The 55,771-nt window shown below is 67.1% G+C and carries 57 protein-coding genes (1 of these 57 cut by a window edge); 27 read left to right on the top strand and 30 right to left on the bottom strand.

The window, feature by feature from the left end:
* Positions 1–51, bottom strand: partial view of a hypothetical protein gene (locus AB4089_RS09990; protein ID WP_441409134.1) — the start only. The gene continues 285 nt to the left of window position 1, outside the view; the window shows 51 of its 336 coding nt (coding positions 1–51); the start codon lies at positions 49–51; its stop codon lies off the left edge, out of view.
* 97 nt (positions 52–148) lie between these two features.
* Here AB4089_RS09990 and AB4089_RS09985 point away from each other — a divergent pair, with 97 nt between their 5' ends.
* The 10 genes from AB4089_RS09985 (at position 149) to AB4089_RS09940 (ending at position 8,075) form a co-directional block, all read left to right on the top strand.
* The gene (locus tag AB4089_RS09985) at positions 149–469 is read left to right on the top strand and encodes a DUF6221 family protein (protein ID WP_441409133.1); all 321 of its coding nucleotides are present in this window, start codon (positions 149–151) and stop codon (positions 467–469) included.
* Positions 470–818: 349 nt separating this feature from the next.
* Positions 819–1,385, top strand: a complete 567-nt coding sequence (locus tag AB4089_RS09980; protein WP_441409132.1) for a DUF805 domain-containing protein — start codon at positions 819–821, stop codon at positions 1,383–1,385.
* Between the two features lie 204 nt (positions 1,386–1,589).
* Positions 1,590–1,892, top strand: coding sequence for an urease subunit gamma (locus AB4089_RS09975; protein ID WP_441409131.1), 303 nt, complete (start codon positions 1,590–1,592; stop codon positions 1,890–1,892).
* 9 nt (positions 1,893–1,901) lie between these two features.
* Positions 1,902–2,297: an urease subunit beta gene (locus tag AB4089_RS09970; protein ID WP_441409130.1), complete on the top strand. Its 396-nt coding sequence runs from the start codon at positions 1,902–1,904 to the stop codon at positions 2,295–2,297.
* Positions 2,294–4,063, top strand: coding sequence for an urease subunit alpha (gene ureC / locus AB4089_RS09965; protein WP_441409129.1), 1,770 nt, complete (start codon positions 2,294–2,296; stop codon positions 4,061–4,063). Before AB4089_RS09970 ends, ureC begins: the two co-directional genes overlap by 4 nt.
* A 19-nt stretch (positions 4,064–4,082) precedes the next feature.
* Entirely contained in the window at positions 4,083–4,565 is a 483-nt protein-coding gene (gene ureE / locus AB4089_RS09960; protein ID WP_441409128.1) for an urease accessory protein UreE, read from the top strand.
* Positions 4,566–4,733: 168 nt separating this feature from the next.
* Positions 4,734–5,399: an urease accessory protein UreF gene (locus AB4089_RS09955; RefSeq protein WP_441409127.1), complete on the top strand. Its 666-nt coding sequence runs from the start codon at positions 4,734–4,736 to the stop codon at positions 5,397–5,399.
* Positions 5,400–5,446: 47 nt separating this feature from the next.
* A complete protein-coding gene (gene ureG / locus AB4089_RS09950; RefSeq protein WP_441409126.1) occupies positions 5,447–6,064 on the top strand; it encodes an urease accessory protein UreG in 618 nt (205 codons plus the stop codon).
* A gap of 134 nt (positions 6,065–6,198) precedes the next feature.
* Positions 6,199–7,029: an urease accessory protein UreD gene (locus AB4089_RS09945; RefSeq protein WP_441409237.1), complete on the top strand. Its 831-nt coding sequence runs from the start codon at positions 6,199–6,201 to the stop codon at positions 7,027–7,029.
* Positions 7,029–8,075 carry a HoxN/HupN/NixA family nickel/cobalt transporter gene (locus AB4089_RS09940; protein ID WP_441409125.1) on the top strand — a complete coding sequence of 349 codons (1,047 nt, stop codon included), beginning with the start codon at positions 7,029–7,031 and terminating at the stop codon, positions 8,073–8,075. The genes AB4089_RS09945 and AB4089_RS09940 overlap by 1 nt, the downstream gene beginning before the upstream one ends.
* 8 nt (positions 8,076–8,083) lie before the next feature.
* Here the strand turns inward: AB4089_RS09940 and galK are convergent, their stop codons facing one another.
* The 6 genes from galK to AB4089_RS09910 all read right to left on the bottom strand — a co-directional run bounded on the left by galK (position 8,084) and on the right by AB4089_RS09910 (position 16,033).
* The gene (gene galK / locus AB4089_RS09935; protein WP_441409124.1) at positions 8,084–9,256 is read right to left on the bottom strand and encodes a galactokinase; all 1,173 of its coding nucleotides are present in this window, start codon (positions 9,254–9,256) and stop codon (positions 8,084–8,086) included.
* Positions 9,253–10,392, bottom strand: a complete 1,140-nt coding sequence (galT, locus tag AB4089_RS09930; protein ID WP_441409123.1) for a galactose-1-phosphate uridylyltransferase — start codon at positions 10,390–10,392, stop codon at positions 9,253–9,255. The genes galK and galT overlap by 4 nt, the downstream gene beginning before the upstream one ends.
* 30 nt (positions 10,393–10,422) lie before the next feature.
* Positions 10,423–12,588 (bottom strand): alpha-galactosidase, encoded by a 2,166-nt coding sequence (locus tag AB4089_RS09925; protein WP_441409122.1) that lies wholly within the window; start codon positions 12,586–12,588, stop codon positions 10,423–10,425.
* 124 nt (positions 12,589–12,712) lie between these two features.
* Positions 12,713–14,086, bottom strand: a complete 1,374-nt coding sequence (locus AB4089_RS09920) for an ABC transporter substrate-binding protein (protein WP_441409121.1) — start codon at positions 14,084–14,086, stop codon at positions 12,713–12,715.
* A gap of 52 nt (positions 14,087–14,138) precedes the next feature.
* Positions 14,139–15,065: a carbohydrate ABC transporter permease gene (locus AB4089_RS09915; protein ID WP_441409120.1), complete on the bottom strand. Its 927-nt coding sequence runs from the start codon at positions 15,063–15,065 to the stop codon at positions 14,139–14,141.
* Between the two features lie 11 nt (positions 15,066–15,076).
* Positions 15,077–16,033, bottom strand: a complete 957-nt coding sequence (locus tag AB4089_RS09910) for a carbohydrate ABC transporter permease (protein WP_441409119.1) — start codon at positions 16,031–16,033, stop codon at positions 15,077–15,079.
* A 171-nt stretch (positions 16,034–16,204) separates the two neighbouring features.
* Here AB4089_RS09910 and AB4089_RS09905 point away from each other — a divergent pair, with 171 nt between their 5' ends.
* Together AB4089_RS09905 and AB4089_RS09900 are read left to right on the top strand one after the other, a co-directional pair.
* Complete coding sequence (locus tag AB4089_RS09905; RefSeq protein ID WP_441409118.1) at positions 16,205–17,470, top strand: Gfo/Idh/MocA family protein; 1,266 nt, start codon at positions 16,205–16,207, stop codon at positions 17,468–17,470.
* Between the two features lies 1 nt (position 17,471).
* A complete protein-coding gene (locus AB4089_RS09900) occupies positions 17,472–18,521 on the top strand; it encodes a LacI family DNA-binding transcriptional regulator (protein WP_441409117.1) in 1,050 nt (349 codons plus the stop codon).
* Positions 18,522–18,557: 36 nt separating this feature from the next.
* Here AB4089_RS09900 and AB4089_RS09895 read toward each other — a convergent pair whose 3' ends face one another.
* Positions 18,558–19,250 (bottom strand): GntR family transcriptional regulator, encoded by a 693-nt coding sequence (locus AB4089_RS09895; RefSeq protein WP_441409116.1) that lies wholly within the window; start codon positions 19,248–19,250, stop codon positions 18,558–18,560.
* Positions 19,251–19,357: 107 nt separating this feature from the next.
* On the opposite strand from AB4089_RS09895, the gene AB4089_RS09890 reads away from it, so the two are divergent.
* The 5 genes from AB4089_RS09890 (at position 19,358) to AB4089_RS09870 (ending at position 26,997) form a co-directional block, all read left to right on the top strand.
* The gene (locus AB4089_RS09890; RefSeq protein ID WP_441409115.1) at positions 19,358–20,116 is read left to right on the top strand and encodes a LamB/YcsF family protein; all 759 of its coding nucleotides are present in this window, start codon (positions 19,358–19,360) and stop codon (positions 20,114–20,116) included.
* A 108-nt stretch (positions 20,117–20,224) separates the two neighbouring features.
* On the top strand, positions 20,225–21,565 hold the full coding sequence (locus tag AB4089_RS09885) for an MFS transporter (RefSeq protein WP_441409114.1): 1,341 nt from the start codon (positions 20,225–20,227) through the stop codon (positions 21,563–21,565).
* 203 nt (positions 21,566–21,768) lie between these two features.
* Positions 21,769–23,451 (top strand): 5-oxoprolinase/urea amidolyase family protein, encoded by a 1,683-nt coding sequence (locus tag AB4089_RS09880; RefSeq protein WP_441409236.1) that lies wholly within the window; start codon positions 21,769–21,771, stop codon positions 23,449–23,451.
* Positions 23,451–25,220: an ATP-binding protein gene (locus AB4089_RS09875; RefSeq protein ID WP_441409113.1), complete on the top strand. Its 1,770-nt coding sequence runs from the start codon at positions 23,451–23,453 to the stop codon at positions 25,218–25,220. Before AB4089_RS09880 ends, AB4089_RS09875 begins: the two co-directional genes overlap by 1 nt.
* A gap of 247 nt (positions 25,221–25,467) precedes the next feature.
* On the top strand, positions 25,468–26,997 hold the full coding sequence (locus tag AB4089_RS09870) for a CYTH and CHAD domain-containing protein (protein ID WP_441409112.1): 1,530 nt from the start codon (positions 25,468–25,470) through the stop codon (positions 26,995–26,997).
* Between the two features lie 33 nt (positions 26,998–27,030).
* Here AB4089_RS09870 and AB4089_RS09865 read toward each other — a convergent pair whose 3' ends face one another.
* Positions 27,031–28,593 carry a CehA/McbA family metallohydrolase gene (locus AB4089_RS09865; protein ID WP_441409111.1) on the bottom strand — a complete coding sequence of 521 codons (1,563 nt, stop codon included), beginning with the start codon at positions 28,591–28,593 and terminating at the stop codon, positions 27,031–27,033.
* Positions 28,594–28,779: 186 nt separating this feature from the next.
* On the opposite strand from AB4089_RS09865, the gene AB4089_RS09860 reads away from it, so the two are divergent.
* Positions 28,780–28,902 (top strand): hypothetical protein, encoded by a 123-nt coding sequence (locus tag AB4089_RS09860; protein ID WP_441409110.1) that lies wholly within the window; start codon positions 28,780–28,782, stop codon positions 28,900–28,902.
* A gap of 48 nt (positions 28,903–28,950) precedes the next feature.
* On the opposite strand, the gene AB4089_RS09855 is transcribed toward AB4089_RS09860, so the two are convergent.
* Entirely contained in the window at positions 28,951–29,544 is a 594-nt protein-coding gene (locus tag AB4089_RS09855) for a histidine phosphatase family protein (protein WP_441409109.1), read from the bottom strand.
* 296 nt (positions 29,545–29,840) lie between these two features.
* Between AB4089_RS09855 and AB4089_RS09850 the strand changes: the two genes are divergently transcribed.
* The gene (locus tag AB4089_RS09850; RefSeq protein ID WP_441409108.1) at positions 29,841–30,926 is read left to right on the top strand and encodes a metallophosphoesterase; all 1,086 of its coding nucleotides are present in this window, start codon (positions 29,841–29,843) and stop codon (positions 30,924–30,926) included.
* Positions 30,927–31,005: 79 nt separating this feature from the next.
* Entirely contained in the window at positions 31,006–31,716 is a 711-nt protein-coding gene (locus AB4089_RS09845) for a response regulator transcription factor (protein WP_441409107.1), read from the top strand.
* A gap of 37 nt (positions 31,717–31,753) precedes the next feature.
* On the opposite strand, the gene AB4089_RS09840 is transcribed toward AB4089_RS09845, so the two are convergent.
* From AB4089_RS09840 to AB4089_RS09810, 7 genes are all read right to left on the bottom strand, one after another.
* Entirely contained in the window at positions 31,754–33,109 is a 1,356-nt protein-coding gene (locus tag AB4089_RS09840) for a sensor histidine kinase (protein WP_441409106.1), read from the bottom strand.
* Positions 33,110–33,257: 148 nt separating this feature from the next.
* Positions 33,258–34,427, bottom strand: a complete 1,170-nt coding sequence (locus tag AB4089_RS09835; RefSeq protein WP_441409105.1) for a glycoside hydrolase family 53 protein — start codon at positions 34,425–34,427, stop codon at positions 33,258–33,260.
* A 154-nt stretch (positions 34,428–34,581) separates the two neighbouring features.
* Positions 34,582–36,432 (bottom strand): glycosyltransferase family 2 protein, encoded by a 1,851-nt coding sequence (locus tag AB4089_RS09830; protein ID WP_441409104.1) that lies wholly within the window; start codon positions 36,430–36,432, stop codon positions 34,582–34,584.
* The gene (galE, locus tag AB4089_RS09825) at positions 36,429–37,475 is read right to left on the bottom strand and encodes a UDP-glucose 4-epimerase GalE (protein WP_441409103.1); all 1,047 of its coding nucleotides are present in this window, start codon (positions 37,473–37,475) and stop codon (positions 36,429–36,431) included. The genes AB4089_RS09830 and galE overlap by 4 nt, the downstream gene beginning before the upstream one ends.
* Before the next feature lie 25 nt (positions 37,476–37,500).
* Positions 37,501–38,820, bottom strand: coding sequence for a UDP-glucose dehydrogenase family protein (locus AB4089_RS09820; RefSeq protein ID WP_441409102.1), 1,320 nt, complete (start codon positions 38,818–38,820; stop codon positions 37,501–37,503).
* 62 nt (positions 38,821–38,882) lie between these two features.
* The gene (locus AB4089_RS09815) at positions 38,883–39,914 is read right to left on the bottom strand and encodes a UDP-glucuronic acid decarboxylase family protein (protein WP_441409101.1); all 1,032 of its coding nucleotides are present in this window, start codon (positions 39,912–39,914) and stop codon (positions 38,883–38,885) included.
* A gap of 491 nt (positions 39,915–40,405) precedes the next feature.
* Positions 40,406–40,624: a helix-turn-helix domain-containing protein gene (locus AB4089_RS09810; protein ID WP_441409100.1), complete on the bottom strand. Its 219-nt coding sequence runs from the start codon at positions 40,622–40,624 to the stop codon at positions 40,406–40,408.
* Between the two features lie 230 nt (positions 40,625–40,854).
* Between AB4089_RS09810 and AB4089_RS09805 the strand changes: the two genes are divergently transcribed.
* A complete protein-coding gene (locus tag AB4089_RS09805; RefSeq protein ID WP_441409099.1) occupies positions 40,855–41,793 on the top strand; it encodes a 5'-3' exonuclease in 939 nt (312 codons plus the stop codon).
* Positions 41,794–41,879: 86 nt separating this feature from the next.
* Here the strand turns inward: AB4089_RS09805 and AB4089_RS09800 are convergent, their stop codons facing one another.
* The 3 genes from AB4089_RS09800 to AB4089_RS09790 all read right to left on the bottom strand — a co-directional run bounded on the left by AB4089_RS09800 (position 41,880) and on the right by AB4089_RS09790 (position 43,415).
* Positions 41,880–42,056: a CsbD family protein gene (locus AB4089_RS09800; RefSeq protein WP_441409098.1), complete on the bottom strand. Its 177-nt coding sequence runs from the start codon at positions 42,054–42,056 to the stop codon at positions 41,880–41,882.
* Between the two features lie 134 nt (positions 42,057–42,190).
* Complete coding sequence (locus AB4089_RS09795; protein WP_441409097.1) at positions 42,191–42,613, bottom strand: arsenate-mycothiol transferase ArsC; 423 nt, start codon at positions 42,611–42,613, stop codon at positions 42,191–42,193.
* A gap of 88 nt (positions 42,614–42,701) precedes the next feature.
* Positions 42,702–43,415: an ANTAR domain-containing protein gene (locus AB4089_RS09790; protein ID WP_441409096.1), complete on the bottom strand. Its 714-nt coding sequence runs from the start codon at positions 43,413–43,415 to the stop codon at positions 42,702–42,704.
* Between the two features lie 317 nt (positions 43,416–43,732).
* On the opposite strand from AB4089_RS09790, the gene AB4089_RS09785 reads away from it, so the two are divergent.
* Positions 43,733–44,125 carry a hypothetical protein gene (locus AB4089_RS09785; RefSeq protein ID WP_441409095.1) on the top strand — a complete coding sequence of 131 codons (393 nt, stop codon included), beginning with the start codon at positions 43,733–43,735 and terminating at the stop codon, positions 44,123–44,125.
* 67 nt (positions 44,126–44,192) lie between these two features.
* Here the strand turns inward: AB4089_RS09785 and AB4089_RS09780 are convergent, their stop codons facing one another.
* Both AB4089_RS09780 and AB4089_RS09775 read right to left on the bottom strand, forming a co-directional pair.
* A complete protein-coding gene (locus AB4089_RS09780) occupies positions 44,193–44,822 on the bottom strand; it encodes a PadR family transcriptional regulator (RefSeq protein ID WP_441409094.1) in 630 nt (209 codons plus the stop codon).
* Between the two features lie 151 nt (positions 44,823–44,973).
* Positions 44,974–45,888 (bottom strand): alpha/beta fold hydrolase, encoded by a 915-nt coding sequence (locus tag AB4089_RS09775; protein ID WP_441409093.1) that lies wholly within the window; start codon positions 45,886–45,888, stop codon positions 44,974–44,976.
* A 177-nt stretch (positions 45,889–46,065) separates the two neighbouring features.
* Here AB4089_RS09775 and AB4089_RS09770 point away from each other — a divergent pair, with 177 nt between their 5' ends.
* Together AB4089_RS09770 and AB4089_RS09765 are read left to right on the top strand one after the other, a co-directional pair.
* Positions 46,066–46,608, top strand: a complete 543-nt coding sequence (locus AB4089_RS09770) for a Chromate resistance protein ChrB (RefSeq protein ID WP_441409092.1) — start codon at positions 46,066–46,068, stop codon at positions 46,606–46,608.
* Complete coding sequence (locus AB4089_RS09765; RefSeq protein WP_441409091.1) at positions 46,605–47,798, top strand: MFS transporter; 1,194 nt, start codon at positions 46,605–46,607, stop codon at positions 47,796–47,798. Before AB4089_RS09770 ends, AB4089_RS09765 begins: the two co-directional genes overlap by 4 nt.
* A gap of 41 nt (positions 47,799–47,839) precedes the next feature.
* On the opposite strand, the gene AB4089_RS09760 is transcribed toward AB4089_RS09765, so the two are convergent.
* From AB4089_RS09760 to AB4089_RS09750, 3 genes are all read right to left on the bottom strand, one after another.
* On the bottom strand, positions 47,840–48,979 hold the full coding sequence (locus AB4089_RS09760; protein WP_441409090.1) for a cation diffusion facilitator family transporter: 1,140 nt from the start codon (positions 48,977–48,979) through the stop codon (positions 47,840–47,842).
* Positions 48,976–49,353, bottom strand: a complete 378-nt coding sequence (locus tag AB4089_RS09755; RefSeq protein WP_441409089.1) for an ArsR/SmtB family transcription factor — start codon at positions 49,351–49,353, stop codon at positions 48,976–48,978. Before AB4089_RS09755 ends, AB4089_RS09760 begins: the two co-directional genes overlap by 4 nt.
* 81 nt (positions 49,354–49,434) lie before the next feature.
* Positions 49,435–49,935 (bottom strand): MarR family winged helix-turn-helix transcriptional regulator, encoded by a 501-nt coding sequence (locus AB4089_RS09750; RefSeq protein ID WP_441409088.1) that lies wholly within the window; start codon positions 49,933–49,935, stop codon positions 49,435–49,437.
* A 156-nt stretch (positions 49,936–50,091) separates the two neighbouring features.
* Here AB4089_RS09750 and AB4089_RS09745 point away from each other — a divergent pair, with 156 nt between their 5' ends.
* Positions 50,092–50,739, top strand: coding sequence for a hypothetical protein (locus AB4089_RS09745; protein ID WP_441409087.1), 648 nt, complete (start codon positions 50,092–50,094; stop codon positions 50,737–50,739).
* 58 nt (positions 50,740–50,797) lie between these two features.
* On the opposite strand, the gene AB4089_RS09740 is transcribed toward AB4089_RS09745, so the two are convergent.
* Positions 50,798–50,971: a hypothetical protein gene (locus AB4089_RS09740; RefSeq protein WP_441409086.1), complete on the bottom strand. Its 174-nt coding sequence runs from the start codon at positions 50,969–50,971 to the stop codon at positions 50,798–50,800.
* A gap of 144 nt (positions 50,972–51,115) precedes the next feature.
* Complete coding sequence (locus AB4089_RS09735; protein WP_441409085.1) at positions 51,116–51,595, bottom strand: hypothetical protein; 480 nt, start codon at positions 51,593–51,595, stop codon at positions 51,116–51,118.
* A 236-nt stretch (positions 51,596–51,831) separates the two neighbouring features.
* Here AB4089_RS09735 and AB4089_RS09730 point away from each other — a divergent pair, with 236 nt between their 5' ends.
* Positions 51,832–53,037 carry a S1C family serine protease gene (locus AB4089_RS09730; RefSeq protein WP_441409084.1) on the top strand — a complete coding sequence of 402 codons (1,206 nt, stop codon included), beginning with the start codon at positions 51,832–51,834 and terminating at the stop codon, positions 53,035–53,037.
* Positions 53,038–53,042: 5 nt separating this feature from the next.
* Here AB4089_RS09730 and AB4089_RS09725 read toward each other — a convergent pair whose 3' ends face one another.
* On the bottom strand, positions 53,043–53,681 hold the full coding sequence (locus tag AB4089_RS09725; protein WP_441409083.1) for a MerR family transcriptional regulator: 639 nt from the start codon (positions 53,679–53,681) through the stop codon (positions 53,043–53,045).
* 71 nt (positions 53,682–53,752) lie between these two features.
* On the opposite strand from AB4089_RS09725, the gene AB4089_RS09720 reads away from it, so the two are divergent.
* Positions 53,753–54,229 carry a DUF4188 domain-containing protein gene (locus AB4089_RS09720; protein ID WP_441409082.1) on the top strand — a complete coding sequence of 159 codons (477 nt, stop codon included), beginning with the start codon at positions 53,753–53,755 and terminating at the stop codon, positions 54,227–54,229.
* Between the two features lie 36 nt (positions 54,230–54,265).
* Here AB4089_RS09720 and AB4089_RS09715 read toward each other — a convergent pair whose 3' ends face one another.
* Entirely contained in the window at positions 54,266–55,141 is an 876-nt protein-coding gene (locus AB4089_RS09715; RefSeq protein ID WP_441409081.1) for a PhzF family phenazine biosynthesis protein, read from the bottom strand.
* A gap of 74 nt (positions 55,142–55,215) precedes the next feature.
* A partial coding sequence (locus AB4089_RS09710; protein ID WP_441409080.1) for an ABC transporter permease occupies positions 55,216–55,771 on the bottom strand: 556 nt, incomplete at its 5' end.

Genomic DNA, 55,771 nt, shown 5'->3' with positions numbered 1-55,771 from the left:
CAGGGCGATCAACGCGGTGGCAGCGGCAAGAGTGGCGAGACGTCGTTTCATTCATCCACCCTAACAAGCACGGTTGGTGCCGGGATCCCGGAAAGAGGGGAAACCCTAGGCATAGCCGTGTGAGCACAGGCGCGCATAGGCTCGGTTCGTGGACATCGTCGAGTTCTTGACCGCACGCATTAAAGAAGACGAAGCTGCCGCACTGAAACTGCTCGGCGACCCCACGCTTGCCGTCTCCGGTGAGTGGTATGAACGCCGCCTGCTCCGCGAGTGTGAGGCCAAGCGCCAGCTCATCGGCATCATCGAATCCGCCCGCCAGTCCGTGCTGGCAGCCCTGGTCAGCCAGGAGCCCGCCGACGCCGGCTGGGTGCCGGACGTCATTGACTGGACCACGCAGTCCCTGCACACCCTGGCCCTGCCGTACGCGGACCACCCCGAATTCCAGTCCCGGTGGCGGATCACGGGATAGCGGTCTTCGGCTTTCTTCCACTCGAAGCAGACCCGGCTGCAACCTGGCCGCCTATTTTCCTGCCCTGACCTGCGAAAACAATCCTTCCTCACCCCTGCCGCAGGCGACGTATCGCCGCTACCATGGCACCCGGGGCCTCCTGTGGTGCCCCGGAAAATGGGGGAAACCATCGCACAAAACCGCTTTCTGGCAGGTCAAGCGCGCCCAGGCCTGCCCCGGCACCGCAGAGTCAGGAAAGCAGCAGTAGAGACCCGCAGTGCAGTCGAGACCCGCAGTTCAGTAACGACCCGTAGTTCATCGATCCAGCCGCAACCGACGCCGCTATAGCCGTCCATTGAAAGAGAGCGACATGTCAGATCCGCATAAGTTCCCGCAGGACACCGGCCGGCAGCAGTGGCCGAGCGAGCAGCCCCGGCAGAACCCGGGGTGGGCGTCCAACCCGTACGGCGCGCCGGCGTACCTGGGCGCGGTGTCCGGGCCGGTGCCGCTCTGGGCACCCCTCTATGGCGCCTCCCTGCCGGAGGCCGTGTCCAGGTTCTTCAAGAAATACGCAACGTTCTCAGGCCGGGCGAGCCGGAGCGAATACTGGTGGTGGACGCTCGTGTCCGCGCTGGCGGGCATCGTCATGAACATCGTGATGGCCGTAGCCGGCTCGGCCGGCGCGAAGCTGGGACCCAACGGCACCACCGTCCCGGGTCCCGGGTATTGGGTCGTTCTCATCCTGTACATCGTCCTGACCCTGGCCATCTTCGTCCCGTCCCTGGCGTTGTGCGTCCGGCGCCTCCACGACACGAACATGAGCGGCTGGATGTACCTCCTGATCCTGATCCCGCTCGTCGGCCCTATCCTGCTCGTCATCTTCATGGCGACGGGTTCCAAGCCGGAAGGTCAGCGGTTCGACCAACCGACCTGGTAGGCGCGCAGGTCAACGGGCCACCGGGGCGGTACGCTCCGGTGGCCCTTCTGCGTCCTGATGCCGGCGGCTCAGTTGAGCGCCACCAGCCACGAGAAGCCGACAAATGTGACGCCGGAAACCTGCAGGAAATCTCCGCGGCCTACGCTGGTCACACCGCGGCATCTGCGGTCCGCCCGCCGGTGCGGTTCTTGAAGGGATTCCGTCATGCACCTCTTGCCCCGCGAGCAGGAAAAGCTCATGATCGTGGTCGCGGCGGACCTCGCCCGCCGTCGCCAGGCCCGCGGCCTGGAGCTGAACTTCCCCGAGGCCGTCGCCGTCATCAGCTACGAACTGATCGAGGGCGCCCGGGATGGCCGGACCGTGGCGGACCTCATGAGCTACGGAACCACCCTCCTTGGCCGCGACGACGTCATGGAGGGCGTGCCGGAAATGATCCACGACGTCCAGGTCGAGGCCACCTTCCCGGACGGCACCAAGCTCGTTACCGTCCACGACCCCATCCGCTAGGGAGCTTCGATGATTCCGGGAGAATACGTCCTCAGCGCCACTCCGCTGCTGATCAACGCCGGGCGTGAGGCAGTGGAGGTCGCCGTGACCAACACGGGTGACCGCCCAGTCCAGGTTGGCTCGCACTATCACTTCGCCGAGGCGAACCCGGCACTGCACTTTGACCGGCAGACCGCCTATGGCCGACGCCTGGACATCCCGGCCGGCACGGCCGCACGGTTCGAACCGGGGGACAGCAGGACCGTCCGGCTGATAGAACTCGCGGGCAGCCGGGAAGTGTACGGGCTCAGCAACGCCGTCAACGGACCACTCCACGAGACCGGACTCCGCGAGACCGGACGCCGTGTTTCCGACCTACACGTTTCCGACCCCCGTGTTTCCGAAGGGAAAGGTGACGCGCAGTGAGTTTCGAGCTATCCCGCAGACAATACGCAGACCTCTACGGGCCGACGACGGGCGACGCCATCCGCCTGGCCGACACCGATCTGTTCCTCGAGATCGAGAAGGACCTCACCGTCTACGGCGAGGAAGTGGTGTTCGGCGGCGGCAAAGTGATCCGCGACGGCATGGGCCAGAACGGCCAGCTGACCCGGGACGGGAACGGCAGTACTGGTTCCGGCGGCGGAGTTCCGGACACCGTGATCACCAACGTCGTCGTCCTTGACTACACCGGCATCTACAAGGCCGACGTCGCGCTCCGGGACGGCCACATCTTCCGGATCGGCAAGGCCGGCAACCCGCAGATCACCGACGGCGTGGACATCGTGATCGGCGCGAGCACCGAAATCATTGCCGGTGAGCGGAAAATCCTGACGGCCGGCGGGGTGGACTCCCACATCCACTTCATCTCGCCGGACCAGGTCACCGCCGCCCTGTGCAGCGGCGTGACCACCATGGTGGGCGGCGGCACCGGCCCCGCCGAAGGCACCAAGGCCACCACCGTTACCCCCGGCAAATGGCACATCCAGCGGATGCTGCAGGCCGCCGAAGGACTCCCTATTAACATCGGCCTTTTTGGCAAGGGCCATGCCTCCGCCGTCGAACCGCTCGCCGAACAGATCCGCGCCGGCGCGATCGGACTGAAAGTCCACGAAGACTGGGGATCCACCGCGTCCTCGATCGACACCTCCCTGAAGGTCGCGGACGAATACGACGTCCAGGTGGCCATCCACACCGACACCCTGAACGAGTGCGGCTTCGTGGAGGACACCATCCGCGCGATCGACGGCCGCGTGATCCACACCTTCCACACCGAGGGCGCCGGCGGAGGGCACGCGCCGGACATCATCAAGATCGCCGGGCTGCCCAACGTCCTGCCGGCGTCCACCAACCCCACGCTGCCGTACACGCGCAACACGATCGAAGAGCACCTGGACATGCTCATGGTCTGCCACCACCTGAACCCGGACATCCCGGAGGACGTGGCGTTCGCCGACTCCCGGATCCGCGCCGAGACCATCGCGGCCGAGGACGTCCTCCAGGACCTTGGCATCTTCGCGATCACGTCCTCGGACTCCCAGGCCATGGGCCGCGTGGGCGAAGTGATCATCCGCACCTGGCAGGTGGCGGACAAAATGAAGAAACAGCGCGGTGTGCTCAAAGACCCCGACCGGGGCGTGCACGGCGCCGCTGCCGGGCAGGGGGCGGAGAGCGATAACTTCCGGCTCAAGCGGTACGTGGCGAAATACACCATCAACCCGGCCATCGCGCAGGGCATGGCGGACTCGATCGGCTCGGTGGAGGTCGGAAAGTTCGCCGACCTGGTGCTCTGGGACCCGGCGTTCTTCGGGGTGAAGCCTGAGCTGGTGCTCAAGGGCGGCCAGATTGCCTACGCCCTCATGGGCGACGCCAACGCCTCCATTCCCACACCCCAGCCGCGCACCATGCGGCCGATGTTCGCTGCCTACGGCAAGGCCCTGCAGCAGTCCTCCATCACCTTCCTCTCCCAGGCCGCCATCGACGCCGGGGTCCCGGACGAGCTCGGCCTGGAAAAGGTGATCCGGCCGGTGTCCGGCATCCGAAACCTCACGAAGGCGGACCTCAAATACAACGGCGCCACCCCGGACATTGAGGTGGACCCGGAAACGTATCAGGTGAGCGTCGACGGCGAGGACGTCACATGCGAACCGTCGGACGTGCTGCCCATGGCCCAGCGCTATTTCCTTTTCTAGGGATCCAGAGGAGACGAACATGATCATCGAAAAGGTCCTCGGCAACACGCACGACCTTCCGCCCGGGCCGGACCCGTATGCCGGGCTCCACCGGGAAAAGGTGGTGCTGCCCAGCGCCCAGCTGGTCAAGCGCATCCAGCGCGTCACCACCGACCACGGCAAAGAGCTGGGCATCAGGCTCCCCTCCGCTGCTTCAGACCTGCGCGACGGCGACATCCTGCACGTGGCCGGGAGCAACATGATCGTGATCTCCGTGCTGCCCACCGACGTCCTGGTGATCGCCCCGCGCTCCATCCACGAGATGGGAGTGGTGGCGCACAGCCTGGGCAACCGGCATTTGCAGGCCCAGTTCTTCGACGCCGCTTCGGAGTACGGGGCCGAGGTGATGGTGTGCCAGTACGACCACACCGTGGAGGACTATCTCAAACACGTCGGAGCGCCCTACGACCGCCAGGAGCGCGTGATGCCCGTCCCCTTCCGCCATGCTGAACATAGCCACTAGCTCCGCTGCCGCCGCGCTGGGCGCTCCGCTGGGAAGGGGGCTGTGCCCGTCCCCAGCCGCTCCCAACTCTCGCAAGCTCGGGTCGGGGCCCTCGCGGCAGTGGGCCCACCGCGGTGCCCACCACACCGCAGCCCCCTTCCCAGCTTCGCGCTTTTGGGGGAGGCGATCATGACTTATCAGTTGGCGTTGCAGCAGCTCACCGATTCTGCGCTTCCTACCGGGGCTTTTGCTCACTCGCTTGGGTTTGAGACTTATGTGGAGCGGGGGCTGGTGCGGGATGAGGCGAGCTTTGGGGTTTGGTTGGCGGCGTTCATTTCGCAGCAACTGACTTACTCGGACGCCCTGGCCATCCGGTTTCTCTATGAGGGCGCTGCTGTTGCTGAGCTGGATGAGTTGTTGAGCGCTCAGTTGCTGCCCCGGCAAGTGCGCGAGGCGAGTATCAAGATGGGCGGACGGCTGCTGGAGATCGGGTCCGAGATCTTCCCGTCCCCGGCATTGGCCGAATACAGGGAGCTGGTGGCTTCCGGCCGGGCTGCCGGGCACCAGCCGCTGGCGTTCGCCGTGATCGCCCGTTCCCTGGATGCGCCGCTCCCCGAGGCCCTGGTTGCCTACTTGTTCGCGACGGTCACGTCCCTGACGCAGAACGCGGTCCGGGCCATTCCGCTGGGACAGAACGCCGGCCAGCGGCTCCTGCGGAAGGCGGCCGACGGCGTCGCTGCCGCCGCCGAGCGGGTCGGCCACCTCACGCCCGACGACTTTGGGGCCGTCAGCCCCGGACTCGAAATTTCGCAGATGCGGCACGAACGCCAGCGCGCCCGCATGTTCATGAGCTAGCAGAACTTTAGAAGAAATGCTGACGAGAAATATGTCTGGAGAAGAATATGTCTGAGCCCATCATCATCGGCATCGGCGGCCCGGTGGGTGCCGGCAAAACCCAGCTCGTGGAGCGCCTCACCCGCCACATGAGCCGTGCCATCTCCATGGCGGCCATCACCAACGACATCTACACGATCGAGGACGCCAATATCCTCGCCGCCAACGGGATCCTGCCGCTGGACCGGATCATCGGCGTCGAAACCGGCGGCTGCCCACACACGGCCATCCGCGAGGACACCTCCATGAACACGGCGGCCATCGAGGAGCTGAAGAAGCGGCACCCGGACCTGCAGGTGATCTTTGTCGAATCCGGCGGCGACAACCTCTCCGCGACGTTCAGTCCCGAGCTGGTGGACTTCTCCATCTACATCATCGACGTGGCCCAGGGGGAGAAAATCCCGCGCAAGGCCGGCCAGGGCATGATCAAGTCCGATCTCTTCATCATCAACAAGACCGACCTGGCGCCCCACGTCGGCGCGGACCTCTCCGTCATGGAACGGGACTCCCGCGAATTCAGGGGCGAGAAGCCGTTCTGCTTCACGAACCTCAAGACCGACGAAGGCCTGGAACGCGTCATCGAATGGGTGCGGCGCGAAGTCCTGATGCTCGACCTGGCGTCATGAGCACGACGGCGGCCATTCAGTCCCAGGCGGCTGTCTCACCTGGGCCGGCGCCCGCGGGTGAAGGGGGCCGTGCCCGCTCCGCGGTGCCCGCCACGCCGCGGCCCCCTTCACCCGCGTCCGCTGATCGGCCCGTGATGGGTCACCTTGAGCTTTTGGTCGCCGATCGGGCAGGACGTTCGGTGGCCACGCAACAGTACCATCGCGGGGCTTTAAGGATTTTGCGGCCGCATTACCTGGATGAGTCCGGGCAGGTTTGTTATGTGCTGGTGAACCCGGGCGGGGCCTATTTGGGGGCCGACCTCTTCGTGATTGATGTGGAGGTGGCGGACGGGGCGGGGCTGCTGCTCGCTACGCAGTCGGCCACCAAGATCTACCGGACCCCGGGATCCTTTGCCGAGCAGCGGATGCGGCTGCGGCTGGGGGAGGGGGCGCGTTTGGAGCTCGCCCCGGACCAGCTGATCGCCTACCGGGAGGCCAGCTACCGGCAGAATACCCACGTGACGGTGCGGCCGTCGTCGAGCCTGATCATGGCCGAGATTGTGACGCCCGGGTGGTCGCCGGACGGGGCCTCGTTCCGCTACGAGGAGCTGCGGCTGCGGACCGAGATCCGGGTCGAATCCGGGGAAGCGGCCGGGCTGCTGGTCCTGGACAACGTGCTCCTCCGCCCTTCCCTGGCCGATGTCACCGGCATGGCGTTCATGGAGGGATACAGCCATCTGGGGTCACTGATTGTCGTGGACCCGCGGGTGGACCAGGAACTTGCCGATGAACTGCACGGGATCACGGCCGGTTACGGTGCCCATACCGGCATTTCGCTCACCGCCAGCATGCTGGGAACGGCCGGGCTGGTGATGAGGTCGCTCTCGAACAGCACGGAAGAACTGAGGCGGGTTGCGGGAGCAGCCACCACCTTGCTGCGGAAGCGCTGGTACGGCCAGGAGCAGCTGGATTTGAGGAAATACTGATGGCCACGATCGGGCAGATGGCGGCCGTGTACCGCCGGCGGGCGCACCTGCCGCTGCGGACGCGGCTCCTGGTGACCTTCGGTGCGGTGGCTGCGCTGCATGCTGCCGCCGTCGTGCTCCTCGGCTCCACTGCGGCCGGCGGCGGACAGCCGCTGGGGGTCGGGCTGGTGCTGACGGCATACCTGGCCGGAGTGAAGCACAGCTACGACTGGGACCACCTCGCCGCGATCGACAACTCCACCCGGAAGTTCGCGGCCGAGCTCCGCGATCCGGTCAGCGTGGGCTTCGCGTTCAGCCTTGGCCACAGCTCCGTGGTGGTTCTCGCCGGGGTGCTCGTGGTGGCGGGGGCCTCGCTGGTGGGCAGCTTCATGGAGGAGGGGACTGCCGGAAACCTGCTGCTGCGGATCATCGGCAGCGGCGTGTCGGGGCTGTTCCTGCTGGCCATGGGCGCTTTCAACGGTTCGGCGTTCCTCCGGACGCTGAAGATTTACCGCAGTGCACGCGATGGTGCCTCGATCACCGACGAGGATCTGGCCGCGAGGGGCCTGGTGGCCCGGCTGCTCGCGCGTCCGCTGGCCCGGGTCCGGCATCCGCGGAACATCTTCGTGATCGGATTCCTCTTCGGACTGGGCTTCGACACCGCCACCACGATCGGGCTGTTGGTCATGGCGACGGCGGCATCACTGGCCGGCGTCTCACCGCTTGCCCTGATGGCGCTTCCGCTGGCGTTCACCGCCGCCATGACGCTGTGCGACACCGTCAACGGCGTGGCCATGATGCGGATGTACCGCTCTGCCCTGACGGATCCGCGGCGCAAACTCGGCTTCAATGCCGCCATCACGGGCATTTCTGCCGTGTCCGCCCTCTTCATTGCGGTCCTCACCCTGGGCGGGGCCCTGCATGAGGTGTTCGGCCTCGGAGACCCCCTGACCAGTTGGTTCGGGTCCGTGGACCTGGGCGACGCCGGCCTGCTGCTGGTGGCGCTGCTGATGTCCGCCTGGGCCGCCGCCGCGTTGCACGGACGGACATCCGCGCGTGCCCGCTAGGGCGCTGATTACAGCCGCCTCGCCCCCTCTGCCGGAAGGACGGCGAACACGTCCGGAGTCAGCAGCCCGCGGGCGATGAAGCCGGCAAGAACCGCGGACCTGGCCCGATCGGCGTCGTCCACGGGAACCAGGGCGATGGCCGAGCCGCCGAATCCGCCACCTGTCATCCGTGCACCGATCGCGCCGTTGGCGCGGGCGGCCTCAACGGCCAGGTTCAATTCGGGGCAGGAGATCTCGAAGTCGTCCCGCATGGAGCGGTGGCTGGCGTCCAGCAGTTCCCCGATGGCCAGCGGCCCGCGGGTCCCGAGCAGTTCCGCGGTCCGGGCGACCCGTTCGTTCTCGGTAACGATGTGCCGGACCCGGCGGAAGGTCACGTCGTCGAGGATGCGCTCAGCCCTGGGCAGGTGTTGGGCGCCGAGATCCCGAAGGGCGCCCACTCCCATTTCCCGCGCACCCCGGACGCACGAGGCCCGGCGCTCGGCATACCCGCCGCTGGCATGGGCGTGCGAAACCTTGGTGTCAATGACCAGGCAGAGAAGCCCGGCCTCCGCCAGGCCAAGCGGCACAGCGCGGGAGCTGAGGTCCCGGCAGTCCAGGTAGACGGCGCAATCCCTGGTGCCGAGCATCGAGGCCGACTGGTCCATGATGCCCGTGGGCGCACCGACCACATTGTTTTCGGCACGCCGGCCGATGTCCGCCAATTCGGGGCGGCCCAGGCCTGCCCCGGTGAGATCTGACAGGGCCAGGGCCACGGCGCACTCCAGGGCGGCGGAGGAGGACAGCCCGGCCCCGACCGGCACATCGGAGGACACGAACAGGTCAAAGCCAGGGACCGTGGTGCCGGCGCGTTCCAGTTCCCAGGCCACCCCGGCCGGATAGGCGGACCAGCCCGCGGCCTGGTCCGGGCTTAACGTGTCGAGATCGAATTCGACCGGTTCGGCGCCCGGGAACGCGGAGGCCAGCCGCACGGTGCGGTCCGGCCGGGCTGCCAGGGCCACGGTGGTGCTGCGGTCGATGGCGAACGGCAGGACGAGGCCCTCGTTGTAGTCGGTGTGCTCGCCGATCAGGTTGACCCGCCCCGGCGCCTGCCACACGCCGTCGGGGCGGCGGCCGAAATGCCTGGCGAAGGCTCCGGTCAGCGCCTCCGCCGGTGCCGTCCGTGTGCTGTTGGTGGTGGTCATGCCGTTCCTGTCCTGGCGTCCCGGAGCCGTGCGGCGACTTCTTCGGGCGTGGTGTCGTTGATGAAGGCGCCCATGGCGGCCTCGGAGCCGGCCAGGAACTTGAGTTTGTTGGCGGCCCGCCGGGGCGAGGTGAGCTGCAGGTGCAGGTAGCCGGACCGGCGCAGGACCGGGTCAACGGGGGCCTGGTGCCAGGCGCTGATGTACGGCGTCGGGCTGCCGTAGAGCGCGTCAAAGCGGCCCAGGAGGTCCGGATACAGGACGGCAAGCTCGTCACGCTCGGCGCCGGTCAGCGCCGCCAGGTCCGGAACCTGGCGGTGCGGAACCACGTGGATTTCCAACGGCCAGCGGGCCGCGAACGGGACATACGCGCTAAAGAATTCGCCCTCCACCACCATCCGGGCGCCGTCGGCGCGTTCGCCCGCCAAGATGGTCCCGGTCAGGGTGGCCGTGCCGCCCGCCGCCTCGTGGAACCGCCCGGCGGCCGAGGCCATCACCGCGGCCCGGGGGGTGACATAGGGGTAGGCGTAAATCTGGCCGTGCGGGTGGTGCAGTGTCACGCCGATGTCCTGGCCGCGGTTCTCGAAGCAGAACACCTGCGCCACGCCCGGCAGCGCACTGAGCGCCTCGGTCCGGTGCGCCCAGGCGTCGATCACGGTGCGCACGCGCCGGCTGCTGAGCGCGGCGAACGTTCCGGTGTGCTCGGGCGTGAACGCCACGACTTCGCACCGGCCGCCGGCGATTCCGCGGGTTCCCCAGCCCGGCGCTGCCGGGGCAGCGGCGAATTCCGGGCCGAGCGAGGGGAAGCGGTTTTCAAACACGGCGACGTCGTAATCCGCCGCCGGGATCTCCGAGGGACGCGCCTCGGTGCTCGGGCACAGCGGGCACTCGTCCGCCGGCGGCAGGTGGGTCCGGTGTTGTCGGTGGGCGGCGACCGCCACCCAGTCCCCGGTCAGCGCGTCGTACCGGATTTCCCCGGCGGGTCCGCGTTCGGGGAGTTCGCGGCGGTCCTTGGACGGGCGCCGCCGGGGACGGTCGGTGTCGTCGAAATACAAGAGTTCGCGCCCGTCGGCGAGCCGCGTACTGGTGACCGCGGACACCGACGCCGGGGCGTCGCTGCGGCTGATGATGCTGGTCATGGGGTTCCTTCAGGGGGTGGAGCCGGGCGGTCAGAGGGCCTGGACGTGCAGGAGCAGGGCATGCTCCGGGTTCAGGACCGGCAGGGGCAGGCCGACGTGCTGGAGGAAGGCGCCGGTGGCAACGGCCCCGTCTTCCAGCCAGGCCGGCGGCTGGATCTGGGTGAAGGTGTGCGCGTAGTCGCCGTCGAGGGGCGTGGGCAGTTCGGCCCGGACGCGGTAGCTCCGCTTCGGGTCAAGGCCCGGCAGCGAGGCCAGTCCGGGGACCTCAGTCGGGGAGGACGCCAGGGACACGGCAGCGAACAGGGCCTCGCCGGCGTCGTGGGCGACCACGCCGTGGACACTCAAGGTGGGCTCCGCGGTATCCGCGTTTACCCGCTTGCCCGAGTGGATCAGGGCGCGGTGGCGCTTGTACAGCGCAATCACGCGGCGCAGCGTGGCCCGCTCCTCGTCCGTGGCCGCGCGGATGTCCCACTCCATGCCGAAGTGTCCGAAGAGTGCGGTGATGGCGCGGAAGGAGATGTCGTGGGTGCGTGCCGTGGTGTGCGAGGTGGTCGGTCCGATATGCGCCCCGACGAGTTCCGGCGGGAGGATGGCCTGGGTCCAGCGCTGGATGGTCTGGCGTTCCAGGGCGTCGTTGCAGTCCGAGGCCCACACACGGTCGGTGCGTTGCAGGATGCCGAGGTCCACGCGTGCCCCGCCCGAGGAGCAGCTTTCGATCTCCACGTCCGGGTGTGCTGTCTTGAGCGCGTCGAAGAGCCGGTAGGCCGCGAGCGTCTGCTCGTGGACGGACGGGCTGCCGCCGCGGCCGTGCTCGGTGAGGTCGCGGTTCTGGTCCCATTTGAGGTAGGCGATGTTGTTTTCGCGCAGCAGGGCGTCGAGGCGGCCGTAGATGTACTGCCAGGCCTCCGGGTTGGCGAGGTCCAGGACGTGCTGGTTGCGCCAGGTGTGCGGGAGCCGGCCGCCGTCCTTGTAGGAAAGCGCCGACGGGCCCACGATCCACTCCGGGTTCTCGCGGGCGACGTCGGAGTCCAGGTTGACCATCTCCGGCTCCACCCACAGGCCAAACTCCATGCCGTGCCCGGTGACGGCGTCGATCAGCGGCGTGAGGCCTCCGGGCCACAGACCCTCGTCGACGAACCAGTCGCCCAGGCCGGCGTGGTCGTCGCGGCGGCCGCGGAACCAGCCGTCGTCGAGGACGAAGCGTTCGACGCCGAGCCCGGCGGCCGATTCGGCGAGTTCCAGCAGGGGTTCGAGGCGGTGGTCAAAGTAGACCGCTTCCCAGGTGTTGAGCACCAYGGGGCGCAGCCGCCCGGAGGTGGTGTCCACGTGCTGCGGGCGGGCGCGGAACCAGTCGTAGAAGGCCTCGGTGATGCCGTCCAGTCCCTGGCCGGAGTAGGCGGCAAAGAGCGACGGCGTGCGGTAGCTGCCGCCGGGGTGGAGCACCACTTCGCCGGAGCCGAGCAGCTCCGTGGCGCCGAGCATCCGCCGGCCGTCGGTGAGGCTGTCGAGGTACTGTTCGTGGTTGCCGCTCCAGCCTAAATGCGTGGCCCACACCTGTCCCCGGCGGTTGGAGAAGCCGGCGGTCCCGGCTGCCACCAGCAGCGAGGAATCGTGGCCGGTCCGGCCGTGCCGGCCGGTGCGGACCCAGGTTCCCTGCTGGACGGCGTGCCGCTGCGGGTGGTTTTCGCGGCACCAGCGTCCGGTGAGGTCGAGCAGTTCCGTGGCGTCCCGCGGCACCGGCAGCACCGTGGCCAGTTCCTCGAGCTGGTATTCGGCCGTGCCGCTGTTGGTCAGCGTGTGGGCCAGTTCCAGGAGGCCGCCGGGGTGGAGGGTGAGCTCGGAGCTGACGTCCAGTCCGGCCTCGGAATCCCGGTGGATGATCAGTACCCCGCGGCCGCCGTCCTGCACCTGGGCGGAAACCACCCGCAGGGCCGGCGAGAAGTCCTGGCCGGGGCCGCCGTCGGTGGTCCGGTGCCCGCGGAGGCCCGGGCGTCCGGCCCAGCCGGAGGAGGCCTGCGGAAGCAGCCCGGCGGTGACGGGGATGTCGAGGGCGGAGTGGGGGACGGGCCCCCGGAGGATCGCCAGATCGGGGAGGTGTTCGCCGAGGTCGGCGCCCCAGTGGACGATCTCGGCCTCGCCGGAGTCGAAGGCCAGCAGGAGGCTGGTGCCGGCAGAACGCAGGTGCACGGGGTGCATGGGATTCACTTTCAGTAGTGCGGAAGTCAGGTGCTGGTGCGCGGGATCCCGGCTGGGAACCCCGCGCACCGGGCGCCGCGGTTGCCGGCGGCTGTGGCTTCAGAGGCGTACTCGTTGAACAGGCTTACTTGTTGAAAAGTGAGTTGACCTGGTCGTTGGCCTGCGAGAGGGAGCTGGCCGGCTGCTTGCCGGAGACCACGGCGTCCATGGCCGGCTTCATGATGCCGTCCACCTTGGCCGCCTTGTCGGCGATCGGGAACAGGAACGTGGTGTCTTCCTTGACCTGCTGGGTGAAGGGGGTCACGTCCACGCCCTTGGCCTTGAAGGCGGCTTCGGCCTTGTCCGAGGAGGTTGTGATCGCGGGGAAGACCACGGCCTTGGAAGCCACGACATCCTGGCACGCGGCGGAGCCCAGGTACTCGGCGAACTTCACGGCAGCAACGGGCTTCTTCGTCCCGGACCACACGGAGTCGGCCAGGCCATTGAACATGGAGGACCGCTTGCCGTCGGGGCCGGTGGGGGTCGGCGCGATTCCGACGTCGACTCCCTTGTAGCCGGTGTACTGGCCGATCATCCACGAGCCGTGGGCGTTGATGACAGACTTGCCGGCGGCGAAGGTGTCCGCCATGCTCGCACCGACGGTGGTTTCGAGCTTGGGCATGTAACCCTTCTCCGCCATGCTGGCGAACCAGGCGATGGAATCCTGGAACTTGGGGTCATCGTAGTTGAAGTGGGTGCCCCAGGGATTCTTGTCCGTGTGGGTCCATCCGGTGGTGCCGGTCAGGTAGCTCCACTCGGTTTGGCCCTGGCCGGAGCCGGAGCTGTTCAGGCCGAGACCGTAGACGGCGACCTTGGTCTTGTCGAAGCCGGCCTCGTCGCCGCGCTTGCCGTTCTTGTCCACGGTCAGGTGCGCGATCGCCTTTTCATAAGTGCCGCCGTCCTGCGCGTTCCAGCTCAGGCCCTTCATCTGTTCATCGGTGACTCCGGCGTCGGCGGTGAGCTTCTTGTTGTAGAAGAGGGAGATCGTGTCCCAGTCCTTGGGCAGGCCGTAGCGCTTGCCGTCCTCGCCCACCCAGAGATCGGCGAGGCCCTTGTTGTACTGGGTGAGGTTGACGTGATCGTTCGCGACGGCGTCGTCCAGGGCCAGGAGCTGTCCGGTCTTGGCGAATTCGGGGTACTTGGCCAGGTGGTCGGTGAAGACGTCCGGGGCGGTGCCTGCGACGAAGCCGTTGGTCAGGGTGCTCCAGTAGTCGTCCCAGCCGCGCTGGGTGATCTTGACGGTGATGTCCGGGTTGGCCGTGTGGAAGTCATCGGCGCACTGCTGGTACGCCGGGAGCTGGTTGGCGTCCCAGAGCCAGTAGCTGATCTCGCCCTTGGCTTCCTCGCCGGAGGCGGCCGAGGCGCCTCCGCCGCTTCCGCAGGCGGAGAGGGCGAGGACAGCGGCGGCCGCGGCGGCGAGGGCGCCGACTGCCTTCTTGCCGGATGCTTTCTTGTTCATGCTGGGGGTCCTTTCGGGACGGTGTATCTGGGGTGGGCTTTTGGGTGGGGGATTATTTGATGCCGGAGAAGCCGATGGAGTTGACGATCTTCTTGCCGAAGGCGATGAAGAGCAGCAGGACCGGCACGGCCGAGATGAGCGTGGCGGCCATGAGGCCGGACCAGTCGGGGGCACCCTGGGGTGACTGGGACTTGAAGACGCCCAGGCCGACGGTCAGCACTCGGACGTTTTCCTGGTTGCCGACCAGCAGCGGCCAGAAGTATTCGTTCCACTGCCCAATGAAGGTCAGCAGCGCCAGGGTGGCGAGCGGAGCCGCGGCGTTTGGCAGCACAATCTGGAAGAAGATGCGCACGTGCTTGGCGCCGTCGAGCATGGCAGCCTCTTCCACTTCCCGGGACATGTTCAGGAAGAACTGCCGCAGGAAGAAGATCGCGAACGGGGTCATGAAGAGGTAGGGCAGCACCATCCCGAGCATCGTGTTCAGGAGGCCAAGGTTCTTGATCAGCAGGAAGTTGGGCAGCGCGGTGAAGATCGGCGGCACCATCATGGTGGCCAGGAACAGGCTGAACACGGCGTTGCGGCCGCGCCAGCGCAGGCGGGAGAAGGCGTAGGCGGCCATGGCGCTGAAGAAGACGGCGCCGGCGGTGGTGATGCCGGCGAAGATCACGGTGTTGCGCAGGTAGATCCAGAAGTCGATCTTGGCGCCGGAGCCTCCCTCCGCCATGGCCTCCTGGGCGCTCTGGAGGCCGAAGACCCGCTTGTACGCACCAAGGTTGAAGTCGGCCGGCAGCAGGTTCGAGGCGTTGGAAGCCAGGGCGCTGTTGGTGGACAGCGAGGTGCGCAGCACCCAGTAGAAGGGCAGTACCGAGACGGCGACGGCGAGGACCACGAGGGCCCAGGCTCCGGCGCGCCGCCAGTTGAAGCGGCGGCCGGTGATTCGGCGGGACTTGGCGGGAATGGCTGAAGTGGCAGTAGTCATGCTGGGACTCCTTAGTCCAGGTCCGACTCGTTGCCCTTGAGGAACTTCATCTGGATGAAGGCCACCAGGGCGAGGATGACGAAGAGGATGACAGCGAGGGCCGAACCGTAACCGAAGTCAGACTCCGTGAAGGCCCGCTGATAGATGTAGTACTGCAGGACGCGGCTGGCGTTGATGGGGCCGCCCTGCGTGGTGACGGCGACGGTGTCGAAGACCTGGAACGAGCCGATGACGGTGACGATCAGGACGAGTACGACGACGGGCCGGAGCAGCGGCATGGTGATCTTCCAGAAAGTCTGGAGGGGTGAGGCGCCGTCCAGGTTGGCGACCTCATACAAGCCCTGGGGGATGGCCTGGAGGCCGGCGAAGATCAGCAGGGCCGTGTAGCCCATGTGGCGCCACGTATTGATCAGGGCCTGGGTGGGGATGGCCCATTCCTCGCTGCCGAAGAAGGCGACGCGGGGCAGGCCGACGGCGTCGATGAGGTTGTTCACGATGCCGATCTGGTAGTCCAGCAGCCAGAACCACAGGAGCGCGGCGATGACGTTTGCCATCAGGTAGGGCAGCAGCAGGCTGCCGCGGATAAAGGTCGATTTGGCGACCCGGTGCATCAGGAGGGCCAGGCCCAGGGCCAGGACCGTCTGCAGCACGATGTTGATCAGGACGTACTGGGTGGTGACGCCCAGCGCGTTCCAGAACAGGGGGTCCTTGGCGATGGCCGCATAGTTGGCGCCGCCGATCCACTTTGGCGTGCCGAGGATGTTGTATTCGGTGAAGCTCAGGTAGAGGCCCCGGATGCTCGGCACAAGGTAGAACACCACGAAGCCGAGCATCGCCGGGGCGATGAAGAGCAGGGCAACCTTCAGGTCGGTCCGGGGGCGGCGACGGCGGCGGGGGGCAGCATTGCCCGTTCCCGTACCGGTCGCCTTGCGGGCCGGGGCGGCTCCGCGGGCAGTTGTGGTGGTCATTTGTGGTTCCTCCGCAGTTACGTGGATGCTGTGACGTGGATTACAACTGAGGCATGAATCTACACGAGTAACTTTCCAATGCGCAACCGTTTCCTTAATGTTTCCGGGCGAAAAACATTCCCCCACCACCAGCTATTGACTCGAGTAGAAACTGGTGTGAAACTTGCGTGCATGACGTTCTCACTAGGCATTGTTGGCGCCGGCCAGTTCGCAGGCGCATTCGCCAAACTCTTCGACGCCCACCCCGCAATTTCAGAAGTCCACGTCACCGACGTCCTGCCGGAACGGGCCGATGCCCTCCGGGAGCGGCTGGGCCTGGCCGGGACCTATCCCAGCTTCGAGGCCATGCTCGACGGCGGCGTGGACGCCGTGGCGATCTTCACCCAGCGCTGGACGCACGGGCCGCTGGTGCTGCAGGCGCTCCGCGCCGGCAAGCATGTCTACTCGGCGGTGCCGATGGCCATCAGCGAGGACGAGATCGCCCGGATCATCGACGCCGTCCGCGAGACGGGGCTGACCTACATGATGGGCGAGACGAGCTACTACAACCCCGCCACGGTGTACGCCCGCAAACGCAGGGCCGAAGGCGCGTTCGGCCGCATTTTCTACGCCGAGGGCGACTATGTGCACGACATGGACCTGGGCTTCTACGAGGCCTACCAGTACAGCGGCGGGGAGGACTGGAAGCGCACCGCCAGCTACCCGCCCATGCTGTACCCGACCCATTCCACCGGCGGCGTGCTGGGCGCAATCGGCGGCCACGCCGTCAGCGTCAGCTGCATCGGCGTCCCCGACGAGCGCGGCGACGGCGTGTTCGACAAGGACGTCAGCATGTTCGGCAACGACTTCTCCAACGCCACCGCGCTGTTCGAACTCTCAACCGGCGGGTCCATGCGCATCAACGAGATGCGCCGCGTCGGCTACCCCTCCCACCTGCGCGAAAGCCGCTTCCGGTACTTCGGCACCGAAGCCAGCTTCGAGCAGCTGGCCACGGTCAGTGTCTGGCAGGACAGGGAGTCCGTGACCGATGTCAGCGCCGAACTGGCCACCGGGGCCACGCTTGCTGCTGACGATCCGGCGCTGGCCGACGTCGCACCGGCCCTGCGGGACGCCTTCAGCTCCGGCCTGGCGCCCGTGCACGACTCCGGCCGGCTTCCCGCCGAGTTCCGCGGACTTCACAACGGGCACGAAGGCAGCCACCACTTCCTGGTGGACGATTTCGCCACTGCCGTCGACACGGGAACGCTGCCGCCGGTGAACGCCTGGGAAGCCGCCCGCTACACCCTCCCGGGAATCGTGGCGCACGAGTCCGCCCTCCGCGGCGGGGAGCGGTTGCCCGTGCCGGACCACGGCGACGCCCCGGAGCGGCTGCCCGCGCCGGGATCCGGCCGCGAAGCGTCAGACGGGGAAGGCTTGGCCCGGGAAGTCCGGCGGTAGCATGGTCACTGTGCCACACTCGCCAGCCGCCAACAGGCCCACGATCACGCGCAAAGACGTGGCCAGGCTGGCGGGCGTCAGCACCGCCGTGGTCAGTTATGTGGTGAACGATGGCCCCAAGCGGGTCTCCCCGGGGACGGCCGCCAAAGTGCGCGAGGCCATCACTGCACTCGGGTACCGGCCCAACGCCGCGGCGAGGGCGCTGAAGCTGGGCTCCAGCGAAATGCTCGGCATGGTGGTTCCGGACACCACCAACCCCTTCTTCGCCACCCTGGCCCGCGCCGTGGAGGAAGCCGCAGCGGCGCGCGGCTATGCGCTGCTGCTGGCCAACTCGGGCGGCTCGGCGGCCAGCGAACGCCGCCAGGTCAAGAACCTCGCGAGCCGCCGCGTGGACGGCGTCTTCCTCTCCAGCGTGCTGTTCGAACCCGACCTGACCGAGCTTGAGCATTCGGAGATCCCTGCCGTGCTGCTGAACCACAGCAGCGAGGTGCCGGGCTTTAACTCGGTAGGCGTGGAGCTGCAAGAAGGCTCCCGGCGCGCCGTCGAGCATCTGGTGGGCCATGGCCACCGCAAGATCGCGCTGGTCATGGGCATGAATGTCGGCAATGACCTCGACGGGCGCGAGATCGGGTGGCAGCAGGGGCTCACGGAGGCCGGGCTCCCGGAAGGGCCGATTGTGCGTTGCGACTTCGACCGCCAGGGCGGCTACCGCGCCGGGCAGCGGCTGCTCGCGGCCGCGGAGCGGCCCACCGCGGTGTTTGTCAGTTCCGATCTGCAGGCCGTCGGCCTGCTGCGCGCAGTGCAGGAGGCCGGGCTGCGGATTCCCGAGGACCTGGCCGTCTTCTCCTTCGACGGCTCGGCGGAGGCGGAGTACAGCTGGCCGCCGCTGAGCACGGTCGCGCAGCCCGTGCAGGCCATGGCCGAGGCCGCCGTCGAGGCGCTCATCGATTTCGACGGCGTGTCGCCCACCCGGAACAGGACCTTCCCCGTGGACCTGGTCCTACGGGCCTCCTGCGGCTGCGTGCCGGTGCCGGCGGCGCCCGCAGTGTAAGGTCCGGGCTGCTGGTTCACTCCCTGTAGGGCAGGTTCACTCCCCGTGGACGGCGGCCTGGCGCTCCTCTGACCGGTCCAAATAGGCCAGCAGCAGCTCGCCGGCGCGGTCCAGATCCCCCGCTTCGAGGGCCTTGCAGATTTCCTCGTTGTCCGGCAGCCAGCCGCGGTAGAAGTGCGCATCCAGCGTGGCCTTGTGGAAGAACAGCCGCATCTCGGCCAGGACCTGGGCCATGATCGTATCCAGCCGCCTGCTGCCCGCCAAGGCCACGATGGCGCCGTGGAAGTGCTGGTTGGCGCTGCCCAGGGCCTCTTCGTCGTTGGCGGCTGCTGCCGCTTTGCCCTCTTCCACGGCCGCGCGGACCGCCGCCACGCGCTCGGGGCTGCCGCCGCCGCGGATCGCGCTGACTTCAATGGCCCGCCGGACCGTGTAGACGTCGTGGATGTCCCCGGCCTCCAGGCTTGCCACAAAGACGCCCCGGTTCGGGTGCCGCACCACCAGGCGCTCGGCCGCTAGCTCGGCGAAGGCCTCGCGGACGGTGTTGCGGGAGACGCCGAGGTCTTCGGCGATGGTCGATTCCGTGAGCCGGGCGCCCGGCAGCAGAATTCCCTCGGCCAACTGCAGGCGAAGTTCGGCCGCCACCCGGTCCGCCACGGAGGGAACTGCCACGCGCAGCCGTGCCGCGGCCGCGCCGAGGGCTGATCCGGCACCTGCATCGGGAGTCGTCATAGTGCCGAATCTACACGATCGTCCCAATGTTGAATCGTCGGATTGTTGAACAATCCGTGAAAATGTTGCATCCTTGGTAGGGGGCTATCATGAGACGAGGATCACAAATGGCAACCATTGACCTAAACAGCGACGTTGGCGAGTCTTTCGGACGCTGGACCCTGGGCGACGACACGGCGATGTTCCGCTCGGTGTCCAGCGCAAACGTGGCCTGCGGATTCCACGCGGGTGACCCCAGCGTTATCCGCCGGACCTGCCGCGAGGCGGTCGCCGCCGGCGTCGTAATTGGCGCCCATGTCGGCTACCGCGATCTCGCCGGCTTCGGCCGCCGCTTCCTGGACATCAATCCGGTCGAATTGGCGGACGACGTCGTCTACCAGATCGGCGCTCTGCAGGCGCTGGCCGCCGCAGAGGGCGGCACGGTCCGGTATGTGAAGCCGCACGGCGGGCTCTACAACGCGATTGTCGCGCACACCGGCCAGGCGAAGGCCGTCGTCGATGCCGTAAAGTCCGTTGACCCGAACCTGCCGATCCTGGGCCTGCCGGGCTCCGAAGTGCTCCGCCTCGCCGAGGCCGCCGGCCTTCGCGCGGTCACCGAAGCCTTCGCCGACCGTGCCTACAACCCGGACGGCACATTGGTATCCCGTACGTTGCCCGGAGCCGTGCTTGAGGACCCCGCTCTCGTCACTGAGCATGTCCTCCGGATGGCCACCGATTCCGCCGTCCGCACCATCGACGGCTCCATCCTGAAAATCCGCGCCGAAAGCATCTGCGTGCACGGTGACTCCCCGGGAGCCGTCACCATGGCCGCCGCAGTCCGCGAGGCGCTCAACGCCGCCGGAATCGAAACCGCCGCGTTCGTCTAAGGCGCATCCGTCTCTGCAGACGCTCGCCGCTTCACACCCCGGATCCGCCGGGATCACCCGCACTTACACCCGCGCAACAGGCAGCACCCCGCACACCTGGAGGAAACCATGACTGCAGCACCGCATCAGGCCACCCCGGCCGCCGGCAAGAGGAGGATCCCGCCCGGTGCCATCAAGGCCTACGTCGCGAGCCTCACCGGCACCTCGCTGGAGTACTACGACTTCGCGATCTACTCCGTGGCCTCGGCCCTGGTGTTCCCCAAGGTCTTCTTCCCGGGCAACGACGAATACGTCGGGCTGCTGCTGTCCTTCTCGACCTTTGCGGTGGGCTACCTCGCCCGTCCCATCGGCGGCGTGATCTTCGGCCGGCTCGGTGACAAAATCGGCCGCAAGCAAGTCCTCGTGACCACCCTGCTGCTGATCGGCATCGCAACTGTGGCGATCGGCGCGCTCCCGGGCTACGCCACCATCGGCATAGCCGCACCTATCATCCTCGTGTTGCTGCGCCTGGCGCAGGGCATCGGCGTCGGCGGTGAGTGGGGCGGTGCCGTCCTGCTCTCCAGCGAATTCGGCGACGCCAAGCGGCGCGGCTTCTGGTCTTCCGCCGCGCAGATCGGCCCGCCCGCCGGCAACCTGATGGCCAACGGCGTCCTGGCCGTGCTCGCCGCGACGCTCACCAACGAAGACTTCCTCTCCTGGGGCTGGCGCGTGGCCTTCCTCGCCTCGGCCCTGTTGGTGGGCTTCGGCCTGCTGATCCGGCTGAAGCTGGAGGAAACCCCCGTCTTCAAGGCCATCCAGGCTCACGGCGAACAGCCCAAGGCCCCCATCAAGGAGGTCTTCACCAAGGAGCCGCGCGCCCTCGTGTCCGCCGCCCTGTCCCGCATCGGCCCGGACGTGCTGTACTCCCTGCTCACCGTCTTCATGGCCGTCTACGCCACCAAGCAACTGGGCATGAGCACCAGCAACGTACTGACCGCCATCCTGATCGGCTCCGCCTTCCAGCTGGTCCTGATCCCAGCGGCGGGCGCCCTCACAGACCGCGTCAACCGCCGCCTCGTATACGGCATCGCCGCCGTCGGAACCGCCGTTTACATCCCGCTGTTCTTCGTCATGATCCAGGACAAGTCGGTCCTTACGCTGACCATCGGCATCGTGATCGGGCTGGCTTTCCACGCCTTCATGTACGGCCCGCAGGCTGCCTACATCACCGAACAGTTCCCGGCCCGGCTGCGCTACGCCGGCAGCTCGCTGGCCTACACGCTGGCCGGCGTGATCGGCGGCGCCGTCGCACCGCTGGTCTTCACCGCCCTCTTCGCCGCCAGCGGCAACTGGTTCCTGATCGCCGGCTACCTCGCGGTCGCCTCGATCGTGACGGTGATCGGGCTGGCCATCGGGCGCAACCCGCATACCGACGAAGAAGAGCGGCTCCTGCAGGAAGCCCGCGCCTGAGCCCTTCGGATCCGGTTCAGCGGAACCTGTCCACCGGCACAATTCCACCGGCACAATGAGTGAGGCACCTCGTGATTGAGACAGCAGGGGAAACCCCCAAGCTAGAGAACGCAGCAGTTCAAGAGGACACGGTTCAAGAGCACAAGGTTCAAGAGCACACGGTTCAACAGCACCCAGTTCAGAAGGTCCGTTTCGTGCGGGCCGTGGGAACGCGTGCGGTCCTCGCCGAGCTCTCCGGCACCCAGGACGTGCTTGCCCTGCAGGCTCTGCTGCTGGAGAAGCCGCTGCCGGGCCAGCAGGACGTGCTGGCCGCGGCCGAGACCGTCCTGGTCACGGCCGATTCCCCGGCCTCGGCCCGGCGAATCGCCGCCCGACTGCTGCAGCTCGACCTCACCGCACCGGTGCAGCGCGACGGCGAGCTGGTGGTCATCGACACCGTGTACGACGGCGAGGACCTCGCCGAAGTCGGCCAGCTCACCGGCCTGGGAGCCGAGGGTGTGATCGCTGCCCATTCCGGCCAGGTCTGGACAGTGGCCTTCGCCGGCTTCGCGCCCGGTTTCGGGTACATGGTGGGGGAGAACCAGCAGCTGGAAGTGCCCCGCCGAGCCTCGCCGCGCACCGCCGTCCCCGCAGGCTCCGTGGCGCTGGCCGGGAACTACTCGGCAGTGTATCCGAGGCGTTCCCCCGGCGGTTGGCAGCTGATCGGGCGCACCAACGCCAGGATGTGGGACCTGGACCGGGAGCAGCCCGCGCTGGCCGCGCCCGGCCACCGGGTGCAGTTCCGGCCGGTCCGGGACGCGGTAACTCTCGGAACCGAGTCCGCCGCGGAGCCGGTGGCACAGCCAGCCGCGCAGACTGCCGCAGAACCTACGGTCCACAGCGCCGGCGCAGCGCCGGAACCGGCTGCCGGCCAGGACGTCGCCTGCGGACTCCGGATCGTTGCGCCGGGTCTGCAGAGCCTGATCCAGGACCTCGGCCGGCACGGCCACTCCGGCCTGGGCGTCTCCGCCGCCGGCGCCCTGGACCGGGCCTCGCTGCGCCGGGCCAACCGCCTCGTCGGCAACACCCCCGGCGCGGCCGCCATCGAAACCGTCGCCGGCGGGCTCACGGTCCGGGCCGTGGGGGATCAGGTCCTCGCGGTCACCGGGGCGCCGTCGGCGCTGAGCATCGAATCCGCGCCGGACGACGCCGGGGACACCTGGCAACGCTCCGCGCTGATGGCCACCCCGTTCGCGCTGCTCGACGGCGAAACGCTCAGCATTGGTGCGCCGCAGAGCGGCTTCCGCAGCTATCTCGCGGTCCGCGGCGGAGTCGATGCAGCCCCGGTGCTGGGCAGCCGCTCCACGGACACCATGTCCGGAATCGGTCCTGCACCCCTGGCCGCGGGACAGGTGCTGGCCGCCGGCGGAGAGGCCGAATCCGGCGTCGTCGGGGCTCCCGAACTGCAGCCGGACTACCCGGGAACCGGGGTGACCGTACTCGACGTCGTTCCCGGCCCCCGCGCCGACTGGTTCGATCGGGCGGCGCTGGACTCCTTCGCCGCCCAGGAGTGGGAGGTGAAGGCCCAGTCCAACCGGGTCGGCATGCGGCTGGACGGTACACCGCTGCAGCGGACCCGCCAGGGCGAACTGGCCAGCGAAGGCACCGTGGCAGGCGCCCTGCAGGTCCCACCCGAAGGGCTGCCCGTGCTCTTCCTGGCCGACCACCCGATCACCGGCGGCTACCCGGTGATCGGCGTGGTGGTCGACTCCCTGCTGGACCTCGCCGCGCAGGTCCCCATCGGCGGCAAGATCCGCTTCCGCTGGGCTGAACACGGCCCCACCGAACACACCGCCACTGAACACGCCACTGAACACACCGTCACCGAAAAAGAAGCGAGTAACTGATGCGCAAGGTCCTGATCGCCAACCGTGGAGAAATCGCGGTCCGCATAGCCCGGGCCTGCGACGACGCGCAGCTGGCGTCCGTCGCCGTCTATGCCGACATCGACGCCGACGCCCTGCACGTTTCCGCTGCGGACGAAGCCTTCAGCCTGGACGGCAACTCTCCCGCCGACACCTACCTGAACATCCCCAAGCTCCTGGCCGCGGCGGCCGCGTCCGGCGCAGACGCCGTCCACCCCGGCTACGGCTTCCTCTCCGAGAACGCCGACTTCGCCCAGGCCGTCATCGACGCCGGGCTGACCTGGATCGGACCGGCTCCGGACGCGATCCGGCTGCTCGGCAACAAGATCACGGCCCGCGACGCCGCCGTCCGGGCCGGCGCGCCGCTGGTCGCCGGCAGCGACGGACCCGTGGACACCGCGGCCGAGGCCCGGGCCTTCGCCGAACAGCACGGCCTGCCCATCGCCATCAAGGCCGCCTTTGGCGGCGGCGGCCGCGGCATGAAGGTGGTCCGCGTCCTCGACGAGGTCGAGGAAGCCTTCGATTCCGCCGTGCGCGAGGCAGTTGCCGCGTTCGGCCGGGGCGAGTGCTTTGTGGAGCGCTACCTGGACCGACCGCGCCACGTCGAGGCGCAGGTCCTGGCGGACGCCCACGGCAACGTCGTCGTCGTCGGAACCCGCGACTGCTCCCTGCAGCGCCGGCACCAGAAACTCCTGGAAGAGGCACCCGCGCCGTTCCTGAGCGAGGAACAGACCACGCTGATTTACGATGCCGCCAAGGCCGTCTGCCGGGAAGCAGGCTACTCCGGCGCCGGTACGGTGGAATTCCTGGTCGCGGCGGACGGCACCGTCGCCTTCCTCGAAGTGAACACCCGGCTCCAGGTGGAGCACCCCATCACCGAGGAAACCACGGGGATCGACCTCGTCCAGGAGCAGTTCCGGATCGCCGCGGGTGAGCCGCTGCGCCACACCGAGGACCCGACGCCGCATGGACACGCCTTCGAGTTCCGGCTCAACGCCGAGGACGTGGGCCGCGGCTTCCTGCCCTCGCCCGGCACCATCGGCGAATTCGCCGGCCCCACCGGCCCGGGCATCCGCCTGGATACCGGGGTCCGCTCGGGCTCCTTCGTGGCGCCGCAGTTCGATTCCCTGCTCGCCAAGCTGATCGTCACAGGCGCGGACCGCCAGCAGGCCCTGCGCCGCGCCCGCCGTGCCCTCGCCGAAATGCGCATCACCGGGGTGGCCACCGTGCTGCCGTTCCACCGGGCCGTGCTCGAATCCCCGGATTTCACCTCCGAGGACGGGCTCGGCATCCACACCCGCTGGATCGAAACCGACTTCGCGGACAAGATCCCGGCCGATCCCGGCTACAGCACCACCGCGCCCGACGGCGAACGCCGCACCATCACCGTTGACGTGGACGGACGCCGCCTGGCCGTCGGGCTCCCGGCAGACCTCCTGGACGGGTGGGCACTGTCTGGTCGGACGATGTCCGGAGGGGCACTGCCCGCCGGCGTCTCCGTGGACGGAACCTCCGACGGCGGTGCTGGCGCTGCCGATCCGGGCGAGCTGCGCGCCGACATGGCCGGGACCGTGGTGAAGTGGCTCGTCGATCCCGGCGCCGAGGTGTCGGCCGGGGACCCGGTGGTGGTCCTTGAAGCCATGAAGATGGAAACCCAGATCGCCGCGCACCGGGACGGCACTGTCACCGACGTCCGCACGGAAGCCGGGGGAGTGGTTGCGGCCGGGGCCGTGCTGGCCCTGATCGGCTAGCGGCCATCACTCAGGTGCCGGGCTCCCCGCCCGGAGAGACCAAGAACGCCCGCCCGGGTTAACCGGGCGGGCGTTCCTGCTCTCCCGCGGCGGCCGCCGTGGCTCGGCGTGACCTGGCCGCCAAGTCTGGCAGGGTTGTTCCCAGCGGGCCTAGAATCGGGCTGGGCGAACGGGCCAAGGCACCGGCCGACTCGCCACCGGGAGGATCAAGTCCATGTTCCAGCGGTGCCAGTTGAGGGGGCCTGCCATGGACACCAGCGGAAATATTGAAACGGAACAAAAGTACGACGCCGGGACGTCCACGCCCCTTCCGGAGCTGCTGGAAATCCAGGGCGTGGACGACGTCGCGGAGCCGGTGACGGATCACCTTGAGGCGGTGTACTTCGACACGCCGTCCCTGGCTCTCGCCGCGCGGCGCTTGACCCTGCGGCGCCGCACGGGCGGCACGGACGCCGGGTGGCACCTCAAGCTTCCCGCCGGCACGGACCAGCGGGAGGAAATCCATGCACCGCTGGGCCAGCCGGAGACTGTTCCGGACGAGCTGTCCGATCATCTGCAGGTGTTCACCCGCGGGGAAGAGCTGGTGCCGGTGGCCCGGCTGAGTACGCGGCGCACCACCTACCGGCTTTACGGGCCTATCGGTGAGCATCTGGCCGACTTCGCTGACGACGTTGTCCACGCCGAGGCTTTGCAGCCCCCAGGGCCGGCCCTCGACTGGCGTGAATGGGAGCTCGAACTCGTCCACGGAAACCGGGAGTTCCTCGACGCCGCCACCGAAACCCTGACGTCCACGGGAGCGGCCCGCTCCGCCTATCCGTCCAAGCTTGCCCGTACTTTTGGAGCTGCGTGGCCGGCAGGGCTTAGCCCCCGGGCCGGAAAGACCCGGAAGAAGCTCCGGAAGAAAGGCCCGGCGGTCGACGTCGTGACGGCCTATCTGGACGCACGGATCGAAGACTTCATCACCAATGATCCGGGTGTCCGGCAGGGGACGCCGGATTCAGTCCACAAGATGCGGTCCGCGACCCGCCGGGCGCGCTCCGCCCTGGCCACCTATCGCAAACTCTTCAAGCGCTCAGCGGTCCGTGAACTGCAGGCCGAGTTGAAGTGGCTTGGCCGGGTCCTGGGCCCGGCACGCGACGCCGAAGTCATGCTGGAGCGGCTTCGCCGGCACATCCAGGAACTCCCCGAGGACCAGAGGTCCGGCTCGTTGGAGCAGATGATCGAACTGGAGCTGGTCGCAGTCCACGACGAAGGTTACAGAAACGTTCTCGATAGCCTCCAGGCCGGTCGCTATTTCCGTCTCCTTGGCTCCCTTGAGGACTTTCGGGACCACCCGTCGGCCCGGCCCCTCGCCTTCCGCCCCGCGCACAAGGTGACGGCCAAGCTGGTGAACAAGGCGGCAGACCGGGTGGAGCGTTCCCGGAAGGCCGTCAAGCGCTCCACCGGCAGGGCCGCCCGCGACGCGGCCCTGCACGAAGTCCGAAAAGACGCCAAACGCCTGCGCCACGCCGGCGAATCGGTCAGGGAGATCCACGGCAAGCGCGCCGCCAAGCTCACAAAATCCGCTGGACGGCTCCAGAGGGTACTCGGCGACCACCAGGACAGCGTCATGGCCACGGCCCTGCTGCGCAGAGTCGCGGCCACTCCGGACCGGCCCGCCGATACCGATCTCGGCGTCAAGAGTTTGCTGAAGATGGAAAAACGTCTCGCCCGGAAGACGGAGAAGAAAGCCCGCAGGGCAGGGAAAAAGCTTCGCGGCCTGCGTCTGCGCTCCTGAGCCGGGAAACCTGCTGTCCTGCAGCTTCTTCGGCTATTTGGCGCCGAGGAAGATCGGGTTGGTCAGGGCGGCCATCGGGCCCAGCAGCAGGGCGGTTCCCATGGCTGTCCCGTTGCTGGGCGTGCCGTCCGGCATGGGGTGGCGCACCTCAACGCGCACATAGGCGGCGAGCTGTGGCGTGGTCACCCAGGTGCTGGCTCCCTGGCCCGAGTCCGGCAGGGTAATTTGCTGGGTCTGGCCTTCATCGGTGATGAACCGGACTACTCCGTTCGGCACGCCGGAGATCTTCGCCGTGACGCTGACGCGGGCATCCGCGGCGGCGTCGAGGCGTTCCCCGACGCCGGCGCTCCGGCCGCCGGAGGTGGCGCTGAAGTCGACGGACACGTCCGCCGATTCGGCGATCCAGTTCCGGCCGCTGCGGATACCGGCCAGCACGGCGTCGCGGGAGAGCGCCGCGGCGTAGACAACGTTGTGCGGGAACCCGATGACCTGGGGTGCGCTGTGGGCGTCGCTGTTGCCCATCGCCGGGAGCCAGCGGCCGCCGTTGCGCGCGGAGCTGGCCAGCATGGAGTCCCAGGTGTTGATGGCGTACTCGTCGTCGGCGGTCCACGGGCCGGTCCACACCTCGACGGCGTCGGCGTTCTCGTACCCGAACTTCCAGCGGCAGGCCACGTACGGGCAGTACGGGTGCGCAGGGACCACGATGCCGCCGGAATCGTGGATTCGCTTGGCTTCCTGCTCGAAGCCCTTGTCCCGCGCCCGGTAGCGCCAGTCGATCCATTCGCCGGGTTCGAGCCCGAGTGCGAGGTAGTGCCCGTTCCGGGTGGTGACCTCCTCACCCGTGAGGATGAGCAGGTCGTTGCCGGCCAGTGGCCCCCACGCGCCGTGCGACGCCGGAGTGTTGTGGTCCGTGCTGATCATGAAGTCCAGGCGCGCGGCGCGGGCCCCGGCAGCGACGTCCTCGGGCGTGCGCTTGCCGTCGGAATACACGGTGTGGAGGTGGGCGTCGCCGCGGTACCAGCCGGCGCCGCGGCCCGCGACCTGCTGTGGCGGGTACTGCGGGCGGAAGGCCGCGCCGTCGGGCCCGTAGTCCAGGGTGACGGTGACGGTGTAATCCATGCCCTGCCCGGCCACCTGGTACGGGCCGAGCGCGATGTTCCAGGTGCCCTTGCCGACCGGGCCGGGCAGGTAGCCGGGGGTTGCCTCGGCGGCGCTGATGAAGAACTCCGTGCGGAAGCCGCCGGACCAGCCCCGGAAGCCCTTGCCCGCGAGGTCGGTGCCTTTCTCGTCGAAGACGCCGACGTCGCACGCGTTGGCCAGGAGCCCGGGGGCGACGGTGGGCTTGCTGTAGCTGTAGGAGACGCTGATCCTGTTGACGCCGGCGGGCACCTCAACGGGCAGGTAGACGAAATCCGCGGCGCCCGGCTCGAGGTGTCCGGTGATCGTCTTGGTTTTGCTGGTGCCGGTATCGGCGGCGGCGAAAGTGACAGGAGCCAGGGTCAGCGCCGCTCCGGTCAGCGCGGCAGCCAGAAAGCCGCGTCGGGAAGGGGAAAGCAGGTCATTGTTGCCCTCATGGGCTTTACAAGGTGAACTCACCCGCCCCATGTTCACCATGCGGACTTAACAGCTGGCGTCCGAGGCCAAGACGGGACATGAACACGAACCCTTGACGGGGATCCACGCGATCCCCGCCCAGGAGCGGCAACCGGGGGTGGCGTCCTCGGCGGAAGGGAGAGAGAATCCAGAGAGAAGGCTCAATCTGACCAGAAGGAGTGATCGGCCATGATCACTGCGGCGGCGCAGGCGCGCCCGGTGATTAGCCGTGACGGGGACTTGCCCATTGAGGATCACGGCGCCGGGCTCGATGCCGGAAACGGCCTGCTGTTCCGCTACTTGCAGGCATAGATGGTGGCGCGATTGATGGCCGCTGAGGGCAGCCCGGGACGGTGCAGCTCAGCCCCGGGCGCCGGCCATGACCGGCTCGCCGTTGAAGTATTCAAGCTCCCAGCCGTCAACGGCATGGTGGTGGGCCAGGTTGAGTGCGGCGTTGTCGATGCTTTGCAAGGTGTATCCGACGGCGCGGCTGAGGCTCAGCCGGATCAGCGTGGCGTGGGCGACCACCACGACACGGCGGCCGCGGAACTCCTCGGCCAGTGCTTCCAGCGCCGCCAACCCGCGGCAGGCCGCTTTATTCCTGCTTTCTGCGCCGCGGAAGCCACCCCGGATCCGCAGCGCGTCCAGTTCGGGCCCGGCCTGCAGGCCCTCAGCGGGTCCGAAGCTGCGCTCGGCAAGTTCCGGCACGCGCCGGGCCGGGCCGAGCCCCAGCCCGCTGGCAATCAGGTCGGCGGTTTCGGCGGCACGGCGCAGCGGCGAGGAAACGACCGCATCCCACTGGTAGCCGGACAGGACGGCGACGGCATCCCGCGCCTGGCGGCGGCCGACGTCGTTGAGCGGAATGTCGGTGGAACCCTGAAGCCGGCGCTGCACATTCCAGTCCGTCTGGCCATGGCGGACAAGGGCAAAGGTCGTCAGGGTTGTGTTTTCCATGTTGGCTACGATTCCTTCTGCCGGGTGCGGAATTGATGCAACACGATCCACTACCATCGTTGCCCGGCAGCGCTGAGAATTCTCTGAGGCAACGGCCACGGCGGGCAAAGAGGACGGTCCACCTGGCCGGGGCCGGGGGCCGGTGTTCCGTAGCCACCGGCCTGCAAGGGCTAAAGGAATCCCAAAGCCTTCGCGGGTACGCTACGAGGCGGGACCGACGCGGGCCATGGGCCGAACCCGGTTCGGGCTGCCGAGGGGAGGAAATAATGGCTGCCACATCCAGGAATCGTGCAGCCGTGGCCATTGCAATGATGGTTGCCGTGTGCGTGGGTCTGGTGCTGGCCGGTTGCCAGTCCGGTCCGCGGGAGGCCAAACCATTCAGTGCTTCGGCGACGGCCCAGCCCACAAACGCCCAGCCCAGCAGCGCCCAGCCCTCCACCCCTTCGACGGTGCCGGCGCCCCCGGGGACTGTCCACTTCACCGCCCAGGGCGACATCGGCGTCAGCACCGGGGCCAAAAAAGTGCTGGACGTTATTGCCGGCCTCCAGCCGCAGTTCAATCTTGCCCTCGGGGACTTCGCGTACAAGGCCGGGATCGAGCAGCAGTTCTGCGACATGGTCAAGGGCAAACTCGGCGAAAATTTCCCCTACCAACTAATCACCGGCAACCATGAGAGTGACGGCAGCGACGGTGACATCGCAAAGTTCGTCGAATGCCTGCCCAACAGGCTCCCGGGGCTCCAGGGTGAGTACGGGATCCAGTGGTACGTCGATGTCCCCCAGGCGGATCCCCTGGTGCGGTTCATCATGGTATCGCCGGGCATCAACTTCAAGGACGGGCAACCCCTGGACTACTCGCGCGACAGCGAACGCTGGCGCTGGACAACGGACGCCATCGATGGGGCTGCCTCGGCGCAGATCCCGTGGACCGTGGTTGGCATGCACACACCCTGCCTGAGCGTTGGAAAATACGGGTGCCAGCCCGGCCAGGATTTCACGAACATGCTGATGGAGAAGAAGGTGGACCTTGTCCTGGCCGGCCATGACCACGACTACCAGCGCACCCACCAACTGGGCGTCGGCGGCTCGTGCCCGGGCTTGCAACCGGAGAGTTTTTCATCTGCCTGCCTCATGGATACCGACCAAACCATGGTGAAGGGCGCGGGAACGGTTTTCGCCACCGTAGGTACCGGCGGCGTCGGTCTCTACGATGTGAACGACAACGACGCCGAGGCCGGCTATTTCGCCGCATGGTCCGGCAGGAACCGCGATCCTTCCCTCGGGACCCTGGACCTGAGGGCGAGTGCGGACGAGCTGTCCGCCCGGTTCGTTCCGGCAGAGGGCGACTCGTTCACGGACTCCTTTGCCATCGGACGCCGCTGACCGTCGCCCGGGAGAGGCCTTTCTCAGGGTTTGCTCAACCCTCTGCCACATACTGCCAGTATCAAGGAGGGGGGTTTCCGTGCGCATTTTGGTCGTCGATGATGAGAAAGGTCTGGCCGAAGCGGTCCGCCGCGGGCTGACGAATGAAGGTTTCGTCGTAGACGTCATGCACGACGGCGTCAGCGGCCTGTGGGCGTCGACAGAAAACTCATACGATGCAATCCTGCTCGACCTGATGCTGCCGCTAAAGAACGGCTACGACGTCCTGAAGGAGCTTCGGGAACACAAGGTCTGGACTCCGGTGCTGATGCTCACTGCGAAGGACGGCGAGTACGACCAGACCGATGCCTTTGATCTTGGGGCTGATGACTACCTGACCAAGCCTTTCAGCTTTCCGGTGCTGGTGGCGCGGATCCGGGCACTCATCCGCCGCGGTGCACCTGAGCGCCCTGTGGTGTTGACGGTGGGCACGCTGACGCTGGACCCTCTCAACCGCAAGGTCCGTCGGGGGGACAAGGCGATCAAGTTGACCCCCCGTGAATACGGGCTCCTGGAGTACCTCATCCGGCGCCACGACCAGATCGTGACGAAGGCGGAGATACTCGACAACGTGTGGGACCCCGCCTTTGAGGGCGGGGATAACGTGGTGGAGGTTTACATCAGCTACCTCAGGCGCAAGATCGACGTCCCCTTCGGCGTCCAGACACTGACCACGGTGTGGGGGATGGGCTACATGCTCAGCACCGACGTGGATCCGCGGGAACACTCCCCCCGAACCGCCGGGACGTAGGCGGGCCGGTCCTCAAGCCGATCCTCACGCTCTGTCTTCACTCCGTGGCTGCGGGAAACGCCATCTCGAAGCGGCAGTGGCCCAGCGGACTCTCAGTGGCACGGATGGAGCCGTGGTGGGCCGACATGATCCCGGCCGCAATGGCCAGCCCCAGCCCACTGCCGCCGCCTTCCCGCGACCTGCTCTCGTCGAGCCGGACGAATCGTTCAAAGACCCGTTGCCGGTCCGCCTCCGGTACCGGTCCGCCGTCGTTGTCTACGGTGATAACCGCGCCGGCTCCGCCTTCACCGGAGTTCAGGCTGATCTGGATCCGCGAGACGGCGTGCCGGTCTGCGTTGTCCAGGACGTTTCGAAGAACCTGTCCCACCCGGCGTGCGTCCCCGCTGATCCGGACGGGGGTCAGCTCTGCTGTGATGAGGTGGGTGCTTGTCGAGCGGAGCCTGCGGGTTTCACGGTCCACGACGTCGTCGAGGTCAACGTCCTCCTCGTTTAGCCGAAAGCCCCCGTCGTGGGCCTTGGCGAGGGTCAGGAGATCCTCGACGAGGTAGTGCATGCGGGAGGTCTCTTCGGAGAGGATGTCCGTCAGCTCACGCCAGGACTGCCCCGACGGGTCCGCGGCAGCGACCTCCACCCCGGCGCGAAGGGTTGCCACGGGGCTGCGGAGTTCGTGGCTGGCGTCCGAAAGGAACCGGCGCTGCGCGCTGTCCGAGGCCTGTAACCGTTCCAGCATCTTGTTCATCGTCAGCGCCAGGGACTGAATCTCGTCGTTGGTCTGCGGAACGTCGACTCGTTCGTTCAGGCGTTCCCCGTCGATGCGGGCGACCTGCCCGCGAATTCGTTCGACTTGCTGCAGGGAGCGGCCCACCAGCAGCCAGACCGAACTGCCAACCACCAGCAGCAGCAGCGGGGCGGCGCCAAGCAGGTACCAGGAAACTGTGGCCAGCGTCTCCGCCAGGACCTGTACCCGGGACGCCACCACCACCGTGTAGGGTCCGTCGTCCAGGCGGACCGCCGTCGCGACGATCATGAAGTCGCCGGGGTCGCGGACGGTCTCCACCCTGGTGACATCCTCCGTCAGGACCTGGTCCGGGGCGGGGCGCAGGGCCGTAAGCGGCTTGGCACCCGCAGTGGGCGCCTGCGCGGGCACGACGGCCCCAGCCGGGTTCAGGATCTGGACGATCTGCCCTTCGTGCACGGTGGCCGCGATGTACCGGACCGCTTCCGCGACATCCTCGTCCCGCATGTGGACGACGACTTCCTGGGCCTCCTGCCGGGCGGCCGACTCAGTTGAGGCGACCAACGACCCCTGGAGCGAGGCTATGAGCGCAATGCCGCCGACCAGCAGCGCCAGGGCGACGACGCCGACGGCGGTCGCTGTTGCGCGCTTGCGCACGCCCCACTGTCTCCCGCGGTGCGCGAGAGGACCCGCCTTGGGCTCGATCATGGTTCAAGGATGGGCCAACAGTTGACCACCGACAACGTGACCGCGTCCCGCTCTCAGTTCCCTTACAGAATCCTGTGAGCTCCGCATGAGTCGCTGCCTAGGATCCGGCGGCTCCGGTGGGCCGAAAGGCGTCCAGTGCCGGCAACCCGTGGCCCCACCAGTCAAAGAGCGTGAGGTTGCTGTGCGAGTTCCCGGTGCGGGCGTCGGCCGGGACCCCGGGGAGCCAGCCGGGTTCCCAGATCAGGTAGCCGGTCCCGTGGCCATTGGGAACTTCGCGCAGTATCCGGTTGAGGGCTTCGAAATAGTGCGCTTGTCCTTGGGGTGTCGGCGGGTAGGCGGCCGCGTCCGGCAGCGCATCGAGGGACGTGACGACGCTTTGGATGCCGCCGCCGCCGGAAAGGGTCCAGGGGTAGGCCGTTTCGGCGATGAGGATGTCTTTGGCGTACCGGTCGGCGAGGACATGGAGGTTTTGTTGCAGGCTGGCTAGGGAACCGTTCCAGAACGGATAGTAGGTCAGCCCGATGAGGTCGAAACTGACTTCCTCCTGCTGAACATGGTCAAAGTAGTAGGTCGACGCGCCCTGGTCTCCGCCGGTGTCGGAGTGCAGCATGATCAGTGGGCCGGGACCGGGCCCTGCTTCCTTCGCCCCGCGAATGCCGGCCTTGACCAGCTCGGCATAGCCCGCCCAGTCTTCGCCGGTTTGCTTGTAGATCTGTCCGGTGGGCCAGAGCATCCCATGGGTGGTCTCGTTGCCGATCTGGACGATGGCGACCGGGGTGGCCTGCCGGGCAAAGGCCGCCAGGACGTCGCGGGTGTAGGTTTCCACGGTGCTGCGCAGCTGCTCAGGGTTCTGGCCCTGCCAGGCGGACGGTGTTTGCTGGGCGGTCCGGTCTGCCCAGGAGTCCGAATAGTGCAGGTCCAGGAGTATCTGAAGGCCGGCTGCGTGGGCGCGCCGGGCCAGAGTCAGGGCGGAGTCCAGGTCGCTGGTGCCCTTGGGGGGATCGACCCAGACGCGGAGCCGGGCGTAGTTGGCGCCGTGCCGGGCGAGAATCGTTTCCAGTGGCGCCGTCTGGCCGTTGTCACCGAGGGTCTGGTTGTTTGCTTCCTCCTGGAGGGTGAAGGAGATGTCGGCGCCGCGGATCGCGAGCTCCGGTGACGTGGCCGGGCGGGTGATGGATGCCGTGGCGGCGATGAGTCCCAGGGCCGCCACCGAGGCGGCGACCAGCGCGGGCAGCCTCCACCGCGGCCTGCGGGCCCGTCCTTTCAACCGGTTCAACCTGTTCAAACAGGGCGTTGTCATCGTGGCGGGCATCGAAGAGACCAATCGTCGGGGTGCGGGAAGCGCCGGAACGGGGGGACGGCCACAGTCCAGACCAATTCGGGTTGAACCGGTCTGGACTCGCCGGGATTTCTTGGATCTCCTAGATCAGGAAGGGCCGGATGAAGTGCGGGAACTGTGCGATGGCGACCAGAAGCGGTATCCAGACGGCCGCCGTGATGGCCAGGGGGACTGCGACGGTGGCGCGGATGGCGGCGGCCAGCGGGGCTTTCGCCGCCGCGGCGCTCTCATAGGCGTGGAGCAGGGGGACGGTCAGGGCCACGACGGCGTAGGAGCCGGCGGCCAGCAGGCACAGGAACACGTAGCCGTAGGCCGCCGTAAGTGTTTCACCTGTCAGGGCTGCCGCGCTCATGACAACCGATATTGAGTAATAGGGCGTGAGGAGCCTGAAGTCCAGCCGCTCGAAGCTGCCAAGGGATTTGGGTGTGACCTTGAAATCCACTGCCCGCGGACGGATCTTTTGCAGGACTGCTGCCAGGACGCCCCTGGCAACGAAGGGCCACCTGGCGAGCGTGTAGAGCCAGTTTTCCCAGCTGAGGACGGGGGCTTCCCGGGGGCGCAGGAGGCCCCATCGCCGGGCCAGGAACGTGATCAATACCAGCCACACAGTGATGAATGACCAGCGGACAAGGAATTCGATGTAGCTGACGTTGACCCAGGGAACCCCGGTCACGGCGGCAATGGCGGGCAGCGTCAGCCCCGCGATGGTGGTCAGGGCAAGCAGCGGGTAGTAGGAGAGGGCGAAGATGAACCGCAGCCGGAGCCGCCAGGGAAACCGGTGCAGGTGGCGGGGGAGCGTCTCCAAAAGCAGCACCACCAGGCTGCGGGACCACTGGTATTCCTGCACAGCCTTGGCGGCGAAGGTGTGCGGCCCGTCCCCGTGGGCCTCGGCGTCGTGCGCGAAGGCACCCTGCCAGCCCGCCGAGTTGAGCAGGAAACTGGTGGAGAAGTCCTCCGCGAGTTCCGGGCCGATCCCGCCGATGTCCTTCAGGGCCGCCGTGCGCACCGCATAGTGGGACCCGATGCAAAGCGGGGCAAGGCCCCCGACGTGCCCGGCCTGGAACGGGCCATGAAAGGTCCCTTCCTTGTGTACCCGGCCCCTGGCGGACCAGGAGGTGGCGGCGTTGGTGTCACAGATGCTCGGTGCCGCCACATAGCCGACGCTCGCGTCGGTGAACGGCCGGACCATCTCGGCGAGGTAGTTCCGTGCCGGCACGTGGTCACAGTCCAGCTGCGCCACGACGTCGTACTCCTGGTATCCGGCGGTGTCGTAGAAGTAGGCGAGGTTGCCCTCTTTGCACCGGGTCCGCCGGGGCCACTGCTGCTGGTGGTATTCGGCAATGCCACGGCGGGTTGAGACTCGGATTCCCAGGCGTGAGCACCAGGCAATGACCTCCGGAGACGGGTCCTCGTCGCAAAGCCAGACGTCGTAGGGGCGTGGAAATTCCTGGTCCAGCATCGCCCGGAGAGTCTTTTTCGCCACTTCCCACGGCTCGGAAGGGGCTTTGGTCACCACGAAGGCGACCCGCACATCGGGGACCGGCAGCGCGGGATTGATCTGCCGCAGCCGGTTCACCGCGACCAGGAAATAGCTGGGCAGGTAGGACAGGTAGAACAACAGCACGGAATTGAGGACCAGGCCCGGCCACCCCACGTTGTGCTCGGGCTCCAGCCACCAGAACCAGAACGCGGCGAACGCGACGCACCAGCCGAGGGTCAGGGCGGCAATCAGCTTCCGCCGTCCCGCCGACAGGACTGGAACGTAGAGCGCCTTGTTATCCGCCAGCCGCGGCGCGCGCGGGCCGGAGAGCAGCGGGCCGTGGGGCGTGGCCGTGACCATGGTGCTGGTGTTCTGCGCTCCCTCGGCCCTGATGCGCCGCCTGTCCGGATTCGGTGCCGGCTGGACCTGTGCGGCCGCTGTCTTCGCGCTCATGCGCTGCCACCTCCACTCATGACGGCACTTGCATATCCGGCCGGGTGCTTTTCCTGGAAGTTCCAGGCGTCCCGGCACATTTCGGTGAGGTTCCGGCGCGCTGTCCAACCGAGTTCTGCGTTGGCCAGCGCCGGGGATGCGACGAGTGCGGGCACGTCGCCGGGTCTGCGCCCGACGATGCGGTAGGGGATGGTGGTCCCCGTGACGGTCTCGAATTCCCGGATAAGTTCCAGGACGGAGGTTCCGACGCCGGTGCCCAGGTTGTAGCGGTGGAACCCCGGCAGGGGGCCGGTTTCAAGGGCCAGGCGGTGTCCTTCGACCACGTCCATGACGTGGATGTAGTCCCTGACGGCGGTCCCGTCGACCGTGGCGTAGTCCGAACCGAACACTTGGAGTTCGTCGTGGCGGCCGGCGGCGAGTTGGGTCAGGAAGGGCACGATGTTTCCCGGAACGCCTGTGGGGTCCTCGCCGATTTCACCGCTTTCGTGGGCGCCGGCCGGGTTGAAGTAGCGCAACGCGGTGACCGAAAATTCCGGGTGGCGGGTGCACAGGTCCACCAGGATTTTTTCGCACATCCATTTGCTTTGTGCGTACGGGTTGGTGGGGCGGGCGGGCGAATTTTCCGTCAGCGGCAGATCCTCGGCGTCACCGTAGATGGAACAGGACGAGGAGAACACCAGGTGCCTGACGTCGGCCTCCTGCATCGCACTGAGGAGGTTGAGCAGTCCGGTGACGTTGTTGGTGTAGTACTCCAGCGGGCGGTTCATGGAGTCACCAACGGCCTTGTGCGCCGCGAAGTGAACGACGACGTCGATCCGATGGTTCTGGAAGACCTCGCCCAGGGATGATTTGTCGGTCAGGTCCACGTCGTGGAGGGTGATGTCCCGGCCGGTGATGCGCTCGACTTGCTCGATCGCCGCCGGTGAGCTGTTGATGAAGTTGTCGATCACAACGACGTTGTAGCCGTTGAGGATCAGGTCGAGGCAGCAGTGGCTGCCGATGAAGCCGGCTCCGCCGGTGACGAGGGCTGTGGGTCTGATCATGGGGCGTCCTCCTTGTCCTGTTGGCCTACCTGGCCGGGCGGCCCATGGCCCGGACGGTCCACCCGGCCGCGCGCCAGTGGTCGATGTCGAGGGCGTTCCGGGCGTCGAGGATGTGCGGGGTGGTCACGAGCGTGGCCAGGTGCAGCGGGTCCAGGTCCCGGTATTCCTGCCATTCGGTGAGATGGACTGCCAATTGCGCGCCTTCGAAGGCCTTGTGGACCTCGGAGGTGTAGTTGAGCAGGGGGTGGGCGGCGCGGGCGTTTTCGATGGCTTCGGGATCATGGACGCGGACCTGTGCTCCCTGGCTCTGGAGGGCATTGGCGACGCTGAGCGCCGGCGAGTCCCGGATGTCGTCGCTGTTGGGTTTGAAGGCGGCGCCCAGGATGGCGATCCTCTTGTCTTTGAGCGAGCCGCCGAGCATGCCGCGGGCCAGGTTGACGGCGCTGTGGCGCCGGTTGACGTTGATGGCGTCGACGTTTCTGAGGAATCCCAGGGCCTCGTCGATGCCCAGTTCTTCGGCGCGTGCCAGGAAGGCACGGATGTCCTTGGGCAGGCAGCCGCCGCCGAAGCCTACGCCCGGAGCCAGGAACCGGTTGCCGATCCGGGCGTCGTGGCCGAGGGCCGTGGCAAGGGGAACAATGTCTGCCCCCACGGCTTCACAGACCTCGGAGATGGCATTGATGAACGAGATCTTGGTTGCCAGGAACGCGTTGGCTGAGACTTTCACCAGTTCGGCCGTGGCCACATCCGTTGCTACGTACGGCGTGCCCTCCTCGAGAATGGTGGCGTAGACCTGCCGCAGGGTCGCCTCGGCGTCGGCGGAGGCCACCCCGACCACGAGCCGGTCCGGGTGGAGTGTGTCGTTGACGGCGAATCCCTCACGGAGGAACTCCGGATTCCACGCCACTTGTGCCTGCTCACCCGCTGGGGAGAGCCGGGCCACCATCTCGGTAAGCCGGGCCGCCGTTCCTACTGGCACGGTGGATTTGCCCACAATGAGGCAGGGCCGGAGCAGATGCGGTGCCATGCCCTCGATGACCGCGTCAACGAACTTCATGTCCGCGGAGGTGGAGCCGGGCTTTTGCGGGGTACCGACGCAGATGAAGTGGACGTCGCCGAACGCGGCCGCTTCTTCCAGCGAGGTGGAAAACCGCAAGCGGCCCGCGTCGAGGTTCTCCCGCAGAAGGTCCGGAAAGCCCGGCTCGTAGAACGGGGCCACGCCGTGGGCGAGGCGTTCAATTTTCGCGGCGTCGACGTCCACCCCCAGAACGTCGTGACCGAAGGCAGCCATGCCGGCGGCATGGACAGCACCCAGATAACCTGTGCCAATGACAGTAATACGCATGCTGATCTCCTAAGGACTGCGGTGCGGCCCGAACGGACCGCGGGCTGGTGGGTAGTCGGGCGTTAGGCGGGTTCGGCCAGGGCCGGACGCTCCGCCCGCTGTGGGGTCGGGGACATTCCTTCGAACTGGGCGCCGGAAAGTTCCAAGGCTGCGGCCTGCACTTCTCCGGCGTGGGAGCGGAAATACCTGATGACCTGCTCCAGGCCCTCCTCGGTGGAGACCCGGGGCTGCCAGCCGAGCACATTTGCGGCGAGGCTGATGTCCGGGCGGCGACGGGTTGGGTCATCCACCGGCCGCCGGTGGAATTCAATGTTCGAGGACGAACCCGTGATCTCCAGGACCAGTTCGGCCAATTCCTGGACGGTCCGCTCCACCGGGTTCCCCAGATTGATGGGACCTGTTTCGTTGCTGTCGATCATGGCCACAAGGCCCCTAATGAGATCGTCCACGTAGCAGAAACTGCGGGTCTGCTGACCGTCGCCGTAGATCGTTAGGGGGTCCCCGTTCAGCGCCTGGGCGATGAAGCTGGAGACGACACGGCCATCCTCTGCTCGCATCCGTGGTCCGAACGTGTTGAAGATGCGCACTATCCCCACGTTCACCCCCCGGCTGCGGGAGTAGGCCATGGAGATGGCTTCGGCGAATCGCTTGGCTTCGTCGTAGACACTGCGGGGGCCGATGGAGCTCACGTTGCCCCAGTACTGCTCGTTCTGCGGGTGGACAGTAGGATCCCCGTAGATCTCGCTGGTGGAGGCAAGGACGAAGCGGGCCGCCTTCCTCTCTGCGAGTTTCAGGGCGTTCTCCGTGCCACGGCTGCCCACGGCCAGCGTTTCCAGCGGGAGCCGATGATAGTCCGGCGGTGAGGCCGGGCTCGCGAGGTGGGCTACCGCGTCCAGCCGCCCCGGGATGTTGAGGGCTGTGCTGACATCCAGCTGCACAAACGTAAAGTTTGGATCATCAGCGAACTTCGCCAGGTTCTCCCGCCTGCCGGTCGAGAGATCATCGACGCAGACGACGGAATCGCCGCGCTTGATTAGTGTTTCGCACAAATGGGAGCCGAGAAACCCTGCTCCGCCGGTGACTAATACCCGCATTTCTACCCCTAATTGGATGTGTGGAAGTTGCCATCGAGTTCCGGTTGCACAGGTGGCTGATGCACAGCTTTCTGCCGCCCGTCACAATGGCGGTGGGCCGCCAAGGTGCGGGGATTATCTGCCCTCCGGTGGGATCCAGCAGCTGGGGTGTGCTGGCTGGGACCAACGTACGGGCACGCCAAGAATGGCCAACACAGTAGTGGCTACTTGCTTTTTCCGGGGAGAAATCAGCGGCGAAACACAAATGTCATACAAATACTTGGTTCCGCCATTACCCGGAAATAAAAGGCGTGAAAGATGGCTCAAAAGACGAAAATGACGAACGCTGTTTCAGCGGGGAAACGTGCGCGAACGGTGAGAGTTAACGCGAAAATCCGCCCATATTGGCCAGAACTGTTGGTGGTTGCCGTCATGATGGAGAAAATGACCCGCTGGAAATGTCAGGACGAGCCGTCCGCCCGGCCAGGAAACTGGCGGCGGCGGGCCGGCGGTCAGTGCCGGTTCGAAACCTCGGAGCCTTCGTTCCCGGTGAGGCCCGAGCGTGCAATGTAGGCAGAAACGGCGCTCTTAGGGACGCGGTAGGACCGGCCGAAGCGGACGGCGGGGATTTCGCCGGCCTGCATCAGGCGATACACGGTCGCCTTGGACAGCCGCATGACGAGGGCGACCTCGGCCACGGTCATGAGAGCCGAAGGGGTCTGGGCAGTCATCGTCGCCTCCTGGGGAACAGCGGCACTTGCAGTGGATGGTTCACTGGGCCGGGCGTTGACCGCCGCGCACCCCTATGTGTCACCCTGCGGCTACTCCCCATGCGTAGGCTGTGAAAACACTTTGTGTTCCGAGCGGCAGGCTGGAGTGCCTGCCCGTGGCAACCCGGCCCTCCTGGGAACAAAACCGTGACGGTCCGCCGCGAGCGGGCGCATCCGTGTCAGGATCAGATATGGCCGACCGTTTGATGTTGCTCGACACCGCCTCGCTGTACTTCCGCGCGTTTTATGGCGTGCCGGACACGGTCCGCCGCGCCGACGGCACGCCGGTGAACGCTGTCCGTGGATTGCTTGACATGATCACGCGGCTCACCACGGACTACGGCGCGACGCACCTGGTTGCCTGTTGGGACAACGACTGGCGTCCGCAGTGGCGGGTCGACCTCATCCCGAGCTACAAGTCGCACCGGGTCGAGGAGGCAGTGGCCGACGGCCCCGACGTCGAAGTCGTTCCGGACGCGCTGGAGGCGCAGATCCCGATGATCCGCCGGGTACTCGAGCTCGCCGGCGTCGCTGTCGTCGGGGCTGCCGAACACGAGGCCGACGACGTCATCGGCACTTACGCCAGCCACGCCGGACTTCCCGTCGACGTGGTGACGGGCGACCGCGACCTTTTCCAGGTGATCGACGACGCCCGTCAGGTGCGGGTGATCTACACGGCGCGCGGAATGCGGAACCTTGAGGTCATGACCGACGCCGTCGTCGTCGAGAAGTACCGCGTGCTGCCCGCACAGTATGCCGACTACGCGACACTGCGCGGCGACAGCTCGGACGGGCTGCCGGGCGTCGCCGGCATCGGCGAGAAAACCGCCGCGGCGTTGCTCGGAGAATACGGCACGCTCGACGGGCTGCTCGAGGCTGCCGCGGATTCCGGAAGCGGACTGTCCAGCGGCGTGCGGTCCAAGCTCGCCGCGGCCGCGGAATACCTGGCGGTTGCGCCCGCGGTGGTGCAGATCGTGAGGAACCTGGAGCTGCCGACGCTTGAAGAGGCGGGGGCGCAGCTGCATTCCGTGGCGGGTGGTCCGCGGTCCGACTTGGAGCGTCTCGCCACAGAGTGGAACCTGGGCGGCTCAGTTACCCGGCTGCTCGAGGCGCTGGACTTGCATCACTGAGTGCGGGGTCCTGGAAGGCCAGCAGACAAGGCCGGGCGGGAGTGCGCTCCGCCGGACCGCACTCCCGCCCTCCGGAAGCCTGTGTTTCAGTGTTTCTTGAAGGCGTCCTTAACTTTTTCGCCGGCCTGCTTCAGGTCTGCTCGGACTTGGTGGCTCTTGCCTTCGGCCTTCATTTTCTCGTCGCCGGTTGCTTTGCCAGCCGTCTCTTTGCCCTTGCCGTGGAGTTTCTCGGCGGCGTTGTGGATCTTTTCACCCAGGCCCATGATGATCCTCCTTAGTGGGTCGCCCCCGCGACGTGGATGCCATGGAGGCCACAGTTAATTGTAGGGACAGAACCCTTTAAAGTGGGGGCGATGGTCCATCCTTTGCGGTGGCCTGAGGCGGCCAGCGGACTCTCTCAGCTGCCGGTGAGCTCCGCATACAGCTTCTGCACCCGGGACTTGATGTCGTCCCGCACCAGATGCATGCGCTCCATGCCCTCGATGCCGCGTTCGGACGGTTCGTCCGTCTCCCAGAACTCGAACCGCTTGCCCTCGCGGGGTTCAATCCTGGCCTCGGTGCCCAGGACAATGACGACGTCGGCCGCGTCCAGAACGTCGTCGGAGACGGGCTTGGGGTGCTCGCCGGTGATGTCGATGCCGAGTTCGGCCAGGGAGTCCACGGCCTGGTGGTTCAGCGATTCACCGGGTTTGGTCCCGGCAGAGTGCACCGTGACCGTCCCGTGGGCGAGCTGATTCATGAGTCCGGCGGCGAGCTGGGATTTTCCGCCGTTCTTGCTGCAGATAAAAAGGACGTTGGGTGTTTTCATGGTCTCGGTCATAGGTTTGATTCTTCCTTCTCTGGGTCCGTGGCACGACGCACCGCAGTCGACGCCCTCCGGTGCCGAGTAGTGGAGGCAGGCGGTTGCGCTAGATGGTGATCCTGCGGTTGATGACTCTTTCGGCGGTGTCGTAGAGGGTTTTGTTGTGGGCGCGCGCGTAGCCGCGGAGCAGCGCGAACGCCTCGTTCATGTCGACATTGGAGGTGTGGGCGATGACGCCCTTCGCCTGCTCGATCAGGATGCGGCTGTTGAGGGCGCGCTTGAGCTGCTCGTTGATCAGGGCGTTTTCCCTCGCCGCGCGTTCCTGCAGGAGGGTAATGGTTGCCACGTCCGCGAACGCCTGGGCAATTGCGGTGTCCTCGGAACTGAGGGGACCGGCTTCTTGGCCAAAGAGGTTCAAGGCTCCGATGGTCCGGTTGCGCAGGCGCATGGGGACGGCGTGCAGGGAACGGAACCCCTGGGACAGGGCGGAGGACTGGAACAGGGGCCATCGGGAACCCTGTGCAGCGATGTCGTCGATGGCTATGACGGCTCCGGTCCGGTAGCAGTCCACGCACGGCCCCGCACCGGCCTCGAGCTGGAGGACTTCCACGAGTTGGCTTTCCTCGCTGGTCGAGGCCATGACCTGGAGGTCTCCGGCCGGATCGACCAGCACGAGTCCGGCGGCCGCGGCGTCAAGAATACCGACTGATTCTTCCACCAGGGTGTGGAGGAGGTCCAAGACGTCGTAGTCCGCCACAAGGGTGTCCGCTATCTTGACGAAAGCGGCACTCACGCGCACGGCCCGGCCCATCGTCGCCATACTCGGATTTTACTGCACCTGCGCGGCTCAGTCGCCCTGCGGAGTTCTTTGAGGCCTACCTTCCTGAGCCCCTCCCGGATAAAATAGTGGTGTTGCCCCGGACCCTGGTAGCGCCATTATTCAAGCGCACTGTCCAGGAGGATCCACCGATGCGAGGCAACCCCATGAACCGGCCCGCGTCCCTGCACCCGTACCATCGGTCCGGACCAATCAGCGACGTTCCGCGCCGCGGACGGTTGCTGTCGTTCGCGGAACAACGGCCCCAAGACGATGCAGGTCTTGAATGGCTTTCGGCGCCGTCACCATCGGCCCAGGCAATGGAAGAACTGGCAGCCGAGCTGGCCGAGCTCTTGGGGAAGCGGCAAGAACCGGCCTTCGGACGGCTGTCATCTTCCATCCGGCAGCTCAACAGGGCCCAAGATGCCGGCACTTGGCGGGACCAGCTGCTGGCAGAGATCGAGGATCTCACCCGGGAATTGAAAGGCAGGGTGGCCCGGTACGCGTCGCTGCGGGCAGTTCAGGCCTCCGGAGGCGCCGCGGCCCGTGCTGACGCGGCTGCCGTGGCGTGGATGCACCAAACGTTGGAGGATATCGCAGCGACTGCCCTGGGGCTGGAAATCGCGTCAGGGGAACTGTTTCTTCGGGCCGGGATGGCGGAGGAGCAGAATGTGAACGTCGCTCAGGAACAATCGGCAGGAACCGCAGAATAGTCATCCGACTCCGGGCCGGCAGACCTGTCCGCCGAGGCCGACATRCCACATCCAAGTGCCGACGGCGCTAGTCGGCGAGGATGCGGTAGAGCGCGCGGCGGGTTTCGTCGAGTTTTTCCATTGCAGCATTGCGTTGCTCCTCGGTTGCCGAGAAGCGGAACTGGTGGATGACTCCCATGAGCTTCCCGACGCTCTCGTGGAACGCAGGCCCGGAGCCCTGCGCGTCGGTGTTCCACGCGTTCCCCAGCTCTTCTGCGTGATCGGCCACGTAGGCCTTGCCCGCCTCGGTCAGCGTGAACTCGGTGCGCCGGCCCTCGCCGACGGGCGCGATGAGATCCTCATCGACGAGCTGCTGCAGCGTCGGGTACACCGAGCCCGGGCTCGGCCGCCAAGTACCAGAGGTCTTCTCGGCAATTGTCTTGATCAGGCCGTAGCCGTTGGACGGCGCCTCGGCCAGGAGGGAGAGGATCGCCGAGCGGACATCGCCCCTGCTGGCCCGCCGTGAACCGCCGGGACCGAAACCGGGACCAAAGCCTGGCCCGAAGCCGGGGCCGAAACCGGGGGCGAACCCGCGGCCTGGTCCGAAACCGCCGTGTCCGTGAGGTCCGCGGCGGCTCCTGCCGCGCCCGAAGCGTCCCGCGGCGGGCCCGCCGTCGTTGAATTTATCGTTGAATTTGTCGTCGTGAATGCCCTTCATAGCGGCATCGTCCTTCCAGTTCAAGTGAATCTGACTAGTAGTCGCCGATGTTTCGGCGATAGTTAACGATATATCGGTGAGTATCGCCGGTCAAGAGTCAAAGCAACTGGATTTCGGGCTTCAGGAAGATAGCCCGCCGCAAACCAGCGGGTCACGGGCCGCGCAGGTCATCGAGCAGCCGCCGCACCTGCTCCGGCCTCTCGATGTTGGCGAAATGGCCGCACTGCGGGATCGTCACCCTTTGGACGTGCGGGACTATTTCGGCCAGTCGGGCCAGGTCGGACGGAGGCGTGAACACGTCACGGTCGCCGCGCAGGGCCAGGGCCGGGCAGCGAATGCCGCGCCATTGGCCAAAATCGTAGTTCGCCACCGCACGGGCGGCCGCGGAGAAGCTGGCCGGCCGGGCGTCGTTGCTGAGCCCGCGGATCACCGCCGCCGGGATGGCTCCGGGTTCTGCGAAGAATGGGGACATCAGCGGCCCCATCAGTGGGGTTGTCCCGATTGCGCGGACCAGTGCCGACCCTGCCGGGCCGAGGGCCGCCATGGTGCGCATGGCCAGCAGCATGCCGATAAACGCCGGGAACCTGCCCAGGCTCCGCAGCGGCCCACGGGCCGCCGCGGACACGGCGAATGTCGTGGCCGAAATGGTGGCCACGCTGGCGGTCCGTTCGGGCCACGCCGCGGCGATGTGCAGCGCCAGGAAGCCTCCCATCGAATGGCCCACCAAGTTCCACCGCCGGTAGCCGAGCGCGTTCAGCACACCGGTGATGGCGCGTGCCATAGCCTCGACGCCGAATTGTTCCAGCCGGGCGCCCGCCGTGGATTCACCCCACCCCGGAAGGTCGATCAGCACCCGGTCGTTCGCCGGCGCCCCTGAAAGCAGCGCCCGGAAGCTGGTCCAGGAACCAGCTGCCCCGTGAAGGTAGACGTCCGCTGTGCCGGACGTCTGACCCTGGCCGCGCGTACCCTCCTGGACGCGCACCATGCAGGGACCCAGTTCCGTGGGAAGGACCTGCCGCCGCAGCGTGGCTTCGCCCGTGCGGGCCGGTTCGTGCTGAACGCTCATGGTCACTTTCTGCTCCTGGTCATTGAATGCCGGCCTTGAATCCTGATATGTGACTGCCGGCCTTGAAACTCGCTCTCTGATAGTGATTCGGAGCCGCGGGGGAGCCGGACCGGACCTGCAGCTCCGGTCCGGAACCCGGCCCGTCGCCGGATTGTAACAACCGTTACAATATGGTTTGTGACCCACAGTTCCGAGGTTTCCTGGCTTGTACTGCTCGTGCAAGTGCCGTCGGATCCGTCCCGGCATCGCGTGGCGATCTGGCGCGAACTGCGCCGATTCGGCGCCGTTCCCGTCGGCCAGGGCGCCTGGACCGCACCCGACGTCCCTGCCTGCCGCGACGGTGCAGAAAAAGCCCGGAAACTCGCCTTTGCGGGCAACGGCCAGCTGATGGTACTGGCCACCGGCTCCGCAGATCCTGACGCCGCCAAACTGCGTGCACTTTTCGATGCGGCCCGAGCGCAGGATTGGGCCGAGTTCGTCGCCGACTGCGACAAATTCCGGGAGGAGATTGCCCACGAGATTGCGAAGCGGAAGTTCACGCTTGCCGAGCTCGAGGAGGAAGAGCAAAGCCTGGATCGGCTGCGGCGGTGGTTCCGCTCCATCCGAGGCAGGGACGTCTTCGGCAGCGCGCTGGCATCCGGTGCCGAGGAGAAACTGGCGGGCTGCGTTGTTGCGCTGGAGGACTTTGCCGGACAGGTTTACCAGGAGCTTCATTCATGAGCCCATCTCCGCCGGTGCTCGCCGCCCGGTCCTCCTCGGCCCCGTTGTACGCCGCAGGTTTCGTGACCGCCTTCGGCGCGCACAGTATCGCCGCGGGCATGGGCGCCCAGAGCGGAAACATCGGCCTGACCCTTCTCAACCTGGGCATTCTGCTCGCACTGTATGACGTCTCTGAGGTATTCCTCAAGCCGGTCTTCGGTGCCCTCAGTGACCGCATCGGCGCCAAGCCCGTCATCGTTGGGGGCCTAGTGGCCTTTGCCGTGCTGTCCCTCATCGGCCTGTGGGGAGCGGATCCGCTCATACTGGGACTGGCCCGGCTTGGGCAGGGTGCCGCGGCCTCTGCTTTCTCACCCGCGTCGTCCGCGATGGTGGCCCGTCTTGCCCGGGGAAGGAATGCCGGCACCTACTTCGGGAGGTACGGCTCCTGGAAGAGTCTCGGATACGTCATAGGACCGTTGCTTGGTGCCGCCCTGATATACGCGGGCGGCTTTCCGTTGCTGTTTGCCACCCTCTCGGTGCTGGCGGCAGCCGCGGCAGTGTGGGTGCTCGTTGCCGTGCCGCATCTGGAACCGCTTCCGCGCCGGCGCTACACCGTTCTGGATCTGGCCCGGCAGATCACCGAGCGGCGGTTCCTGGTCCCCACACTGGTGCTGGCCGCCTCGACCGCTGCGCTCGGAGCGGCCGTCGGGTTTCTTCCTGCCCTTGCCACGAGGCACGGCTTGGACGCTTTCGCCGGAACGGCAGCCGTCAGTCTCCTGGCAATTGCCTCCCTGCTCACCCAGCCCCGGATCGGGAGGCTGCGCGACAACGGAGGCATCAGCGACGCGCAGGGCATGACGTGGGGCCTGCTGGTGACCGCAGGCGGCGTCGCCCTCCTGGCCCTGGCCCCCGGTCCGGTCACTATTTACCTGGCTGCCGCGGCAATCGGGGCAGGCGTCGGCATGGCGACGCCAATCGGCTTTGCCCATCTGGCGGACACCACTCCGCCGGAGCGCATGGGCCGCACCATGGGCTCCGCCGAGCTCGGCCGCGAACTCGGAGACGCTGGCGGGCCGCTGCTGGTGGGCGGCATCGCCACACTCATCGGCCTGCCTGCGGGCCTCGGAGCCCTTGCGGCCCTGATCGCCATGGCCAGCATTCCCCGGCTCAGCCGCAACCGGTCCGGGGCGCCGCGGGATGCGCCGGAATGACACTGATTCCCCGCTGGCCGGGAAGCACGTGAGGCCCGCCGTTAATCGCGGCTCGGGGGATAGTTCAGTTCGGCCGCGCCCGCCTGGGCGAACGTGAGCGCTGTCGTCACGGATCCCACGTTCGGGAGTGCCTGGCGGGTGCCGCGGTCGATTTCATCGTGGATAGTGGCCAGTTCCTCTAAGGCAGCGATGCCCGTCAGTGGGATGGAGACTTCGATGTGAAGCCGGTGGCCGGACCAGCGCAACCGTGACGTTGCGCCCTCGGGGGCATGGGCGGTGACAACTGCTGCCAGGCGTTCCGTCAGGGCGGGGTCGACGCCGTCCATGAGCCGGCGCCCAATGTCGCGCACGGTTCCCCACAGCAACACGGCAATTGCCGCGGAGATGAGCAGGCCCACCATCGGATCCGCGAGGGGGAAACCCAGCCAGATGCCGATCACTCCGGCGACGACGGCCAGTGACGTGACGCCATCGGTGCGGGCGTGAATACCATCGGCAACGAGCGCGGCCGAGCCGATCCGTCGCCCCACACGGATCCTGTAGATCGCGACGAGTTCATTGCCTGCAAAGCCCACGAGCCCGGCGGCGAGGACCCAGCCCAGATTCTGGACGGGCTGGGGTTCGAAGAAGCGGCGGATGGATTCGACGGCGGCCACGACGGCCGAGAGTGCGATCATCGCCACGATGAACAGCCCTGCGAGGTCCTCGGCGCGCCCGAATCCGTAGGTAAACGTCCGGGTCGCACGGCGGCGTCCGAGCAGGAAGGCGATCCACAGCGGCACAGCAGTGAGGGCATCGGAAAAATTGTGGACCGTGTCAGCCAGCAACGCCACGGAGCCGCTGATCAGGACGATGACCAGCTGGAACAGCGACGTCGCCCCGAGGCCGAGCAGGGACACCTTTACGGCGCGAATGCCTTGGGAGCTTGTTTCTATGGCGGAGTCGATCGAGTCGGCGGAGTCGTGCGAATGCGGCACGAAGAGTTCCTGCAGCCACCCCTTGAGGCCGGTTGCGTGAATGTGTGCGTGCGGACCGGGGTGGTGGTCGTGGCTTTGAAGGCGGTCCGCGTCCGGACCGCTTTCCGTGTGCCCGTGTTCGTGCCCGTGCCCGTGTCCGTGCCCGGGTTCGTGCGGATGCGCGTGCGCGTGGACTTCGTGGCCGGGATGCATGGGCCGGTTCATGCCCCGGTGTCCCTCTTGGGGCTGTGCGTCGCGGCACCGTGGTGCGGAGCTGTGCCCAGCGTGTGTTCGGCCTGGTGAATGGCGTCGGCTACGAGCTGCCAGGCGTGCCCGTCCTGCAGGCGGTAGTAGACCTTGGTGCCCTCCTGGCGCGTGGAGACCATGCGCGCCAGCCGCATCTTGGCCAGGTGCTGGGACACCGCAGCCGCGGATTTGCCCGCTTTTTCAGCGAGCTCGTTGACCGGCAGTTCACCGTGTCGCAGGGCCAGGATGAGCCGGACCCGGGTGGCATCGGCCAGCATGGCGAACACCTCCACGGCGAGTTCGACGTACTGGCTGTCCGCGGTGAGGGTGCAAGCCTTATTATCTGCATTCATACGCAGATACTTACATATGGCGCCGCTTCGGACAAGCGGCGGCGGCCGCGCACCCGCCAGGCGGGCCAGAAAGTTCTCCTCCTACTGCCCGTCGGGACGCCCTGGTTGGGATTCGGTCCGGCTGATGTCGCGGTGGAGGTCATTGTCGAGGCCGTGCGCGGCGGCCAGCTTGCCCAGCAGTGTCGCAAGCTGCGCTGACTGGTCGCCGGTGAGCGGGGCCAGGAGTTCGGCCTCATGCTGCTCGGCAACCTGGCGCAGTGATCCGAGCACCTCCGTGCCCTCGGCCGTCAGCCAGAGCTCGTAATTCCTCCGGTCGGTGGTGCTGCGCACCCGCACCACCAGTCCCCGCCGTTCCAGCGAGTCGATGAGTGCAACCACGCGACTGGGCACGGCTCCCAGGCGGTCGGCCAGGGAGCGTTGGCTCAGCCCCGGCGTGCGTCCCAGTAGGCGCAGCACGCCGGCATCGCCGGGTGTCAGCTCGAGCTCGCGGGTGCGTTCGGCAAAGCGTGAGGATGCCAGTGCCCCCAGCTGGGAGAGCAGGAATGCGGTGCGCCTTGACCGCGGAGTATCTTGTGGATCCATACCGCAATATTACTCTCTTGACAGAATGATTCAACAAGTGAATGATTTCTTTTGTGACGTGATTATCGGAAAGGCGCGATCATGACTGAGTTATCTCCTCACCGCACATCCGCAACAGCCAGGTCGGGTGGGCCGCATCCGGGCATCCTGGCAGCCGTGAGCCTGGGACTTACCGCTGCCAGCCTGCTGTGCAGCGCAGCCCTCACCGGCGGACAGACTTTCGTCTCGCCGTTCTCTCCCGCCTCGCAGGTCGCGGCATTTTTTCACGGGAACCCCGACGCCGTGCGGCTCACCAGCCTGTTCCAGTTCGGTTCAGCGGTTCCCCTGGGCATCTTCGCGGCCACCGTCTACGCCCGGCAGCTACGTCTAGGCGTGCGCGTCCCTGGTCCGGCGATCGGCTTCTTTGGCGGCATTGCGGCCTCGGTATTCCTCATGCTCTCGGCCTCCGTGGCATGGGTCCTGAGTCGGCCCGAAATCACCACCGACCTCACTCTGACCCACGCGCTGTCGTTTCTCGCCTTCATCACGGGCGGTGTCGCCTATGTTGTCGGCTTGGGGCTTCTCGTCGCCGGGATCGCCGTCCCTGCCCTGATCCTGCGCTTCGTGCCGCGCTGGCTGGCCTGGACCGGCCTCATAATCGCGGCTTTGTCCGAGCTCAGCTTCCTCTCAATGGTGATCGAGCCGCTCCAGGTCCTGTTGCCGGTCGGGCGTTTCGGCGGCCTGATCTGGCTCGTCGCGGTCGGATTCCTGTTGCCCCGGAACCGGGCCGCCGCGAATCGACAGGATGCCCGGGCAGGCAGCTGAGGAACTGATCCGCGCCGGCAGCTGCCTGGCAGCCCCGCACTCCTGAACGAGCGATCCCTCATCCTGTGGCTTGCCGTCGCCACCCACAATGCGCGGTGTCCGGTGCTCCTGGCGATTCTTCCTGGACCTGCCACGTGGGGCCCAGCACCGCGGTCAAGGCCATGGCGGCCAGCGCCGGGATTAGTCCGGTGCGGCCGGTGGTCAGCGGGACGTTGGGGCGGTAGATGATCATCAGGGTCCTCCTTGGGCGGGTGTTCCTGCMACCAATCTCCTGCACTGGAATAGTAGGGAACTTAGCAGGACCTTTGCCGTGGCTGTGCGGGGTGTCCCGCTCCAGTGGACCCGGCTGTGGCGTCCGGGCAGTGGCATCCGCCCATCAGGGACTTGCGGTCCACTTCCAGTCCACGGCCGAGTCGGTCAAATTGACCCGACAGAATTTCGTGGCGGTCTTGGCGTCGTCGTGCCCTATCTTGTAGGCAAATTCGATGCCGAGTTCATAGGCGGAGGCACTGTCCGGGAGCGTGATCTTTTTGATTTCGCCAAGATATTTGATGCTGACAAGCGTGACTTTCGGAGCCGCCCGCAGCTGTTCGGGCGCCGGGGTCGCACCGGAGGCCTGGGCCTGCAGGTCATTCGTGCACAGGTTCTTGACGCGCTGTTGCACGGCCGCATCGACGGTTTCCGCCGCGGATGCAGCTGGCGTGCCCGACGCGGATGCATCCGCGGACGCGACCGCACCCGGCAAAACTGCCGCCGGTTCCGCTGTGGCGGGCCCCGTTTCCGGGGAGCCGCACGCTCCCAGGGCCAGGCAGGCGAACAGTGCCGCGCAGATCATGGCCTTGCCGGATTGATGCATTGCGCCCCCCGTTGGTCGTCGCCGGTTCCGTCCAGCACCTCGTATTCTCCGGAATGGTCCTTGAAGAAAACTGGACAGGGACGTCGCAGCTGGCATCAGCCGGGTGGCCGGCGGCCGGCATGGCTGCCTGAAATGCTCACAGTCCGTTCACAGCGGCGCGACAGACCGTCGACAGACCGGGGTTTGAGGATGGGGATAGGTCAACACAGGCAACAACGACGAGATCAGGATGACCCATGAACGAGCAGGAACTTCCCACGCACAGCGAAAACCCCGGAACCCGTGCACGCCTGAAGACCCGGAAACGCCTCGGCGCAGGGATCTATGTTGCCTGCCTGGTGGCTGCGGGCGGCCTCGGCGGGGGCGTGGCGGCCGGGGCGACGTCGATGTGGAACACGGCAGCGTCGGCATCCGGTACGGCAACGACCCAATACACGCCGGTGATCATCAACAACCCGGACAGCGTCAGCGCGGTGACGGCCGCCGCGCAGAAGGCCTCACCCAGTGTGGTCACCATCGGCGCCAGCTCAGGCACGTCGGGCGGTACCGGATCGGGCATCATCCTGGATGCCGCCGGACATATTCTGACCAACACGCATGTGGTCACCCTGGACGGACAGGCCGCGAACGCGGCCATCGAGGTTCGGACCAGCGACGGCAGCGTCTACCCGGGGACGGTCGTCGGAACAGATCCGCTCTCGGACCTGGCTATCGTCCAGATCACTGCCCCCGGTCTGGTGGCCGCGGCCCTTGGCGACTCCGGTAACGTCAAGGTCGGAGACACCGCGATTGCCATCGGAGCGCCCCTGGGATTGAGCGGAACGGTCACCGACGGCATCGTTTCGGCAGCGAACCGCACCATCGACACCGCGTCCTCGGCCACCTCGGCCTTGCAGAACGGGGCCACCACTGCCGCGAAGGGCACCATCAGCATTAACGTCATCCAAACGGATGCGGCCATCAATCCGGGGAACTCCGGCGGCCCCCTGGTGAACGCGAACGGAGACGTCATCGGAGTCAACGTGGCCATCGCCTCGGCCGGGTCCACGTCCTCCTCCGCATCCCAGTCGGGGAACATCGGCGTCGGATTCTCCATCCCGATCAACGACGCGAAACGCGTCGCCCAGGAAATCATCGCCACGGGCACGGCCACGCACGGCCAGCTGGGGGTCTCGGTCCGGGACAAGGCCTCGGGAACCGCTTCGGAATTCACGGCCGGAGCGGAGGCGGCAGCGGTCACCCCCGGCTCCGCGGCGGACAAGGCCGGCCTGAAGGCCGGCGACGTGATCACCGGGCTGGGCGGCCGCAGCGTGAGTGATGCTTCCGAGCTGACGGCGGCGACGCGGGAACAGGCCGCCGGGGCCACCGTAAAGGTCACCTTTGTCCGCGACGGCCAGGAGCAAAGCACGGACGTCACGCTCGGCGCGGCCACTGCCGGCTGACGCGGCTATTCCGTGCCGGACCGCCCGGTGGATCCTGCCACGCCAAAGCGCCGGGAGGATGCGCTTTGCTGGGCAAGCCGGCGCATGGCCAGAAGCACGGGTTCCATCAGGAGGGTCCCGAGCACCACGTGCCGCATCGCGGCCTCCGGCGAATCCGTCGGAACACTTTCGACGTCGGCCTCGGCAATGTCCCGCATTGCCGCGGCGTACCGGTCCAGGAGCACTGCGGGCGCGTCGAACCCCGCGTCTCGGAGCCCCTGCAGGGCCCGCACCAGGGCGGCCTGGGCATCGCGGTCGCATGCCTCCGCGCCCCAGCCCCAGCGGTCCAGGAGCTGCTGCGCGGCGGAGAGGTCGACGTCGTCCGGAGCGGTCTTGGCGACCGCATGGTGCGCGATTCCGAGCAGGTCGTGGCCGGACTCCGGCGGGTTCTCCAGGCCCAGCAACACCTCGCGGGTGGCGCTGACGCTGAGCCCGGCGGTGCCAATGAGGGCCCGGATGAGCTTCAGCCGCCGCACATGGGAGTCGTCGTAGCGTGCCTGCGTCGCGGAAGTCAGCACGCCGTCGTGAAGCAGATTCTCCCGAAGGTAGTACTTGATGGTGGCCACCGGGACGTCTGTGGCCGCGGCCAGCTGTGAGATGCGCAAAGATACTCCTTGACTTAGATAGTAGTACTCGCCAATATTGGGGAGTAGCGGTATCTAGTTAGGAGAAAAGTATGGCACGCATCAATGCTGGACGTTTCACGCACCGCCATTCCGGTGATCTGGTGGTGTTCCTGATCGGCATGCGCATCAACAGCCCCTGGCGTCCGGACCTGTGGCTGCCGGCCTTCCTGGCGATGCCGCGGATGCTGAACGAACTCTTCAAGGAGCCGGGCTCAGGCCTCCTTGGTTGTCGATTCGCCCTCGGTGCCGGCGGGCCGGTGATCGTGCAGTACTGGGAGTCGGTGGAGAAGCTGTATGCCTACGCCAGTGGGCCCGAATCCGAGCACCGGCCGGCCTGGACGGCCTTCAACCGCCAGGCAAGAAAGGCCCCCAAGGCCGTCGGCATCTGGCATGAGACATTCCAGGTCAGCCGGGCCGAAAGCATGTACGTCTCGATGCCCACCGAAGGTCTCGCCCGGGCCACCGAGCTCGTGCCCGTCGGCCCGGGACGCCATCACGCCAGGGAGCGCCTCGCCAACCCGCACTGACGCCGCGTCTGCTACTTTCCGCGGCCGCGCGTCCGGTCAGCCGTGGCCCGCGGTGGCGGGGATCTGGACCGCCCGGCCGCTGACCACTACTCCGCCGGCGGCCGGAATGTCCACGCTGAGCAGGCCCGGCCGGCCCACGTGCCGTCCCTGGCGGATGAGCACCCGCGACGGGGGCACGGCGAGGCCCAGGATGCGCAGGTAGGCGCCGACCGCCGCCGCGGCGGCGCCCGTGGCGGGGTCCTCCGTGATGGCGCCCACGGGGAACAGGTTCCGGGCTTCGAATTCGCCCCCGGCAATCGGGTACAGGACGGCCACCGTTGCGGCCCAGCCCTGGGCGTCCATGAGCCGGCGAAGGGCCGCCGGATCGAAGCCAAAGGAGTCGAAAAGGTTGCGGTCGGCGAGGACCAGCACCGGATGCCAGTTCCCCGAATACGCGATCCGCGGCGGATAGGCCGGATGGAGGTCGCCCCGCCCGACGCCGAGCAATCCCAGGAGCTCCGCCAGGACGTCGCCGTCGAACTCCGCCAGTTGTGGTTCGACGGCGGTGAAGGACGCGGTGAGGTCGGCGCCGTCGCCCGCTGTCTCGATGAGGACGGGGCCCACCGGGGTGTCGAAGGTGAAGGTTCCTGCCCCGTCGCGGGCGCTCAGCGCAATGGCCAGCGCAATCGTGGCGTGACCGCAGAAGGGCACCTCGGCGATGGGCGAGAAGTACCGGACCCGGCTCCGGCGCGGGTCGCCGTCGATGTCCGGCTCCGTCACGAAGGCTGTTTCGGCGTACCCGACGGCGGCCGCCACCGCCAGCATCCCGGCGTCATCCAGGTGCCGGGCATCCAGGACCAGGCCGGCAGGATTGCCGCCGTCCGGCGTCGTGGAAAAGGCCGCGTAACGGAGGACTTCGGGGGTGTTTTCCATAGGCCGATCCTCCCATCTTCGATCGGGTGGGCCTACGGCTTTGGGCCTGGAGTCGGGGAAACTGGCAGGCGGGGTTAATTTCCTGCCGGGTCGTTCTTCTTGCGGAAGGTTCCGGCGATGGAGAGCTTGCTCGAGTACTGAATGGACCCGTAGCGGAAGAGGTGGACAGCCAGTCGGAGGATGAGGAACCCGGTGATGAAGAGTTCGGCGATGATGATGACGGATTCGGCCGGGCTGAGGGTGCCGAATCCGTTGCGGAGCAGGGCCGTGACCGGGGCCGAGAGCGGGAAATAGGTGAAGATCTGGACGATGGGTGCGCGGGGGTCGGAAATGATCAGGCTGATCGCGTAGAACGGGACGAAGATCAGCCCCATCAGAGGCCCGAAGATGGTGCCGGCGTCTTTCGCTGTGGGCATGATCGCGCCGATCGCCACCAGGACCCCAGTAAAGACGATGAAGCCGCCCAGCAGCAGAAGTGCACCGACGAGCATTGTTCCTGGTTCGAATCTCAGGTTCGAGAGGTCGAGGTCGGGGATGGCGAGTTTGTCGCGGAAAAAGGCGTAGCCGACGGCGATGGGGGTGAGGAAGACCAGGATCTGGACCAGGCCGACCATGAACAGGGCGATGACC

The organism is Arthrobacter sp. 2MCAF15 (assembly GCF_052115605.1).
Classification (GTDB): Bacteria; Actinomycetota; Actinomycetes; order Actinomycetales; family Micrococcaceae; genus Arthrobacter.
This window is presented reverse-complemented; position numbering and strand designations above follow the sequence as displayed.

Coding starts and splice junctions, on each gene's coding strand:
- AB4089_RS09980 (WP_441409132.1), top strand. CDS start 819: ATGTCAGATCCGCATAAGTTCCCGCAGGACACCGGCCGGCAGCAGTGG.
- AB4089_RS09975 (WP_441409131.1), top strand. CDS start 1,590: ATGCACCTCTTGCCCCGCGAGCAGGAAAAGCTCATGATCGTGGTCGCG.
- AB4089_RS09970 (WP_441409130.1), top strand. CDS start 1,902: ATGATTCCGGGAGAATACGTCCTCAGCGCCACTCCGCTGCTGATCAAC.
- ureE (WP_441409128.1), top strand. CDS start 4,083: ATGATCATCGAAAAGGTCCTCGGCAACACGCACGACCTTCCGCCCGGG.
- AB4089_RS09955 (WP_441409127.1), top strand. CDS start 4,734: ATGACTTATCAGTTGGCGTTGCAGCAGCTCACCGATTCTGCGCTTCCT.
- ureG (WP_441409126.1), top strand. CDS start 5,447: ATGTCTGAGCCCATCATCATCGGCATCGGCGGCCCGGTGGGTGCCGGC.
- AB4089_RS09945 (WP_441409237.1), top strand. CDS start 6,199: ATGGGTCACCTTGAGCTTTTGGTCGCCGATCGGGCAGGACGTTCGGTG.
- AB4089_RS09940 (WP_441409125.1), top strand. CDS start 7,029: ATGGCCACGATCGGGCAGATGGCGGCCGTGTACCGCCGGCGGGCGCAC.
- galK (WP_441409124.1), bottom strand. CDS start 9,256: ATGACCACCACCAACAGCACACGGACGGCACCGGCGGAGGCGCTGACC.
- galT (WP_441409123.1), bottom strand. CDS start 10,392: ATGACCAGCATCATCAGCCGCAGCGACGCCCCGGCGTCGGTGTCCGCG.
- AB4089_RS09920 (WP_441409121.1), bottom strand. CDS start 14,086: ATGAACAAGAAAGCATCCGGCAAGAAGGCAGTCGGCGCCCTCGCCGCC.
- AB4089_RS09915 (WP_441409120.1), bottom strand. CDS start 15,065: ATGACTACTGCCACTTCAGCCATTCCCGCCAAGTCCCGCCGAATCACC.
- AB4089_RS09910 (WP_441409119.1), bottom strand. CDS start 16,033: ATGACCACCACAACTGCCCGCGGAGCCGCCCCGGCCCGCAAGGCGACC.
- AB4089_RS09905 (WP_441409118.1), top strand. CDS start 16,205: ATGACGTTCTCACTAGGCATTGTTGGCGCCGGCCAGTTCGCAGGCGCA.
- AB4089_RS09900 (WP_441409117.1), top strand. CDS start 17,472: ATGGTCACTGTGCCACACTCGCCAGCCGCCAACAGGCCCACGATCACG.
- AB4089_RS09895 (WP_441409116.1), bottom strand. CDS start 19,250: ATGACGACTCCCGATGCAGGTGCCGGATCAGCCCTCGGCGCGGCCGCG.
- AB4089_RS09890 (WP_441409115.1), top strand. CDS start 19,358: ATGGCAACCATTGACCTAAACAGCGACGTTGGCGAGTCTTTCGGACGC.
- AB4089_RS09885 (WP_441409114.1), top strand. CDS start 20,225: ATGACTGCAGCACCGCATCAGGCCACCCCGGCCGCCGGCAAGAGGAGG.
- AB4089_RS09875 (WP_441409113.1), top strand. CDS start 23,451: ATGCGCAAGGTCCTGATCGCCAACCGTGGAGAAATCGCGGTCCGCATA.
- AB4089_RS09870 (WP_441409112.1), top strand. CDS start 25,468: ATGGACACCAGCGGAAATATTGAAACGGAACAAAAGTACGACGCCGGG.
- AB4089_RS09860 (WP_441409110.1), top strand. CDS start 28,780: ATGATCACTGCGGCGGCGCAGGCGCGCCCGGTGATTAGCCGTGACGGG.
- AB4089_RS09855 (WP_441409109.1), bottom strand. CDS start 29,544: ATGGAAAACACAACCCTGACGACCTTTGCCCTTGTCCGCCATGGCCAG.
- AB4089_RS09830 (WP_441409104.1), bottom strand. CDS start 36,432: ATGAGCGCGAAGACAGCGGCCGCACAGGTCCAGCCGGCACCGAATCCG.
- galE (WP_441409103.1), bottom strand. CDS start 37,475: ATGATCAGACCCACAGCCCTCGTCACCGGCGGAGCCGGCTTCATCGGC.
- AB4089_RS09820 (WP_441409102.1), bottom strand. CDS start 38,820: ATGCGTATTACTGTCATTGGCACAGGTTATCTGGGTGCTGTCCATGCC.
- AB4089_RS09815 (WP_441409101.1), bottom strand. CDS start 39,914: ATGCGGGTATTAGTCACCGGCGGAGCAGGGTTTCTCGGCTCCCATTTG.
- AB4089_RS09810 (WP_441409100.1), bottom strand. CDS start 40,624: ATGACTGCCCAGACCCCTTCGGCTCTCATGACCGTGGCCGAGGTCGCC.
- AB4089_RS09805 (WP_441409099.1), top strand. CDS start 40,855: ATGGCCGACCGTTTGATGTTGCTCGACACCGCCTCGCTGTACTTCCGC.
- AB4089_RS09800 (WP_441409098.1), bottom strand. CDS start 42,056: ATGGGCCTGGGTGAAAAGATCCACAACGCCGCCGAGAAACTCCACGGC.
- AB4089_RS09795 (WP_441409097.1), bottom strand. CDS start 42,613: ATGACCGAGACCATGAAAACACCCAACGTCCTTTTTATCTGCAGCAAG.
- AB4089_RS09790 (WP_441409096.1), bottom strand. CDS start 43,415: ATGGCGACGATGGGCCGGGCCGTGCGCGTGAGTGCCGCTTTCGTCAAG.
- AB4089_RS09785 (WP_441409095.1), top strand. CDS start 43,733: ATGGAAGAACTGGCAGCCGAGCTGGCCGAGCTCTTGGGGAAGCGGCAA.
- AB4089_RS09780 (WP_441409094.1), bottom strand. CDS start 44,822: ATGAAGGGCATTCACGACGACAAATTCAACGATAAATTCAACGACGGC.
- AB4089_RS09775 (WP_441409093.1), bottom strand. CDS start 45,888: ATGAGCGTTCAGCACGAACCGGCCCGCACGGGCGAAGCCACGCTGCGG.
- AB4089_RS09765 (WP_441409091.1), top strand. CDS start 46,605: ATGAGCCCATCTCCGCCGGTGCTCGCCGCCCGGTCCTCCTCGGCCCCG.
- AB4089_RS09760 (WP_441409090.1), bottom strand. CDS start 48,979: ATGAACCGGCCCATGCATCCCGGCCACGAAGTCCACGCGCACGCGCAT.
- AB4089_RS09755 (WP_441409089.1), bottom strand. CDS start 49,353: ATGAATGCAGATAATAAGGCTTGCACCCTCACCGCGGACAGCCAGTAC.
- AB4089_RS09750 (WP_441409088.1), bottom strand. CDS start 49,935: ATGGATCCACAAGATACTCCGCGGTCAAGGCGCACCGCATTCCTGCTC.
- AB4089_RS09740 (WP_441409086.1), bottom strand. CDS start 50,971: ATGATCATCTACCGCCCCAACGTCCCGCTGACCACCGGCCGCACCGGA.
- AB4089_RS09735 (WP_441409085.1), bottom strand. CDS start 51,595: ATGCATCAATCCGGCAAGGCCATGATCTGCGCGGCACTGTTCGCCTGC.
- AB4089_RS09730 (WP_441409084.1), top strand. CDS start 51,832: ATGAACGAGCAGGAACTTCCCACGCACAGCGAAAACCCCGGAACCCGT.
- AB4089_RS09720 (WP_441409082.1), top strand. CDS start 53,753: ATGGCACGCATCAATGCTGGACGTTTCACGCACCGCCATTCCGGTGAT.
- AB4089_RS09715 (WP_441409081.1), bottom strand. CDS start 55,141: ATGGAAAACACCCCCGAAGTCCTCCGTTACGCGGCCTTTTCCACGACG.